53 protein-coding genes (2 of these 53 running past the window's edge) are annotated in these 57069 nt (G+C 66.0%); 26 read left to right on the forward strand and 27 right to left on the reverse strand.

What is annotated here, in order from left to right:
• Nucleotides 1-408, forward strand: the end of a protein-coding gene (locus tag D6T63_RS13605; RefSeq protein ID WP_235830753.1) for a LysR family transcriptional regulator. Its footprint begins 498 nt before the window's first position; 408 of the gene's 906 nt are visible here — the last part of the coding sequence; its start codon lies off the left edge, out of view; it ends in the stop codon at nucleotides 406-408.
• Nucleotides 409-532: 124 nt separating this feature from the next.
• Here the strand turns inward: D6T63_RS13605 and D6T63_RS13610 are convergent, their stop codons facing one another.
• Entirely contained in the window at nucleotides 533-1915 is a 1383-nt protein-coding gene (locus tag D6T63_RS13610; RefSeq protein ID WP_120149605.1) for an MFS transporter, read from the reverse strand.
• Between the two features lie 275 nt (nucleotides 1916-2190).
• Between D6T63_RS13610 and D6T63_RS13615 the strand changes: the two genes are divergently transcribed.
• The 4 genes from D6T63_RS13615 (at nucleotide 2191) to D6T63_RS13630 (ending at nucleotide 6031) form a co-directional block, all read left to right on the forward strand.
• Nucleotides 2191-2640 carry a hypothetical protein gene (locus tag D6T63_RS13615; protein ID WP_120149606.1) on the forward strand — a complete coding sequence of 150 codons (450 nt, stop codon included), beginning with the start codon at nucleotides 2191-2193 and terminating at the stop codon, nucleotides 2638-2640.
• Nucleotides 2641-2751: 111 nt separating this feature from the next.
• Nucleotides 2752-3447, forward strand: coding sequence for a TetR/AcrR family transcriptional regulator (locus D6T63_RS13620; RefSeq protein WP_235830754.1), 696 nt, complete (start codon nucleotides 2752-2754; stop codon nucleotides 3445-3447).
• Nucleotides 3444-4667 carry an MFS transporter gene (locus D6T63_RS13625; protein ID WP_235830755.1) on the forward strand — a complete coding sequence of 408 codons (1224 nt, stop codon included), beginning with the start codon at nucleotides 3444-3446 and terminating at the stop codon, nucleotides 4665-4667. The genes D6T63_RS13620 and D6T63_RS13625 overlap by 4 nt, the downstream gene beginning before the upstream one ends.
• A gap of 137 nt (nucleotides 4668-4804) precedes the next feature.
• Entirely contained in the window at nucleotides 4805-6031 is a 1227-nt protein-coding gene (locus D6T63_RS13630; protein WP_182977008.1) for a helix-turn-helix domain-containing protein, read from the forward strand.
• Nucleotides 6032-6055: 24 nt separating this feature from the next.
• On the opposite strand, the gene D6T63_RS13635 is transcribed toward D6T63_RS13630, so the two are convergent.
• Complete coding sequence (locus D6T63_RS13635; protein WP_120149609.1) at nucleotides 6056-6544, reverse strand: PGPGW domain-containing protein; 489 nt, start codon at nucleotides 6542-6544, stop codon at nucleotides 6056-6058.
• Nucleotides 6545-6723: 179 nt separating this feature from the next.
• On the opposite strand from D6T63_RS13635, the gene D6T63_RS13640 reads away from it, so the two are divergent.
• From D6T63_RS13640 to D6T63_RS13685, 10 genes are all read left to right on the forward strand, one after another.
• Entirely contained in the window at nucleotides 6724-6984 is a 261-nt protein-coding gene (locus D6T63_RS13640; protein WP_120149610.1) for a GlsB/YeaQ/YmgE family stress response membrane protein, read from the forward strand.
• A 208-nt stretch (nucleotides 6985-7192) separates the two neighbouring features.
• Nucleotides 7193-8398, forward strand: a complete 1206-nt coding sequence (locus tag D6T63_RS13645) for a LolA family protein (protein ID WP_120149611.1) — start codon at nucleotides 7193-7195, stop codon at nucleotides 8396-8398.
• Nucleotides 8334-9392, forward strand: a complete 1059-nt coding sequence (locus D6T63_RS13650; RefSeq protein WP_120149612.1) for an ABC transporter ATP-binding protein — start codon at nucleotides 8334-8336, stop codon at nucleotides 9390-9392. Before D6T63_RS13645 ends, D6T63_RS13650 begins: the two co-directional genes overlap by 65 nt.
• The gene (locus tag D6T63_RS13655; protein ID WP_235830756.1) at nucleotides 9382-10245 is read left to right on the forward strand and encodes an ABC transporter permease; all 864 of its coding nucleotides are present in this window, start codon (nucleotides 9382-9384) and stop codon (nucleotides 10243-10245) included. Before D6T63_RS13650 ends, D6T63_RS13655 begins: the two co-directional genes overlap by 11 nt.
• A gap of 225 nt (nucleotides 10246-10470) precedes the next feature.
• A complete protein-coding gene (locus D6T63_RS13660; protein ID WP_120149613.1) occupies nucleotides 10471-11298 on the forward strand; it encodes a nuclease-related domain-containing protein in 828 nt (275 codons plus the stop codon).
• A 41-nt stretch (nucleotides 11299-11339) separates the two neighbouring features.
• Nucleotides 11340-12626 (forward strand): hypothetical protein, encoded by a 1287-nt coding sequence (locus D6T63_RS19255; RefSeq protein WP_182977009.1) that lies wholly within the window; start codon nucleotides 11340-11342, stop codon nucleotides 12624-12626.
• 164 nt (nucleotides 12627-12790) lie between these two features.
• Nucleotides 12791-13795, forward strand: coding sequence for an extracellular solute-binding protein (locus D6T63_RS13670; RefSeq protein ID WP_235830757.1), 1005 nt, complete (start codon nucleotides 12791-12793; stop codon nucleotides 13793-13795).
• A complete protein-coding gene (locus tag D6T63_RS13675; protein WP_120149615.1) occupies nucleotides 13792-15492 on the forward strand; it encodes an ABC transporter permease in 1701 nt (566 codons plus the stop codon). The genes D6T63_RS13670 and D6T63_RS13675 overlap by 4 nt, the downstream gene beginning before the upstream one ends.
• Nucleotides 15489-16631: an ABC transporter ATP-binding protein gene (locus tag D6T63_RS13680; RefSeq protein WP_235830758.1), complete on the forward strand. Its 1143-nt coding sequence runs from the start codon at nucleotides 15489-15491 to the stop codon at nucleotides 16629-16631. Before D6T63_RS13675 ends, D6T63_RS13680 begins: the two co-directional genes overlap by 4 nt.
• Complete coding sequence (locus tag D6T63_RS13685) at nucleotides 16628-19159, forward strand: AMP-binding protein (protein ID WP_120149616.1); 2532 nt, start codon at nucleotides 16628-16630, stop codon at nucleotides 19157-19159. Before D6T63_RS13680 ends, D6T63_RS13685 begins: the two co-directional genes overlap by 4 nt.
• A gap of 75 nt (nucleotides 19160-19234) precedes the next feature.
• On the opposite strand, the gene D6T63_RS19545 is transcribed toward D6T63_RS13685, so the two are convergent.
• Together D6T63_RS19545 and gdhA are read right to left on the reverse strand one after the other, a co-directional pair.
• On the reverse strand, nucleotides 19235-19447 hold the full coding sequence (locus D6T63_RS19545; protein WP_147394378.1) for a hypothetical protein: 213 nt from the start codon (nucleotides 19445-19447) through the stop codon (nucleotides 19235-19237).
• A gap of 206 nt (nucleotides 19448-19653) precedes the next feature.
• Nucleotides 19654-20994, reverse strand: coding sequence for an NADP-specific glutamate dehydrogenase (gene gdhA / locus D6T63_RS13695; protein WP_120149618.1), 1341 nt, complete (start codon nucleotides 20992-20994; stop codon nucleotides 19654-19656).
• A 295-nt stretch (nucleotides 20995-21289) separates the two neighbouring features.
• Here gdhA and D6T63_RS13700 point away from each other — a divergent pair, with 295 nt between their 5' ends.
• Complete coding sequence (locus D6T63_RS13700; RefSeq protein ID WP_120149619.1) at nucleotides 21290-21973, forward strand: DUF2306 domain-containing protein; 684 nt, start codon at nucleotides 21290-21292, stop codon at nucleotides 21971-21973.
• A gap of 34 nt (nucleotides 21974-22007) precedes the next feature.
• On the opposite strand, the gene D6T63_RS13705 is transcribed toward D6T63_RS13700, so the two are convergent.
• The 3 genes from D6T63_RS13705 to D6T63_RS13715 form a co-directional block, all read right to left on the reverse strand.
• Nucleotides 22008-23336: an ADP-ribosylglycohydrolase family protein gene (locus tag D6T63_RS13705; RefSeq protein WP_220725938.1), complete on the reverse strand. Its 1329-nt coding sequence runs from the start codon at nucleotides 23334-23336 to the stop codon at nucleotides 22008-22010.
• A gap of 22 nt (nucleotides 23337-23358) precedes the next feature.
• The gene (locus tag D6T63_RS13710; protein ID WP_120149620.1) at nucleotides 23359-24150 is read right to left on the reverse strand and encodes a ZIP family metal transporter; all 792 of its coding nucleotides are present in this window, start codon (nucleotides 24148-24150) and stop codon (nucleotides 23359-23361) included.
• A gap of 204 nt (nucleotides 24151-24354) precedes the next feature.
• A complete protein-coding gene (locus D6T63_RS13715; protein ID WP_120149621.1) occupies nucleotides 24355-24948 on the reverse strand; it encodes a 3'-5' exonuclease in 594 nt (197 codons plus the stop codon).
• A 119-nt stretch (nucleotides 24949-25067) separates the two neighbouring features.
• Between D6T63_RS13715 and D6T63_RS13720 the strand changes: the two genes are divergently transcribed.
• Nucleotides 25068-25838: a hypothetical protein gene (locus D6T63_RS13720; RefSeq protein WP_120149622.1), complete on the forward strand. Its 771-nt coding sequence runs from the start codon at nucleotides 25068-25070 to the stop codon at nucleotides 25836-25838.
• 21 nt (nucleotides 25839-25859) lie between these two features.
• Nucleotides 25860-26177: a hypothetical protein gene (locus D6T63_RS13725; protein WP_147394379.1), complete on the forward strand. Its 318-nt coding sequence runs from the start codon at nucleotides 25860-25862 to the stop codon at nucleotides 26175-26177.
• Between the two features lie 56 nt (nucleotides 26178-26233).
• Here the strand turns inward: D6T63_RS13725 and D6T63_RS13730 are convergent, their stop codons facing one another.
• Genes D6T63_RS13730 through D6T63_RS13750 form a run of 5 tightly spaced genes read right to left on the reverse strand, consistent with a single transcriptional unit; the run spans nucleotide 26234 to nucleotide 31720 of the window.
• A complete protein-coding gene (locus tag D6T63_RS13730) occupies nucleotides 26234-27643 on the reverse strand; it encodes an amidase (RefSeq protein ID WP_120149624.1) in 1410 nt (469 codons plus the stop codon).
• On the reverse strand, nucleotides 27640-28875 hold the full coding sequence (locus tag D6T63_RS13735) for an amidohydrolase (RefSeq protein WP_120149625.1): 1236 nt from the start codon (nucleotides 28873-28875) through the stop codon (nucleotides 27640-27642). The genes D6T63_RS13730 and D6T63_RS13735 overlap by 4 nt, the downstream gene beginning before the upstream one ends.
• 31 nt (nucleotides 28876-28906) lie before the next feature.
• Nucleotides 28907-29635, reverse strand: a complete 729-nt coding sequence (locus tag D6T63_RS13740) for a hypothetical protein (RefSeq protein ID WP_120149626.1) — start codon at nucleotides 29633-29635, stop codon at nucleotides 28907-28909.
• A 27-nt stretch (nucleotides 29636-29662) separates the two neighbouring features.
• Nucleotides 29663-30418 carry a DUF5058 family protein gene (locus D6T63_RS13745; protein WP_120149627.1) on the reverse strand — a complete coding sequence of 252 codons (756 nt, stop codon included), beginning with the start codon at nucleotides 30416-30418 and terminating at the stop codon, nucleotides 29663-29665.
• Between the two features lie 36 nt (nucleotides 30419-30454).
• Complete coding sequence (locus D6T63_RS13750) at nucleotides 30455-31720, reverse strand: M20 family metallo-hydrolase (protein WP_120149628.1); 1266 nt, start codon at nucleotides 31718-31720, stop codon at nucleotides 30455-30457.
• Between the two features lie 208 nt (nucleotides 31721-31928).
• On the opposite strand from D6T63_RS13750, the gene D6T63_RS13755 reads away from it, so the two are divergent.
• Together D6T63_RS13755 and D6T63_RS13760 are read left to right on the forward strand one after the other, a co-directional pair.
• Nucleotides 31929-32957 (forward strand): LacI family DNA-binding transcriptional regulator, encoded by a 1029-nt coding sequence (locus tag D6T63_RS13755; protein ID WP_120149629.1) that lies wholly within the window; start codon nucleotides 31929-31931, stop codon nucleotides 32955-32957.
• A gap of 129 nt (nucleotides 32958-33086) precedes the next feature.
• On the forward strand, nucleotides 33087-34214 hold the full coding sequence (locus D6T63_RS13760; protein WP_220725939.1) for a hypothetical protein: 1128 nt from the start codon (nucleotides 33087-33089) through the stop codon (nucleotides 34212-34214).
• A 40-nt stretch (nucleotides 34215-34254) separates the two neighbouring features.
• Here D6T63_RS13760 and D6T63_RS13765 read toward each other — a convergent pair whose 3' ends face one another.
• The 4 genes from D6T63_RS13765 to D6T63_RS20025 all read right to left on the reverse strand — a co-directional run bounded on the left by D6T63_RS13765 (nucleotide 34255) and on the right by D6T63_RS20025 (nucleotide 38303).
• Nucleotides 34255-35745, reverse strand: a complete 1491-nt coding sequence (locus tag D6T63_RS13765) for an amidohydrolase (RefSeq protein ID WP_120149630.1) — start codon at nucleotides 35743-35745, stop codon at nucleotides 34255-34257.
• The gene (locus D6T63_RS13770; protein WP_120149631.1) at nucleotides 35742-36356 is read right to left on the reverse strand and encodes an FMN-binding negative transcriptional regulator; all 615 of its coding nucleotides are present in this window, start codon (nucleotides 36354-36356) and stop codon (nucleotides 35742-35744) included. Before D6T63_RS13770 ends, D6T63_RS13765 begins: the two co-directional genes overlap by 4 nt.
• Nucleotides 36357-36467: 111 nt before the next feature.
• Complete coding sequence (locus tag D6T63_RS13775; protein ID WP_235830759.1) at nucleotides 36468-37802, reverse strand: GmrSD restriction endonuclease domain-containing protein; 1335 nt, start codon at nucleotides 37800-37802, stop codon at nucleotides 36468-36470.
• A 372-nt stretch (nucleotides 37803-38174) separates the two neighbouring features.
• A complete protein-coding gene (locus D6T63_RS20025) occupies nucleotides 38175-38303 on the reverse strand; it encodes a hypothetical protein (RefSeq protein ID WP_268878026.1) in 129 nt (42 codons plus the stop codon).
• Between the two features lie 14 nt (nucleotides 38304-38317).
• On the opposite strand from D6T63_RS20025, the gene D6T63_RS13780 reads away from it, so the two are divergent.
• Nucleotides 38318-39076 (forward strand): hypothetical protein, encoded by a 759-nt coding sequence (locus D6T63_RS13780; RefSeq protein WP_182977010.1) that lies wholly within the window; start codon nucleotides 38318-38320, stop codon nucleotides 39074-39076.
• An 84-nt stretch (nucleotides 39077-39160) separates the two neighbouring features.
• Entirely contained in the window at nucleotides 39161-40444 is a 1284-nt protein-coding gene (locus tag D6T63_RS13785; protein ID WP_120149632.1) for a hypothetical protein, read from the forward strand.
• Here D6T63_RS13785 and D6T63_RS13790 read toward each other — a convergent pair.
• Together D6T63_RS13790 and D6T63_RS13795 are read right to left on the reverse strand one after the other, a co-directional pair.
• On the reverse strand, nucleotides 40419-41519 hold the full coding sequence (locus tag D6T63_RS13790) for a type I restriction endonuclease (RefSeq protein ID WP_120149633.1): 1101 nt from the start codon (nucleotides 41517-41519) through the stop codon (nucleotides 40419-40421). The genes D6T63_RS13785 and D6T63_RS13790 overlap by 26 nt on opposite strands.
• A 194-nt stretch (nucleotides 41520-41713) precedes the next feature.
• A complete protein-coding gene (locus D6T63_RS13795; RefSeq protein ID WP_120149634.1) occupies nucleotides 41714-42268 on the reverse strand; it encodes a hypothetical protein in 555 nt (184 codons plus the stop codon).
• A gap of 408 nt (nucleotides 42269-42676) precedes the next feature.
• Here D6T63_RS13795 and D6T63_RS13800 point away from each other — a divergent pair, with 408 nt between their 5' ends.
• On the forward strand, nucleotides 42677-43402 hold the full coding sequence (locus D6T63_RS13800; protein WP_120149731.1) for a hemerythrin domain-containing protein: 726 nt from the start codon (nucleotides 42677-42679) through the stop codon (nucleotides 43400-43402).
• 250 nt (nucleotides 43403-43652) lie between these two features.
• Nucleotides 43653-44327 carry a phosphoribosyltransferase gene (locus D6T63_RS13805; protein ID WP_120149635.1) on the forward strand — a complete coding sequence of 225 codons (675 nt, stop codon included), beginning with the start codon at nucleotides 43653-43655 and terminating at the stop codon, nucleotides 44325-44327.
• 71 nt (nucleotides 44328-44398) lie between these two features.
• On the opposite strand, the gene D6T63_RS13810 is transcribed toward D6T63_RS13805, so the two are convergent.
• The 6 genes from D6T63_RS13810 to D6T63_RS13840 form a co-directional block, all read right to left on the reverse strand.
• The gene (locus tag D6T63_RS13810; protein WP_182977011.1) at nucleotides 44399-44974 is read right to left on the reverse strand and encodes a hypothetical protein; all 576 of its coding nucleotides are present in this window, start codon (nucleotides 44972-44974) and stop codon (nucleotides 44399-44401) included.
• A gap of 193 nt (nucleotides 44975-45167) precedes the next feature.
• Nucleotides 45168-46163 (reverse strand): dihydroxyacetone kinase subunit DhaK, encoded by a 996-nt coding sequence (gene dhaK, locus D6T63_RS13815; protein ID WP_120149636.1) that lies wholly within the window; start codon nucleotides 46161-46163, stop codon nucleotides 45168-45170.
• A gap of 43 nt (nucleotides 46164-46206) precedes the next feature.
• The gene (dhaL, locus tag D6T63_RS13820) at nucleotides 46207-46839 is read right to left on the reverse strand and encodes a dihydroxyacetone kinase subunit DhaL (RefSeq protein WP_120149637.1); all 633 of its coding nucleotides are present in this window, start codon (nucleotides 46837-46839) and stop codon (nucleotides 46207-46209) included.
• A complete protein-coding gene (locus D6T63_RS13825; protein ID WP_120149638.1) occupies nucleotides 46836-47642 on the reverse strand; it encodes an HAD-IA family hydrolase in 807 nt (268 codons plus the stop codon). Before D6T63_RS13825 ends, dhaL begins: the two co-directional genes overlap by 4 nt.
• A 2-nt stretch (nucleotides 47643-47644) precedes the next feature.
• On the reverse strand, nucleotides 47645-48508 hold the full coding sequence (locus D6T63_RS13830) for a class II fructose-bisphosphate aldolase (protein ID WP_120149639.1): 864 nt from the start codon (nucleotides 48506-48508) through the stop codon (nucleotides 47645-47647).
• Between the two features lie 272 nt (nucleotides 48509-48780).
• A complete protein-coding gene (locus D6T63_RS13840) occupies nucleotides 48781-49281 on the reverse strand; it encodes an SRPBCC family protein (RefSeq protein WP_120149640.1) in 501 nt (166 codons plus the stop codon).
• Between the two features lie 122 nt (nucleotides 49282-49403).
• Between D6T63_RS13840 and D6T63_RS13845 the strand changes: the two genes are divergently transcribed.
• On the forward strand, nucleotides 49404-50195 hold the full coding sequence (locus tag D6T63_RS13845) for an alpha/beta fold hydrolase (RefSeq protein WP_120149641.1): 792 nt from the start codon (nucleotides 49404-49406) through the stop codon (nucleotides 50193-50195).
• Nucleotides 50196-50270: 75 nt separating this feature from the next.
• Here D6T63_RS13845 and D6T63_RS13850 read toward each other — a convergent pair whose 3' ends face one another.
• Both D6T63_RS13850 and D6T63_RS13855 read right to left on the reverse strand, forming a co-directional pair.
• Nucleotides 50271-52121, reverse strand: a complete 1851-nt coding sequence (locus D6T63_RS13850; protein ID WP_147394380.1) for a hybrid sensor histidine kinase/response regulator transcription factor — start codon at nucleotides 52119-52121, stop codon at nucleotides 50271-50273.
• 73 nt (nucleotides 52122-52194) lie between these two features.
• Nucleotides 52195-52842, reverse strand: coding sequence for an HhH-GDP family DNA glycosylase (locus D6T63_RS13855; protein ID WP_120149643.1), 648 nt, complete (start codon nucleotides 52840-52842; stop codon nucleotides 52195-52197).
• Between the two features lie 159 nt (nucleotides 52843-53001).
• Between D6T63_RS13855 and D6T63_RS13860 the strand changes: the two genes are divergently transcribed.
• The gene (locus D6T63_RS13860) at nucleotides 53002-54231 is read left to right on the forward strand and encodes a hypothetical protein (protein ID WP_120149644.1); all 1230 of its coding nucleotides are present in this window, start codon (nucleotides 53002-53004) and stop codon (nucleotides 54229-54231) included.
• A 64-nt stretch (nucleotides 54232-54295) separates the two neighbouring features.
• Here the strand turns inward: D6T63_RS13860 and D6T63_RS13865 are convergent, their stop codons facing one another.
• Nucleotides 54296-57069: the 3' portion of a DUF3427 domain-containing protein gene (locus D6T63_RS13865; RefSeq protein WP_235830769.1), read on the reverse strand. Its footprint extends 187 nt past the window's final position; only the last 2774 of its 2961 coding nucleotides appear in the window; its start codon lies beyond the right edge, outside the window; the stop codon is at nucleotides 54296-54298.

Raw genomic sequence — 57069 nt, forward strand, 5'->3', positions numbered from 1 at the left:
TTCCTGCGCCTCTATGCCGGCAAGGCCTACGTGGACCGTCGCGGACTCCCGGAGCGGCTGGAGGACATCCGCCACCACAGCTTCGTCTCCTACGTCGAGTCCGCGCTGCAGGTCTGGGAACTCGGTCACCGCTCCTCGCAGCTGCCCCTGCCGGTCACGTCCTTCCAGTCCACGAGCATCTTCGCGCAACTGGAGGCCGTCCACGCGGGGGCGGGCATCGGTCTGCTCCCGAACTTCATGGTGCCGAACGGCTCGGGGCTGCTGCCCGTCCTCCACGACGGTTTCCACCGGCAGCTGCCCATCTGGGCAGTCGCCCGGCCGGAGTCGCTCCGATCGGCAGCCGTCCAGGCCGTGGTCACGGCGATCCAGCGGGAGATCAGCGAGCGCGACGGCGAATTGACCGCCTGACCAGTCCGACCTGCACCGCCTCGGCGCAGGCGCATCCCTACGCTCCGCACGGACAGGAACGACGACGGCGCGTGTCCGCCGCCGTCGTCGTTCCTGTTCCATCACCGTGTCCGACCGGGCGTCACTACTTCTTGGAGGCGGCCAGCAGGTCCGCGGTGCCGCGGGCATCCGCCTCGTCGACGTCGAGCAGGCTGATGCCGCGGGTCTCCTTGAGCAGCAGCACTGCGACCACCGTGACGCAGCAGGCCAGCAGCAGGTAGATCGCGACGGGGGTCGAGGACCCGTAGTCCCGCAGGAGGGTGGTCGCGATGATCGGGGCCAGCGATCCTGCGACGATCGAGGTGACCTGGTAGCCGAGGGAGACGCCCGAATACCGCATGCGGGTGGGGAACATCTCGGCCATGATCGCGGGCTGGCCGGCATACATCAGGGCGTGGAAGAACAGGCCGATGGTGACCGCCGCGAGGATGATGAGATCGTTGCCCGTATCCATCATCGGGAAGGCGAAGAAGCCCCAGGTGGCGCCGAGCACGGCACCGGCCAGGTACACCGGCTTGCGTCCCAGCTTGTCCGAGTAGCGCCCGACGATCGGCACCGCGCAGAAGTGCAGGAAGTGCGCCACGAGGAGGAGCAGCAGGATCCGCGTACGATCCTCGCCCACCACCGTGCTCAGGTACGTGATGCTGAACGTGACCACGAGGTAGTACAGGATGTTCTCGGCGAAGCGCAGGCCCATCGCGGTGAAGACGCCGCGCGGGTAGCGCTTGAAGACCTCGATGACGCCGTAGCCCTTGGACTCCTCGACGACCTCCTTGCGGGCTTCGAGGAAGATCGGGGCGTCGTTGACCTTCGTGCGGATGTAGTAGCCGACGATCACGATCACGGCCGAGAGCCAGAACGCCACGCGCCAGCCCCAGCCGAGGAAGGACGCCTCGTCGAGCACGGCGGAGAGGCCGAACAGCACGCCCGTCGCGAGCAGGTTACCCATGGGAACGGCGGACTGAGGCCAGCTGGACCAGAAACCACGGCTCTTGCTGGGGCTGTGCTCGGCTACCAGGAGGACGGCCCCGCCCCACTCGCCGCCGACGGCGAAGCCCTGGATGAAGCGCAGCACCACGAGGAGCCCGGGAGCCCAGTAGCCCACCTGGTCGAACGTGGGCAGGCAGCCCATGAGGAAGGTCGAGACCCCCACGAGGATGATGCTGACCTGCAGCAGCTGCTTGCGCCCGTACTTGTCGCCGAAGTGCCCGAAGACGATTCCTCCGATGGGCCGCGCGACGAAGCCGACGGCGTAGGTCAGGAAGCCGGCGATGATCGCGTCGAGCTCGGAGTCCGCAGTGGGGAAGAACACCGAAGCGAACACCAGGGTGGCGGCGGCCGCGTAGAGGAAGAACTCGTACCACTCGACCACGGTGCCGGCCATCGACGCGACGACGACTTTCTTCAGGCCCGACGCATCGACGTCGGGCTCCTCCCGCTGGGGTGGTGTGTGCTGCGCTGAACTCATGCGGACTACTCCTTCGGTGTCTTCGTTGACACGGCCGGCCGGGAACGGCCTCCGCTGGCCGGCGCGCACTGTGACTGGAGGCACACCGGGGCGTTATGAGTATTGCGTCGGACAGCAGGCCGATCAACGTCGAATAGTGCAGAGTGCTTCTGCATTTCCGCACAGCCGCGACGGTCTTCTAGCCCTGGTGCCGGCCGATGCGCTCGGCCGCAACGACCGGGCGAGGGCTCGAAAGAGGTGTGTGAGGATCGGACTCTGTGGGTACGGTACGAAGTATGGCTACCCCTGATACTCCTGGTCCCGATTCGAACCACCAGCGTCCCGACGGCGTCTCCGACATCACGGTCGAGGCCCTCGGGAAACTCTCCGAAGCCCTCGAGGTGGTGGAGCACGCCCGCGGCTACCTCTACGGTTTCCACCGCCTCACCGGCAAGGCCGACCTCAACCTCTCCGAGGCCGAAGAGCTGTTCCGGAAAGCCGGCCACACCGAGATCGCCGACAAGCTCGTCACCGAGATCATCGGACGCAACGTGATCGAGGGTCGCTGGACGTTCCAGATCATGGAGGACTACGACGACCACTACTACTCCGAGTTCAAGTCCTTCGAGAAAGAGGCCCGGGATTCCCTCGTCGAGGGCAAGCGCCACCTGTTCGAGGCGGAGATGAAAGAGGATCGACGCACCAAGGGCGAGGCACACCACGAGGCACTGCCGCCGGAGGCCTGAATCGGCGTCGTTCCGCACGCCCCCTGCATACCTGCGTCGCCGGTCCCTTGAACCGCCGTCGAGCCCGCCTTCGTGTGTACATTCGTACCCATCATGGGTACGGTTGTACACATGACCTCAAGTGGCGACGACGGGAAGTCGATGGCGCACGGTCTTCAGGTAGGCGATGACGGGCGGAACAGGACTCCTGTCCTGCCGGCTGGTTCGGATGACGCCACCGGGGATTCCGCTCCCAGAGCAGGCAGCCGGTCCGGTCCCGACGGCGCCCGTTCACGGCGGCACGATCCGCGCCGCCGTGAACGGCTCATCGATACCGCGCTCGGCGTCATCGCCGAACACGGTGTCGCCGGGACCACGCATCGCCGGGTCGCCGCCGCCGCGGATGTGCCCCTCGGTTCCATGACGTACCACTTCGACGGCATGGACGACCTCCTTCATGCGGCCTTCACCGCGCTCGCCGGCCGGACCGCGGACACCTTCGACGCGGCGCTCTCCGGCGCCGCCACGCGCGACGAGGCGGGTGAGGCAGTCGTCGGCCTCATCACGGGGACGGCGCTCAACGCGCCGGACACCATGCTCGCCAGCCTCGAGTTGTACGCACTGGCTGCGAGGCGTCCCCAGTTCCGGACCATCACCGATGCCTGGATGGCGCGTAGCCGCGATGCCCTGCACGCTCACTTCGATCCGGAGACCGCACTCATGCTCGATGCACTGATCGAGGGAACCACGCTCCATCGGGCCCTCTCTCTCAACCCCATGAAGATCGGCACGGTCCGCACCGCCGTCGAGAGGATCGTCCGGCCGTGAGCACCCCCGCTACCGTGCAGCCGGCCGAGCACACGCCGCAGCGGCTCGGCCGGGCACGCTTCGCGGTCAGCGCCCTGTTCCTTTCCAACGGCGCGCTCTTCGCGAACATCCTTCCGCACTACCCGGCGATCAAGGATGGACTGGACCTCAGTAACGCTGCGTTCGGCATCTCCGTAGCGGCGTTCCCCCTCGGCGCCATCACGGCAGGACTCGCGTCGGGCGCGCTGGTCCGGCGCTACCGGTCCTCCCGCGTCGCGACCGCCGGCACCCTCCTCATCGGCCTGTCGATCCTCCTCGCCGGCGTCGCTCCGTCGTGGGCGGTCCTCACCGCCACCCTGTTCCTGGCCGGCACCATGGACGCGATCACCGACGTCGCGCAGAACTCGCACGGGCTGCGCGTGCAGAAGCTCTACCGGCGGTCCATCCTCAACTCCTTCCATGCCGTATGGAGCATCGGAGCCGTGCTCGGCGGCCTGATGGGGGCGGTAGCGGCAGGCCTCGCCGTTCCCCGGGGACTCCACCTGACGGTGTCCTTCCTGCTCTTCACCGCGCTCACCCTCGTGTGCTACCGCTTCCTCCTGCCCGGGGCAGAGCCATCGGAGCCGGCAGAAGCACCACCGGTAGCGGCGCCCGGCGGTGCCGCGCGGCGGAGGTCGATGATGACCTTCGGCATCCTTGCCGCGCTGATCGTCATCGGCATCGCCGGAGCGCTCGTCGAGGACGCCGGAAGCACGTGGGCGGCGGTCTACCTCAGTACCTCCCTCGATGCCACGCCCACCATCGCCGGCCTCGGCTTCGTTGCGCTCGTCGGCCTCCAGTTCGTGGGACGCCTCTTCGGCGACCGACTGGTGGACAGGTTCGGTCAGCGCTCGGTGGCACAGGCAGGTGGCATCCTGACCGCTGTCGGCATGGGCACCGCTCTTCTGTCCCCGTCGATCCCGCTCACCATCCTCGGCTTCGGATTGGCCGGCCTCGGCGTCGCCACCCTCGTCCCGGCGGTGATGCACTCGGCGGACGAGCTTCCCGGCCTCAAATCAGGCACGGGATTGACGGTCATCAGCTGGCTGATGCGACTCGGATTCCTGTTCTCACCTCCGATCGTCGGTGCTGTCGCGGATGCGTCATCGCTCCGGGTCGGCCTGGTCGTCGTGCCGATTGCCGGCATCCTCACGCTGCTCGCTTCTCCTGTGCTGCCGAAACGGGTTCGGCCCCACCACTGATACACGTCCGCGCCGGCCCTGTTGTGTCCAGTTAAGCGTTTTCCACAATGTCCGAAGCATCTGTTACACAGGAGTTGTCACTGGTTGAAGCTTCATGCGAAGTGGATCACGGGGACTTCTCAGGGGGACAGAACCACATGCGTTTTGGAGACATTCTGCGCCAGGCACGCAGCGCCAAGGGACTGACACAGGCAGAGCTCGGGGCGGGGGTGTATTCGGCCAGCTACATCTCGCTCCTCGAGCGGGGACAACGCCAACCGACGACCGATATGGTGCAGCATTTCGCGTCTCGGCTCGGCATGGATGTGCAGACCCTGAACTGGTGGGTCGAACCTCCGTCCGTCGACGATCAGCCCGCTCTCACCTCCGCGATGTTTGCCGCCCATCACGCACGGGACCTGCGGGACGATACGCTCGCGGCCTCCGAGGCCGAGTACGCCGCCAGCATCGCCTTCGAGCAGCGGAACGGGCCCGCCTGGTGGGACATGTCCATGCTGCAGGCGCAGTCCCTGATCAATCTTCGCCGGCTGGAGGAGGCCGAGACGGTGCTCCTGCGCGTCCAGTCCTCCTCCCTATTGGCCCAAACGCCAGAATTGCGCTCCGTGGTACAGATGCGGCTCTCTTTGATCGCCCGGGGCACAGGCCGACTGCTGGAGGCAGTCGATCTCGCACACCGCGCAGTGGAACAAGCGGCGGAGCTACCTGACAGCTCGCCCGCCCGACTGCAGGCAGCATTCATCCTCATTGCGGCTTTGGCGGTGAAAGGTGATCTCGATGAAGCGTGGGACATCGCCATGAGCCTCGACGTCACGGAGAACGTTCCCGCAGTGCCGTCCCGCATCATCGCTCACGGGGCTTGGGCCATCGGCAATGTGGCCTTCCGCAGGGGTGAGGTGGCAGTGGGCTACGAACAGCATGCTCTCGCGGCGAAACTTCTGCTCCCCCAGGCCGATCTGGAGATGTGGACCAATTTCCATAAGTCGAGCGCGAATCTGAAACTCGAGGCCGGCCTTGTCGACGAGAGCGTTCGTGAGTCCATTCGGAATGCCGAGGTGGGACTCGAATTGGTCGGCACGAAAGGTCAACAACTCGAGCTTCTTCTTGCGAAGGCCCGCTTTGCGCTCCTGACCGCTGATCTCCCGGCGGCGGCGGAATTGCTCGGGGAAGTGAATGGCCAACGCGAGAACCTGGACTTCGAGTCCGGAATCGAGCTGGAGTCCTGCCTGGGCCACTACTACGTCGCGCTGAAGTCCCGCAGGCAGGCAGCGCACCACCTGTCCGAAGCAGCACGGCTCTACACGGAAGCCGGAGCGGACGAGAAGGCCCACGAGTTGCTCGACCAGGTGCGGGCGCTCGGGGCCTAGACCCTTCGCTTTTCCCCTGGAGGGTCACGCGTCCATCTGCGGCCGGAAGCGCCGGATGCTGTAGACGATGAAGGCCGCGGCCAAGAGTCCGGACAGGATCAGGCTCGTACCGACGCTCCACCCGCCGGGAAGCCACCATCGCCCATCGAGCGGCCACCAGCCCGGCACTGGAGGATTCACCCCCCACAGCAGGCCGAGCAGCACCAGGACAAGGGCACCTGTGAAGCTGAGCGCGATGGCACTCCTGGTCCTCACCCCCTGTGCGGCCGCGGCGAAAGCCCTTTGCTTCACGGGCTGCAGCCAACGCCTCGCCCACTCGTACTGCTGCGCGAGCACGGCGAGTCCGGCCACGAGGGCCAGCAGTCCGGGACCTGGAAGCACGAGGGCGGCGAGGCCGATCAGCACCAAGAGCCATCCGACGACCAGCCCGATGATGCGGCGGGCCCCACGGGGCCTGGTCCGCCCGGCGAATACTGAACCATGGGGGCGGCGCTGTCGAGGGGACTGCACCATCAGAAATTCCTCAGTAAGCTTCGCATTCCTCTATCGTTGGACTGATCGACGTTGGTGGCAACCCGGCCATGCGTGAGCCGTGCCCTTGCCGCAGGGCGATCCGCACGGCCGACGCGGCGCCGGCACCAGCATTACCAAGGGACTTCCCGCAACCGCGGGCTTAGAGAGGGACATTGACCATGATCGGATTCATCCTCGCCGGCCTCATCATCGGCGCACTGGCGCGGCTCATCAGGCCGGGCAAGCAGAACCTCGGCCTGGTCGCCACGCTGTTATTGGGCCTCGTCGGCTCGATCATCGGCGGCACCATCGCGAGCCTCCTCGGCACCGGCCAGATCTTCGAACTGAATGTGCTCGGGTTCATCGTGTCGGTCATCGCGGCGGTGCTGCTGATCGGCGTCGCCGAGTCCGTCGCCGGCCGCCGTCGCGTCACCCGCTGAGCCACCAGCAGGTAGGAAGGGGCGGCTTTGGCCGCCCCTTTCCGCGTGTCGGGCGCAATCAGCCGACGTGTCGTTCCAAAGCAGCCATGCCGCGGCACGCCTCAGCTGTCCCGCACGTTCATCCAGTGCACGTACCCCGGGAAAAAGTCGGTCTGCAGGTGTAGCGTCGGCATCAGATGGGGCACAGATACGTTCGGAAGGTTCAACTATGAACAAGAACTGGCGCTGGCTACCCGCCGGCATCGTCCCAGTCGTCATCGTCGCTGCTGCCGTGAGCGGTTCCGCCGTCGCCGAAGCCCAACCGCAACTCCCCGCGAAGACCGCGCAGGAGCTGCTCGAGTTCGTAGCCACCGGTGCCGACGACGCCTATTCCGGCACCGTGGAGCAGTCGTCCAACCTCGGACTTCCGGACATGGCTGGCGTTGCCACTCCCCCGGGAGGCACCTCGAGCTCGGATCCGACGTCCGCAGCACTCGAACTCCTGACAGGCGAGCACACCGCCCAGATTTACGTCGACGGGACGGACAGGGCGCGTGTCCAGGTCCTCGATCAGCTGGCGGAGCGCGACGTCGTCATCAACGAGAACGACGCCTGGTACTACGACTCCCGGTCCAACGAGGCCACTCACGCCGTCCTGCCGGACAAGGACGCCACCAGGGCGCAGCTCGAGGCGAAGCTCCAGCAGAAGGCCGCCGAGTACCCCGAACTGCAGAACGTCCCCCGCACCCCGGCCGAACTCGCGCAGACCTTCCTCGCGACGATCGATCCCAGCACCGAGGTCACGGTGGACGGCACCAGCCGCGTTGCCGGCCGCAGCGCCTACCAACTCCTGCTCACCCCGGAAGACTCTGCCACCCTCATCGGTTCCATCGCCGTGAGCGTGGATTCGGAAACAGGCGTCCCCCTCAGCGTCAGCATTGAGGCCAAGGGACAGGAGGAGGCCGCCTTCACGGCAGGCTTCAGCGCGGTGGACTTCACCACCCCTGACCCGGCGATCTTCCAGTTCACCCCGCCCGCCGACGCCACCGTCACGGAAGCACCCACGGCCGATGAGGCGAGGGCGAAGCTCGAGGCCACACCGGAGGCAATGCCGGCAGAGGCTCCGGAGAAGCCCGACATCATCGGCGAGGGTTGGAGCACCATCGTGGAACTGCCCGCCGGAAGCGCAGCCGGGCTCGGACTGAACCTCGGCAGCGGTGAGGCAGCCGGCATGGGCGAGATCATGGAGATCAAGCCGGGCATGGATCCTGAGGATGTGGCCGGCGCAGGGGCCCTCCTGGAGCAGGCACTCACCGAGGTCGACGGTGGACGCGCGCTGCAGACCTCGCTCGTCTCGGTGCTGGTGACCGATGACGGACGCATCCTCGCAGGCGCCGTCGGCGTGGACCAGCTCGTCGCAGCTTCACAGCAGTGATCGCAGGATTACCGGCGCGGTCCGCACCCTTCGTGCGGGCCCGCGGGTGAGCGTCGGCGACTACGCGATCGAGACGCACGGCCTGACGAAGGCCTTCGGCAGGCAGAAAGCCGTCGACGACGTCGATCTGGCTGTGCCCCGCGGCACGGTGTTCGGGTTCCTCGGCCCCAACGGGTCGGGGAAGACAACCACCATCCGTATGCTCCTCGGCCTGGCCGCGGCGTCCAGCGGTGAGATCCGCCTGCTGGACGGCGGAATGCCGAAGCATGCCCGGACGGTGTTGCCGAGGGTAGGCGCACTCGTCGAAGGCCCAGCCATCTACCCGTTCCTCTCCGGACGGGCGAACCTCCAGCGTTTCGATGCCGCGGACCGCCACACGTCCCCCGCCACCAGGAATGCCCGCGTCGACGCCGCCCTCGAGCGCGTGGGCCTCAGCCACGCAGCCACGAAGCGCGCCCATGCCTACTCCCTCGGCATGAAGCAGCGCCTTGGGATCGCCAACGCGCTCCTCGCACCGAGGGACCTGCTGATCCTCGACGAGCCCACCAACGGCCTCGATCCACAGGGCACGCGCGAGGTCCGTCATCTCATCAAATCCCTGTCCGACGACGGCACCACCATCTTCGTCTCCAGTCACCTCCTCGCCGAGGTGGAGCAGATGTGCAGCATGATCGCGGTCATGAGCGCCGGACGCCTCGTGGCACAGGGCACCCTCGATGAGCTCCGCTCCGGCGGCACCGCCCGCGTCCGCGTCACCACCCCCGACTTCGCTGATGCCCACCGCGTCCTCAGCGGCCTCGGGCTCACACCGGAACTGCACGGGCGCGACGACGTCATCACGGCCGAGCTCTCGGTACAGGGCCTGCTGCCGGAGTCCGTCAACGCCGCCCTCGTCCGAGCCGACGTCCGGGTCCGGGGTTTCGAAGCAAGCGGCGCATCACTCGAGGACCGTTTTGTCGCACTGACCGGAGAGGGGTTCGACGTTGCCGGCTGAATCCGCAGTAGCCAGTCCATCGCGAGCCGGAGGCGGCCTCGGGCTCACGCTCCTGGTCTCGGAGATCACGGTCCTGTTCAGGCGCCTGCGCACCTGGGCGATGATCGGGGCCCTGGCGCTGATCCCCATCCTGATCGCCGTCGTCGTCCGTGTCTCCTCCGACGGCTCGGCCAGCGGACGCGGCCCGGCGTTCCTCAACAGCATTACGCAGAACGGCCTGTTCGTGTCGCTGACGGCGCTGACCGTTGCCATTCCACTGTTCCTGCCACTGACCATCGGCGTCGTCGCGGGTGACACGATCGCGGGCGAGGCGAATCTCGGCACGCTCCGCTACCTCCTCGTCGCTCCGGCCGGACGGGTCAGGTTGCTCCTCGTGAAGTACGCGGGCGCTGCACTGTTCTGTTTCGTGGCAACCCTGACCGTCGTGGTCACGGGTGCCATCATCGGTGCCCTACTGTTCCCGGTAGGGCCGGTGACACTCCTGTCCGGAGACACCGTCGGGATACCCGGCTACTTCGTGCGGTTGCTGCTGCTCGCGCTCTACGTGACGGTCTCGCTCATGGGACTCAGCGCCATCGGACTCTTCATCTCGACCCTGACGACCATTCCCGTCGGCGCCATGGCGGCGACGGCTGCGCTGGCTGCCGTCGCCCAGATCCTGGGCGCCCTCCCCCAGCTCGAGTGGCTGCACCCGTGGCTGTTCACCAACTACTGGCTGGGCTTCGCGGACCTGCTGCGGGAGCCGATCGTCTGGAACTCGTTCGCGGACAACGCCCTGCTGCAGCTCGGCTACATCGCCGTCTTCGGCACCCTGGCCTACGGCCGCTTCAGCACGAAGGACATCCTGAGCTAGCCCCCCGGATCTACCAGTGGTGAAGGGTGCCGTCCTCCCGTCGGTCGAAGGGCAGGACCGCTGCGGAAATACTGCCCCAATCCTGCCGCGCCGTCCGCCCGAGGCAGGCACTTTCCTGCAGTCCTGGCGATAGATTCGTGGTACCCCGGGCGGGGCTCAGCCTGCCAGGTACTTCTGCACCGGGAGCTGCTGGATGGGGACCCATATGCCTTCGAGGACTGCACCGTGAGCGCTGCTGCGCCGATCGATGCCTATAGCTCCTACGCGGAGCCGGCAACACTCGGCCTGCTGAGGCGGCGCGCGCCCGGCCAGGCGGTCATGGAGGAACTCCTCGAGGCGCACAGCACCCGCCGCCCCCGAGGTCGGCTGGCACGAGTCCTCGGCGTCCACCCGCTCAGCAACGACAGCAAGCCCTGGTACTGGGGCGCCCTCGGCGAGCGCGCAGTGGGTCGGGTCCTCGCGACGCTCGGGCCGGAGTGGGCCGTCCTCCACGCCGTTCCGGTCGGTGAGAAGTCGTCCGACATCGACCACGTCGTCATCGGACCCACGGGCATCTTCACGCTCAATACCAAGCGGCATGTCGACCAGAGGATCTGGACGGCCAAGGGCACGTTCATGGTCGCGGGAACGAGATACCCCTACGTCCGCAACTCCGAGCACGAAGCCGCACGGGCGGGGAAACTGCTGTCCGCCGCGGTCCGACATCAGGTCGTCGCCGAGGCGGCCATCGTCGTCGTGGGCGCCCGGCAGGTGACAGTCAAGGAGAAGCACCGCGCCGTTGCCGTCCTCACGTCGCATCAGCTCCTGCGCTGGATCACGCGCCGGCCGGTGGTCTTCACGGCGGAGCAGGTCGCCCTCCTGTCGGCGGCCGCCGCGCAGCCCTCGACCTGGCGGCGCACACCCCCGGTGCTTCGTGACGCGGCCGACGTCGTCGAACCGTTCGAGGTCCTGCACAAGCTGGTGGAACAGGCCCGACGACGGCGGATCGGCTGGCTGCTCGCGGTACCTGTGAGCGTCATCGCTTCGGTGGTCGGCGTCCTGCCGCCTTTCTGAGCAACCGCGGCCTTCCACACTTCTCCAGCCGAAAGAGACCTGTGCTCCACTTTCCTTCCAAGAACACGGCCGCGCACACGGCGGACCCCGCCGAGGTGGCGCGCATCCACCAGCTGCTCGGGCATCATGTGTGGGCGTTCAGCAACTGCCGGGTCGATGCGCCGCCCGTTCGCGTGCAGGAGGTCGACTGGCTGTTCTACAACTCCCTGAACGGCACCTTCATCCTCAGCGAGTGGAAGCGGTTCCCCGCGCAGGTGAGCCAGGTGAGGGACGTCGGGGAGCCATGGGGCCTCGCCAACGGTGCGAGCGTCGCGAACCCGCTGGAACAGGTAGCGCGGCAGCTCGATGCCGTCCGTCGTGCGCTGAGGCTCAGCGTCGTCGGGAAGCATTTCCCGGCGGTGGACCAGCATGCCATCAACGTCTACCAGAGCGTCTACTGTCCGCAGGTCACGGAGGCGACACGGCAGGAGCGGCTCCGCTACGGAACCGTGCACGCAACCCTCGACGAACTGGCGCGGACGGTTGAACGCCGAGCCGTCACTGCTCCGCTGGTGGTGGTCAGCGGTATCGCCCAGGTCGCCCTGGCTGATGCACTGGCCGAGCTGTTCCGGTGCTCGGTCAGCACCGCGGTGCGGAGGAAGCTCGATCCTCCGGTAGCCGTAGGACCCCCTGCACTCCCCGAACCCGCGGCAGCCGCCCCGCGTACCCGAGTCGCTGCCATCCATCGCGAACTGGCTGCGCTTCACCTGGAGCTGGCGTCGCTCGTCGATGCTCCGGTTCAGGCTCCGGTTCAGGCTCCGGTTCAGGCTCCGGTTCAGGCTCCGGTTCAAGTTCCGACTCAGATTCAGGCTCCGGCTCCGGCTCCGGCTCCGGCTCCGGTTCGAGTTCCGGCTCCGGCTCCGACTCCGACTCAGACTCAGACTCCGACTCAGGCTCCGACTCCGACTCAGGCTCCGACTCCGACTCAGGCCGCACCCTCCAAGAAAGGGCTGGCCGCACCCGCCAAGAAGTCGCTGCCCGTCACCGGCCACCTCCAACGCCATGTGACGAAACATGTACCGTCGGCGAGAGCAGGCTCCGATCACGTCCGCGTCGCCTTCCTCTCCGCGCTGCAGGACGGCCAGTTGCGAAAGAGCGGGGTGAATGTCGGCGAGTTCGGCGCACTCGTGGGACAGCGCCTCGAGGGGAGCGTGAAACTCGCGAGCCTCACTCCCGGCGGCCTCAAGAAGTGGTGCCTGATGCAGGCCGAGGCCGCTGGAATCCTTGCCGAGCCCGACGCGACCCATCCCTCCGTCGTGAGGCTGGTCAGGACGGCCGGCCAGCTGTAGCAGCTGCATGGTCCGGCTCTGCCAGGACGGCCGGAGGGACAGTTCGATGTCCGGCTGCGACAGGTCTTAAGTTAGGCTTACCTTGCCTTTCTGTCGACTACCGCGCTTTCGCGGGACTTCCCGCCACCGCCTGAGAAGAGTTTCGGATGCACCCTCGCCCACTCATGACCACCCTCGTCGGCCTGACCGCTCTGACGTCGATACTCACGGGCTGCAGTGCCATCGGTGGCCAGTCCGCGGATCTCCAGATTTATTCGGCCCGACACTACGATCTCGAGGGCGCTTTCGGGCAGTTCACCGACGAGACAGGCATTACCGTCGAGTTCATCAGCGGCGACGACGCCGAACTTCTCGAGCGGCTGAAAGCCGAGGGCGAGGACACTCCGGCGGACGTTTTCATGACCGTGGACGCGGGGAACCTCTGGAACGGCGCACGCCAGGACGAACTGGCCGCGACCAGCTCGGCCGTGCTCGATGAGGCCGTGCCCGACGACCTTCGCGACACGGAGGGCCGCTGGTACGGACTCGCCCTGCGTGCCCGCACCATCACCTATAACCCCGAAGCCGTGGACCCGGCCGAGTTCAACGCCACCGACACCTACGCAGGACTCGCGGACCCGCAGTGGAAGGGCCGTCTGTGCATGCGCGACGCGACGTCCGCCTACACGCAGTCGCTCGTGGCCAGCCTGATCGAACTCCACGGCCGGGACCGTGCCCTGGAGATCGTCCAGGGGTGGGTGGCCAATGATGTGGCCATCATGAGCAACGATGTCCTGCTGCTGGAAGCCATCGATGCCGGGACGTGCGACGTCGGCATCAACAACCACTACTACCTCGCCCGCACCCTCGCGGAGAAGCCCGAGCTCAACGTCGACCTGTTCTGGGCAAGCCAGGAGGGCGCGGGAACGCACGTGAACATCTCGGGCGCCGGCGTCGTGCAGGGGGCGGACAACCCGGAGGACGCACTGGAGCTCATCGAGTGGCTGGCCACCGACGGGCAGAACGCGTTCGTCGACGCCAACCACGAGTACCCGGTCAACCCCGCAGTCGAGCCGGAACCGGTCATCGCCGCCTTCGGCGACTTCAAGCGCATGCCGCTCAACGCCGAGGCCTACGGGACGCTCAACGCCGACGCCGTCGACCTGCTCGCCGAGGCCGGATACAAGTGACGGACACGGCGACACTCGCCGAGCCGCGACCTCCCCGCCGGCGCTACCGGACGTACGGCGTCGGCCGTCCCGCCTGGTCCACGCTGGTCGTCGCCGTCGCCGTCGTCGTCGCCACCCCCGTCCTCGCGGTCATCGTCGACGGGCTGGGCAGCCTCGGCAGCACCACCCCGCCACGGGACCTGGCGCCCATGATCCTCACCACCCTCGCCCTGATGTTGGGAGTCGGCGCCGGGTCACTCCTCGTCGGCGGAGGCCTGGCCTGGCTCGTGACCGCCTACCGGTTCCCGCTGCGGAACCTGCTGGTGTGGCTGCTCGTCCTGCCACTGGCAATGCCGGCATACGTCCTCGGGTTCATCTTCCTGTCCGTCTTCGACGTCGCCGGGCCCGTCCAGTCCCTCCTGCGGACCGTCCTCGGCACGGACGTGTGGGTGCCAGAGGTCCGGTCGCTGCCCGCCGCGATCCTCGTGATGACGTTGTCCCTGTACCCGTACGTCTACCTCATGGCGCGCTCGGCGCTGATCGAGCAGTCCTCCGGGACGTACGACGCCGCCCGCACCCTGGGCGCCAACCGCGGACAGGCCCTCCGGCGCGTGGTGCTGCCGCTCGCCCGGCCGTCCCTCGCCGCAGGACTGGCCCTCGTCATGATGGAGACGCTCACCGACTTCGCCACCGTCCAGTACTTCAACGTGCAGACCGTCTCGGTAGGCGTCTACCTCGTCTGGAAGGGTACGTTCGACTTCCACGCCGCAACGCAACTCGCCGTCCTCGTCCTGCTGTTCGCCGTGGCCGTGCTGGCCGCCGAGCGGGCCCTGCGCGGCCGGGCGCGCTACCACCAACAGGGCGGGAACCGCCAGGGGTTCCAGCCGGAACAGCTGCGGGGGGCACGCGCCTGGTCCGCGACGGCCCTCTGCGTGGCGGCGCTGTCCGCCGGGTTCCTCATCCCCGTCGCGCAACTGCTGATCTGGGCGGTCGGACAGATCGTCACGGATTCCTCCTTCCTCGCAGATCCCCGCTTCGCCGAGTACCTGGCCAACAGCCTGCTGGTGGCGGCGATCACCGCCGTCGCGTGCGTCGCCGTCTCGCTGGGCGTCGGCCACGCCATCCGCATGGGCGGGGGCCGCGTCGTCTCCTTCGCAGCCCAGCTGACGACGTTCGGGTACGCAGTGCCCGGCGCCGTGATCGGCATCGGGGTCCTGCTGTCCTTCGCATCACTCGACACGGCACTGGAGAGCGTCGGGGTCCGTGGGGGTACCGGGCTGATCATTACCGGGTCCGTGGCAGGCATCCTCTACGCCTACGTGATCCGGTTCCTCGCCCCGGCCTACCAGTCGGTCAGCGCGAGCCTCGAGAAGATCGCCCCGACCGTCACGTCCTCCGCGCTCAGCCTCGGAGCCGGACCCCGGCGCATCCTCGGCCGGGTCCATCTCCCGCTCGCGCGCCCCGGCGTCGCCGTCGCCCTCATGCTGGTCGTGATCGACGCCGTGAAGGAACTGCCGATCGTGCTGCTCCTGCGGCCCTTCGGCTTCACCACGGCGTCGGTCTGGGTGTACGAGCTCGCGCGGGAGAACTTCTGGGAGAAGGCGTCTCTCCCGGCCCTGGTCATCGTGGCAGTCGCCATCATCCCCGTCTTCGTACTCGTCCGCCAGACCCGGCGGCGCGAAGTACACGGGACCTCTTCCAGAAAGGCAGGACAGTGACGGCACAGATGGAGGGCGCGCCGCCTACCGGCTCCGCCACGGCCTGCGCCCCGCCCGCGCTCACCCTCGAGGGGGTGACGAAGCGCTACGGCTCCGCCCGCGGCGTCGAGTCGCTCGAGCTCGCCATCCCCGCCGGTGAGCTCGTGACGCTGATCGGCCCCTCCGGGTGCGGCAAGTCGACGACCCTGCGGCTCGTCGCGGGCCTGGAACGGCCCGACGCCGGGCGGATCACCGTCGCCGGGGACGTCGTCGCGGACCGGACACGCTTCGTGAACCCGGAGAACCGCCGCGTGGGGCTCGTGTTCCAGGACCACGCGCTCTTCCCCCACCTGAACGTCGCCCGGAACGTGGAGTTCGGGCTCGACCGGCTGCCACGCAGCGAACGCCGGAAGCGCGTCGGTGACCTCCTGGACCTCGTCCAGCTGGCCCACCTCGCGGAGCGCTACCCGCACGAGCTCTCCGGCGGCGAGCAGCAGCGCGTGGCCCTCGCTCGCGCGCTGGCGCCGCGCCCCGCCGTCGTCCTCCTCGACGAGCCGTTTTCCAGCCTCGACGAGTCCCTGCGCGGCCAGGTGCGCCGCGACACCGTGGCGACCCTGCGCGAGACCGGCACCACCGGCGTTCTCGTCACGCATGACCAGACCGAGGCGCTGTCGGTCGGGACCCGCGTGGTCGTCATGCACGACGGCGTGATCGAACAGGCCGATATCCCCGAAAAGGTCTTCGAGCAGCCCGCCACGCGCTTCGTCGCCTCGTTCATGGGCGACGCCGACTTCCTGCCCGCGCATGTGCACCGCGCACTGCTGACGTGCGAGATCGGCGTCGTCTCCACGGTCCCGGGCTGGGCGGACAGCGATGTGGACGTCGACGTCGTCCTCCGTCCCCACGAGGTGGCGCTGACCCCGGCCACCGACGCCACGGCCCGTGTCTCGGCCCTGGAGTACCACGGCGCGTTCGTCCTGCACCACGTGACGCTCGCCTCGGGGCGGACACTGCGGTCCTGGCAGCCCCACGACGTGCGCTACCCCGTCGGCACGCCGGTCACGGTGACCGTCGCCGCCGGCACCCACCCCACGCTCCTCGTCGGCGACCGGGCCGTCACCACGCCGCCCCGCAATGCTCCGAGGCCGGTGACCCCGTGAGCCTGGACCCGGATCTCTCCGAGGCGACGTTCACCGACCTCATCCGCTACGGGGACCGGCCCGCGATCCTCACCGCCGGCGGCGTGCTCTCGTACCGCGAGCTCGCGGCGCGGGTCGACGACGTCGTGGTGCGCCTCGGCGCGGAGCGGCGTCTCGTGCTGCTCGCCGCACGCAATGACGTCGACACCCTCGTGGCCTACCTCGCCGCGATCTCGGCCGGGCATCCGCTGCTGCTGGTGCCGGCGGACAAGCCCGCCGCAGTGGACTCCCTCGTCGCCGCCTATGAGCCCGATGTGGTGCTCCGGACCAGCGACGGGGCGCTCGAGCTCGACGAGCGGTGGCCCGGCACGCGTCACGACCTCCACCCGGACCTCGCACTGCTGCTGAGCACGTCCGGCTCCACCGGCTCACCGAAACTGGTGCGGCTGTCCCGAAGGAACCTCGAGGAGAACGCCCGGTCCATCGCGCAGTACCTGGGCATCGGCCCCGATGACCGAGCCGCCACCACGCTGCCCTTCAGCTACTGCTACGGCCTGTCCGTGGTCAACAGCTACCTCCTGCAGGGGGCCGGGCTCGTGCTCACGGACCTGTCCGTCGTCGACCCCTGCTTCTGGGACGTCTTCCGCGAGCGCGGCGCCACCTCCTTCGCCGCCGTCCCCTACAGCTTCGACCTGCTCGACCGCGTGGGGTTCGCCGACATGGACCTGCCGAACCTGCGCTACGTCACCCAGGCCGGCGGGCGGCTCGCGCCCGAGAAGGTCAGGTCCTGGGCGGAGACGGGGCAGCGCCGCGGTTGGGACCTGTTCGTCATGTACGGGGCCACGGAAGCCACCGCGCGCATGGCCTATCTGCCGCCGGACCTGGCGGCCGAGTATCCGGGCACCATCGGCGTCCCGGTACCCGGCGGCTCGTTCCGGATCGACCCTGTGGACGGCCTTCCCCACGGGGAGCTGGTCTACACCGGACCGAACGTGATGCTGGGCTACGCCGAGAGCCTCGAGGACCTCGCGCTCGGGCGCACGATCGACGAGCTCCGCACCGGCGACCTCGCCCGCCGGAACGCGAACGGCCTCTACGAGGTCGTGGGCCGTAAGAGCCGTTTCGTCAAGATCGCCGGACTGCGGGTAGACCTCGGGCAGGTCGAACAAATCCTCTCCGGCATGGGTGTCGCCGCTGCCGCCACCGGGTCCGACGACGACGGTCTGGTCATCGCGGTCGAGGGCGAGCACGACACGGCTCTCTTGACGAAGGTCCTCGTTTCCGACCTCGGCCTGCCCCGGGCCTCCGTCCGGCTACACGCCGCCGAGCGCCTGCCCCGGTTGCCCACGGGCAAGATCGACTACCCGGCCGTCCGCGGCCTGGCTGCCCCGAAGACCGCGCCGCCCGCTCCCGAGGATCCCCGCCGGGAAAGCCTCGCAGACGTACCCCGCATCTTCGCGGAATGCCTCGACCGCCCCGACGTGACACCAACGGATACCTTCGTTTCCCTCGACGGCGATTCGCTCTCCTACGTGGCGCTCTCCGTGCGGCTCGAAGCCGCTCTCGGTCGGCTGCCGGCCGACTGGCATCTCCAGACGGTGGGTGAACTGTCGCGCCGCGGGAAGCCACGGCGCCGGGGCCTCGTGTCCTTCCTCGAGCCGTCGATCGTGCTGCGGGCGGTAGCGACCATCTGCATCGTGGCGGCCCACGTCGAACTCTTCACCTTCCACACCGCGCACCTGCTGTTCGTCGTCGCCGGTTTCAACTTCGCGCGGTTCCAACTCACCGGGACCCGGTCCGCGCGGCTGCGACGGCATGCCAGGAGCCTCACGAAGATCGTTGTTCCGTCGGTCGCTTTCATCGCAGTGGCCTACCTCCTCACCGACGACTACAGCATCGCCAACATCTTCCTGCTCAACGGCATGGTGGGCCCCCAGGAGGTCACAAGCGAGTGGCACTTCTGGTTCGTGGAGATGCTCGTCTACGTACTCATCGCCGTCACTGCACTGCTGGCCGTTCCCTGGCTGGACCGCCTCGAGCGTCGCGCACCCTTCGCCTTCGCCCTGGGCCTCGTGGCCATCACACTGCTCAGCCGGTACGACATCGTCGATCCCGGCCTGCCGAAACCACTCCCCGTGTTCTGGCTCTTTGCCCTGGGATGGGCCGTGGCGAGGGCGGACGGCACTGTTCGGCGCCTGCTGGTGTCGGCTCTCGCCGTACTGACCGTGCCGGGCTTCTTCGACCATCCGCTCCGCGAGGCGACCATCGTGGTGGGACTCCTGCTGCTCACCTGGGTGCCGGCGCTTCCCGTGCCCTCGGTCCTGCGCCGCGTCACGGGGTGGCTCGCGGCGGCGTCCCTGTATATCTACCTCACCCATTGGCTCGTCTACCCCGTCCTGCTTCCCATCAGTCCGGTTCTCGCGGTCGTCGGGTGCCTGCCCGTCGGGGTGGGTTACTGGGCCCTGTGCCGGTGGCTGCCCATCGCGTTCGCGCGGTGGAGGCGGCGCACCGGGTCGGCCGGCAGTGCGATGAAGGCGCCGACGGCCTGAGGTCCCTCCTTACCCCGGCGTCGCCCGACCCGGGCAGGAAGCCCGGTACTCCGAGCGGAAGGGAACCGTTTCCGCCTAGGCCTGGGCTTCGACGATCCAGCTGCCATCGATTCTTCGGACGCTTCGTTGACCGGGGGCTATCCAGACCTCACCGCGTTGCCGCAGTTCCTCGATGTCCGGGCCGTCCTCGGGTGTTGACGCACCGTGCCGTGACATCCAGTCTTCGGGGACAGGATGCCCGTCGCGGGTTCCACATGCCTGGCAGAAGTAGTGGATCACAGGGCCCACCGGCCCGTTCCTGTCCCCGACGAGATCCCCGTCCCTGTACGCGTGATCGACCTGGCCCTGACCGAAACTGGTGAATCTCAGGAACCGTGCCGTCCCACACCTGTTGCACATCGGAACATTCATAGGAGCCTCCTCAATACCTGTCCCGTGAGCATCAACGATCCTTCATCGTGTACAGCTGCATCGTGTCGCCCAGTCGACGGGAATCAAACGACTCCGAGGGCAAGCATCGCGTCCGCGACTTTCACGAAGCCGCTGATGTTCGCGCCGGCCACATAATTGCCCGGAACTCCGTATTCGTCGGCTGTCGCAGCACACCGGTCATGGATGCCCACCATGATTTCCGTAAGGCGCTGTTCGGTGTGCTCGAAGGACCAGGAATCCCGGCTTGCGTTCTGCTGCATCTCCAGGGCCGAGGTTGCGACTCCACCGGCGTTGGCGGCCTTACCCGGCCCGAAGAGGACACCGGCCTGCTGGAGTACTTCCACCGCTTCCGGGGTACAGGGCATGTTTGCCCCTTCCGCGACCGCAAGCACCCCGGATCGGACGAGGGCTCCGGCGGCGGCTTCGTCGAGTTCGTTCTGCGTGGCACAGGGCAGTGCAACCGTTGCCCCCACATCCCAGATCGAACCACCGGCCACGAAATGGGCACCTGCTCCCCGTCGATCCGCGTACTCGGAGATCCGTCCGCGCTCATGTTCCTTCACCTCGCGCAGCAGTTCCACATCGATGCCTGCCTCGTCCACGACATAACCGGAGGAGTCAGAACAGGCCACGACTGTCGCTCCGAAATGCTGTGCCTTGGCGATGGCATGAACAGCGACATTGCCCGCACCGGACACAATCACCCGTTGTCCCTCGAACCCGAGCCCTCGTGTTCGAAGCATCTCGCGGGCAAACAGCACCGCACCGTACCCTGTCGCCTCCGGGCGGACCAGGGACCCGCCCCAGCTGATGCCCTTGCCGGTCAGGACGCCGGACTCATACCTGTTCGTGATTCTCTTGTACTGCCCGAACAGGTACCCGATCTCCCTACCTCCGACACCGATATCCCCGGCGGGGACGTCGGTGTATTCTCCGATGTGGCGGTACAGCTCCGTCATGAAGGCCTGGCAGAACCGCATGACCTCGGCGTCGGACTTACCCTTGGGATCGAAATCCGAGCCGCCCTTGCCGCCACCGATGGGCATTCCGGTGAGCGCGTTCTTGAAAACCTGTTCGAAGCCGAGAAACTTCACGATTCCCAGATACACGGACGGGTGGAACCGCAGACCGCCCTTGAAGGGCCCCAACGCGGAATTGAACTCCACCCGGAAACCCCGGTTGATCTGTACGGTCCCGGCATCATCGACCCAGGGAACCCGGAAGATGATCTGCCGCTCGGGTTCGCACAGGCGCTCCAACACTGCCGCGTCCACGAACTCGGGATGTTTCAACAGCACAGGGCCCAGTGAATCGAACACTTCGACGACGGCCTGGTGAAACTCCGTCTCACCCGGATTGCGCCGAAACACCTCATCGCGTACAGAGAACAAAGCCGAATCCATCAGAATCTCCGATCTTGAAAATGAAGCCTTCTGCCGCACGAGTAACAAGAACCTGCGAGTCACCTGCCGCACCAGGAACGGCCGGTCAGCAGGTCTGCCTATCGTGGCGGTAACGCAGTTGGAGAATCAACCCCGGACACGCTCCGCTCAGGGCGTGCCTTTTCCAGCACCAGCAGGGTGATGTTCTGCATCACCCTGCTGGTGCTGGACAGCAGCCTTCAGTCGGGTGCCCGGGTCACCCTTACCCGCGCGGCTAGGCATTGACCCCTGAGCAACGGCGTGCCAAGCTCCGCTCGTGACGGAGACAGTGGGAACGGCGAGTCCGAGGCTCGTGCGTCGTGCCTCGGTGGCGATCGGCGCGCTGGTCACCATCGTGTTGGTCTTCGTGGCGGTCCGCGGGACGCTCGACGGGCCCAACATCCTTGCGGGCACCACTCCCGATGACGATTTCGCCGTGCGGTACGTCGCCCACCCGTGGCTGGCCTACCTTCATATTGCACCCGGTGTGATCTACCTCCTCGGGGCGCCATTGCAACTGTCGCGGCGGTTCCGCACCCGTCACTACGACGTGCATAAAAGGCTCGGGCGGATACTCCTGACCTGTGCGCTCGTCGCCGGGCTGTTCGCGCTCCTCTTCGGCGTGCCGCACGCCTGGGGAGGCGCACCGGAGGCCGCCGCTACGGTGGTCTTCGGCTGCTGGTTCCTGACCTCCCTCGTGCTCGCCTTCCGGGCGATCCGGCGTGGTGACGTACCGAAGCACCGCCGCTGGATGATCCGCGCGTTCGCCGTCGGCATCGGCATCGGCACCATCAGGATCTGGGTGGGAATCTTCGAGGGAATCGAACAGGCACTCTCCGGTGGAACGACGCCGGCCACGCCGGACACGGCTTTGTTCGGCGTCGCGTTCTGGCTGGCGTTCACGATGCACGTCGCCCTCGGCGAGTGGTGGTTGCGCCGGACTCCGGTCCTGACCGGATGACAACCTCGAAGCTGTGACCGTCGGCAGGCTGCCTTCAGACGGTGGAGATAGAGGTGTCTCTTGTAGCGAGCGTGACGGTGCGGTCGGCCAAGTCGGAGATCCTGGAGTTGTCGTAGCCGAAGACTGCTGACCGGGTCCGGTTCTGCAGGGGCTTGATGAAGTGTTCCGGCAGTGCTGCGGCGCCCAGCACGGTGCCGACGACGGCGCCTGCCGCAGCTCCGTTCGAGTCGGTGTCCCACCCGCCCTGGACGGTGAGGCCCACCGTGGCGGAATAGTCGCCGTCACCCCAGAGGAGTCCGGCGGCGATAATCGCCGCATTGTTCACCGTGTGGACCCAGCTGTAGTGCCCATAGTGTTGCTGGATCGAGCGGAGCCCTTCCTCCCACGTGACCCCGCCGCGATGCAGGTCCTGCACCCGATGCAGGGCTTCGGCGAGTCGTGAACGCACCGGCACGTAGTGCAGTGATCGCTCGAAGGCTTCGGAGACGGTCGTGGCCGTTGCAGCAGAGGACATCAGGGCCGCCGACCACATCTCGCCGTAGAGCCCGTTTGCCCGGTGGGAAAGGGTCGCATCCTTGTACGCAGTCAGGATCGCCCGCTGCGGACGCCCGGGCTGCGTCCAGCCGTGGACGTCACCACGGATCAGGGCACCGATCCACTCGCGGTAGGGGTTGCGGGTGTTCCCGACCGCCTCGATGGGCACGTTGGTGAGGAGGTTGACGTACGCGGCGCGCTCGGCCGTGAAGACGCGCAGGTAGGGCACGTGAGCCAGCCACGTCGCGGCGACGTCGGCCGCCGTCAGGTCCATCCCGTGGTGTTCGAGCATGTGCAGGGCGAGGATGGAGTAGTCGATGTCGTCGTCCCGGTCCGATCCTGCGACCCGCCCGCGCGTGGTGTTCACCCAGTTCTCCACCAGGCGGTAGCCGTCAGGCATCGGGTCCATCGCCGGGACGTAGTCCCGCAAGGGGTAGGAACCGGTCAGTTCGAGGTAGGAGCGGATCCTGTCGCTCGTCCAGTAGTCCCCGTTCTCGATGGGCTTGCCCAGGTTGCAGCCGGCGATCCTCCCCAGCCAGCCCCCCAGGATCCGGTCGTGCAGTCCGGAGCCGGGGGTGAGGGTGCTGGGTGTCTGTTGCCCGGCCGGCATGCTGTCCAGGATGTCGGGCAGCGCGTCGGGTTCCTCATAGTCCCATCGGCCGCTCCGGGGAAGGTTCGCAAGCTCCGCCAGGAGGTTCTCCAGTCCCTGCCGGTCATGCGCGTCGGTATCGGTCAGGCGTGCGGACAGCGATGTGACGTCGTAGCCGGTCTCGCTGAGTTGTCGCAATTCGTCCGTGACCAGGTCGTGGACGTTGAGCGGGTCATACATGGGAAGCCTTTCGCCGCATTTCCTACATCAGGGAAAGGACGAAGGAGAGGACGAAGCCGGCGGCGGTGCTCATGGCTACGGCGGGCCCCCCGTGTTCGTAGGCTTCAGGCATGAGGGTGTCTGCCAGGGATGCGATCACAGCGCCCGCGGCGAAGGCCAATGGTAGCGAGATTGCTTCCGGGTCCGCTCCCGACAGGGGACCCGCGCCGATCATGACGGCGAGGACCAGCAACACAGCACAGACTCCCCAGAGACCGAGGATGCTGCCGGTGCTTCTCCCCTGGGCCCGCATCGACGATGCTCCGACCAGCGCTTCGGGCAGGTTGGAGACGAAAATCGCGGCGAGGAGAGCCAATCCTCCGGTCCCGCCGCCGAGCGCGACGCCCAATGCCAGGTTCTCCGGGACGCCATCGAGAGTTACTGCGGCAAGGAGGGCCAAGCCTGCCGCGCCTCGAGTCGATGCCTTGGACGATGAACGCTCCGTCGCGGCGGCATCTGTGTCGAGCTTGGCACTACCTTCATGTTCATCAGCCGGCGTTGGATCTGATCCAGCTTGGGCCCAACGGTCCAGTAACGCACTGAGGACGGTGAAGACAAGGGCGCCGGCGAGGAGGCCCAGAGCTGCGCGCCAGATACCGCCGCGCTCGAAAGCGTCTTCGAAGAGTTCGAACGCCAGAGCGGTGATGAGGGATCCTGCTGCAAACGACAGGAGAATGGCCAGCACCCGTTTGGGCAGATTGAACCGGACGCCGATCATCGCGCCCAGAACCAGAGCGCTGGAAGCCACCACACCAAAGAGCAGCGACATCGTCATGGAGTCAGTATAGGAACAGGAGGTGCGGTCAAGAAGGGTCTAGGAAGGTCGGTCGAAGCAGTAGCACCGACGGTTCCTCTCGACCGACAAGCTCTTGCTCGTGCTCGTGCTCGACCCACCCAAGCGGACGAGGTGCATCGCGTTCCGTGCTGACCCGCAATTATTGGTCCGTGTTTGACGGTGATCGCCCGGTCGCGCGAAAGCTCAGGTCCGAGTCTTCGTGTAGCGGCGGGCACCGGCCGACGACGTCGACTGCTTCGGCGGCCACAGCATATCGAGCGAGTGGAGGGCGTGCCTGTGCGCGATGGCAACGACGGCGGACGCACAGATCGCGGCGTCACTCCCGGCATCGTGGTGGCTGAACGCGCCGAGCCCGAGAGCCCTGGCCACCTGCGGAAGCTTGTTCCCATCGAGGTCGAGGAGGCGGCGCGACAGAGCGACCGAGCAGTGGAAGGTCCTCTCAGGAGCTGCAAGCCCTGATTCTGCGCAGGCACCCCGCAGGACGGAGCGGTCGAAGGAGGCGTTATGGGCAACGAACGAATCACCGCCTGCGACGTCCATGATGCGGTGCAGGCTTTCGGTCCATGAGGAAGCTGTGCGGACATCGGCCGGGCGGATGCCGTGGACCCCGACATTGATGGGACTGAAGGCGCCGACGGACGGCGGGGGCTTGATCAGCCAGGACACGGTCTCGGTGACGACACCGTTCCGCACCTTCGCCAGCCCGACGGCGCAGACCGAGCCGCGCTTGCTGTTCGCCGTCTCGAAGTCGATGGCGGTGAAGTTGAGACCGTGCATGTATCCCCCAGGAGCTTCCGCCGCTCGCTCGACCGGCCTCGGACAGCCTAGCGATGATCGCGCCCGTCCCCGTACGTGGCACGCTTGTCCGCTCTCCTGATTGAGCGGACACTATTGGTGTGCAGGACATCGAGCTCTCCGTGTCCACCGTCGAACTGGTAGCAGCGTCAGCGTTGCAGGCTGACCGGCCGGTCCGGGTCCTGCAGTATGTGCTCGAACCCTTCGGGGTCCCCTTATCCAGCATGACTACGGGAGGCTTGTGGCGCCTGACGGGCACAGCCATCGACGACATCGGAACACGACAATTCCACGCTGTGCTGAAAGTGATCCACACCCCGCTGCGATGGGCGGGTATCGACGCTGTTCCGGTGGAGATGAGGGGCTTTGTCGTAGCGCACGTCCCGTGGCGCACGGAGGCCGATGTATATCGGAGTGATCTGGCGAAGTACCTGCCGGCAGGATTGCGCCTCCCTGACATCTACCTGATCGAGGACCTCGATGAGGACAGCGCAGCCATCTGGATGGAGGATGTCCAGCCGGAATCGGCCGGGGGCTGGGACAACGACTGCTACACACGGGTGGCGTACCTGCTGGGTTGCCTGGCAGGAGCCCCGGAAGCTCCGATGGGAGCAGAACGGGACATCGCGGATTTCGTCGTCGGCCCCGGTGAACACGTCTTCATCCCCATGCTCCGCTCGGGAATCCTGCATTCCCATCCCGCGTTCGATCACGCGATCGACCACCATCTCGAGCAGGACATGCTCCTCTTCCTCGATCACATCCCTCTCCTGTTGACCGAGGCGGCGGCACTCCCCAGGACAAGGGCACACGGCGACGCCTGCCCACAGAACATGCTGCGGGCCGGAGGCGGAACAGTCGCGATCGACTAGGGTAGCTTCGGTACGACCACCGTGGGCTTCGACCTGGGTCAATTACTGGCAGGACGAGCCAATGATGGGCTGCTGGACGGACCCACCCTGGACATGCTCGCTCCCGCCTGCCTGAGTGCCTACCTCGACGGACTGCAGGATGTAGGGAGGCCCATCTCCCCCGCCCTGGTCCGACGGGGGTTCGCGATCTCCATGGCCTTCCAGAGCGGCCTGTCCGCCCTGTTTCCCCGCGAGCTGGACGAACCCGTCACCAGCAACCTGCGTGCCTTGATCCACGCACGGGCGGGCATGGCGCGCTTCATCGTCGATGAACTCGCCGCGACCTCACTCCACGCCTAGGGAAAGCGTGCACGGCAGCCGCGTGCCGCCGCGAAGAGGTCGCCCAAGCCGACGCCTTACAGCTCCGGAGACCGCTTCGCCCAGCCCGTCGCCTGCTCGAACGCGTACGCCACCTGCAGTAGCTCGACGTCCTTGCCATGCGGCATCGCCAGCTGCAACCCGACCGGCAGACCGTCATCGCTGAAGCCCGCCGGCACCGACACCGCGGGCAGGCCGGTGGCCGAGATCAGGCAGGCCGAGCGCATCCAGTCCAGGTACGTCTCGAACTCGACGCCGTTGACCGAGGTCGGATACCGCTCCGTGGCGTCGAACGGCAGCACCTGCGCCGTCGGGCTCGCGAAGACGTCGTACCTGCCGAAGAAGCGTCGCATGCCGGCATCGAGCCGCGTCCGGGCGAGGGCGGCGTCGACCATGTCCTGCGCCGTGAGCTGAACCCCCTGCTCCACGTTCCACCGGATCTCGGGCTTGATCGCGTCGCCGTGCTTCTCGACGAGTTCACCGAGCCCGAGCACGAAGTCGAAGGCGCGCGTCGTCCCGAAGACCTGGTCCGCGTCGCGGAGATCGGGCGCGGCCTCCTCGACGATCGCGCCGAGGTCCGTGAAGACCTGCAGCTGCCCCTCGAGGACCCGCAGGACCTCGAGGGCCACGGGCACGCCGAGCCCGAAGTCCGGGGACCAGCCGATCCGCAGACCGGCCAGGTCCCGCTGCAGCGAGGCGCCGAACGAGCCCGCTATCGGATAGGCGTACGGCATGGCGGAGTCCGGTCCGGCAATGGCCGTCATACCCAGCGCGATGTCCTCGACGTCGCGCGCCATCAACCCGTTGCGTGCCAGCCACGCCCAGGCGTTGCGCGTGGGGAGGGACGGGACGACGCCGATGGACGGCCGGTAGCCGACCACGTTGCAGAACGACGCGGGGACGCGGAGTGATCCACCCATGTCGCTGCCGTCACCGAGCGGCTGGATACGAGCAGCGATCGACGCCGCCACTCCCCCGCTGCTGCCGCCGGCACTCCGGCTGGTGTCGTACGGGTTCACCGTCGTCCCGAAGACCTCGTTGAACGTATGGGATCCAGCAGCGAACTCGGGCACGTTCGTCTTGCCCGTCGTCACGACGCCGGCGCTCTTGAGCCGGCTGATGATCAGGTCATCGAACGTCGGCACGAAGTCCCTGAAGATCGGTGAGCCCTGCGTGGTGCGGAGCCCCTTGGTGTTGTGCGTGTCCTTGTGCGTCATGGGCAGGCCGTGCAGCGGCGGGACGTCCGCGCCGGACATGATCAATTCGTCGGCGGCCTCCGCGAGCGCGGTGGCGCCCTGCCGGTCCTCCGTGATGACGGCATTGATCGGACCGTTGACGGCGTCGATGCGGTCGAAGTGCGCTTCGAGTGCTTCTCGCGCGGACACTTCCCGACGGCGGATGGCCCCGGTCAGCTCGACGGCGGACAGCTCGTGGAGGGCACCGCTCACGCCGTCGTTCCTACCTTCGACAGCAGCGCCGTCATCGCGGCCCTGACGCCGGTGGTGAGGGTGGGCTCGATGGCCGGCGCGAAGTACGGCGAGTGGTTTCCGGCGACGGGATCGTCGCCGTCGAGCAGTTCCTGCGGGTGCCCGCCGAAGAACCAGTAGACGCTCGGAACGCCGATCGCCTCGGCCAGGAGGCCGAAGTCCTCGCTGCCCATGACGGGTGGGGACTCGATGACGGCGTCCTCACCCAGTACGTCGCCGAGCACGGTCATCAGGTCCTCTGTGGAGGAGGGGTCGTTGTAGCACTGCGGGAAGCTGGTGATCTCCTCGATGGTCGGCTCCGGGGCACCCGATGCCGCGGCCTCGGCGCTGATGATCCTGCGCAGCGAGCCGAGGACCAGGTCACGGACCTCGGGGTCGAAGGTGCGGACGTTCACCGTGAACTCCGCCGACGCCGGGATGATGTTCTCCTTCAGGCCACCGTGGAAGGTGCCGATGGTGACGACCGCCGACTTCATCGGATGCACCTGGCGGGACACGATGGTCTGGATGCGGACCACCATGTGGGCGCCGAGGACGATGGGGTCGATCGACTGCTCCGGCTGCGACCCGTGCGCCTGCTTGCCGAGCACGGTGACCTTCCAGGAGTCCGCCATCGCCATGGCCGTGCCCTTGCTGATGTTCACGGTGCCGGCGAGGCCGGGCCAGACGTGCTGTCCGTAGATGATCGACGGCTTCGGTGCCTTGTCCCACAGGCCGTCCTCGACCATGGCTTCGGCACCCTCTCCGGTCTCCTCCCCGGGCTGGAAGATGAACACCACGGTCCCGGACCACGCGTCGCGGTTCTCGGTCAGCAGCTGCGCGGCGGTCAGTCCCACGGTCATGTGGGTGTCATGCCCGCAGCCGTGCATCACCGGTACGGCCGTCCCGTCGGCGAGCGCGCCCGTCGTCGTGCTCGCGTAGTCCACCCCCGTGTCCTCGGCGATCGGCAGGCCATCCGTGTCGGCGCGGTAGCCGACCACCGGGCCGTCGCCATTCCGGAGGATGCCGACGACGCCGGTCCCGCCGCACATGAACGTCTCGAGCCCGAGGTGGTTCAGCTTGTCGAGGATGAATGCAGCCGTGTGGGTTTCCTGCATGGAGAGCTCGGGGTGGGCGTGGAGATGCCGGTACAGCTCGTGCATCGCGGTGGTGTGCGCGTCGGAGAGGTCGAGGACGGCGGTGTCGATGGTCATGGTGTCCTTTCGAACGGTTCGGTATCGGAGCTTAGTTCACGAGGGTCGTGGCGGTCGCGGACGTCTTGCGCGAGCGCAGGAACCAGGCGAGCACCGCGGTGATCAGGACGACGACGCCGGTGGCCGGCTTCGCGAGGGCGGGAACGGCCGGCACCAGCACGAAGAGCACGAGGGCGGCGACGACGACGGCGATCACGGTGACGCGCGGCTGCTTCATGGTGACGACGAGCTGCACCAGGACGGCGCCGATGATCGCGGGGAAGATGTAGAGCCGGGCCACGTCCACGATGTCGGTGGGGATGATGCTGACCAACCACGTGCCGAGGATCCCGACGAACAGCAGCATCGAGATGACGTGCACCATGGCCGCACCGCAGATGGCCATGAGGGCCGCGAACTCGCCGCGCTTGGTGCCGGCCTTCGCGCCGATGGCGGCCTGCGCCACGAGGGCCGAGGGCAGGAGCTTGTTGGCGATGTTGCCGATCATGAACGCCTGGTACATCGCCGCGGGACCGAGGACCGGGTAGTAGGTGATGGGCTCGACGAACCAGAGCACGAAGAAGGCGGCCGCGACGGCGAGGTAGGCGGTCCAGATCATGCCTGCCGTGATGCCCAGGTCCGTGAAGAAGACCAGGTACAGGGGTGCGGCGAGGGAGAGGATGAGCGCAACTCCCATGGTGAGCTGGCCCCAGCGAGAGGTGGTGCGGTCGAACTCGGCGAGCGATGCGTTGGGTGTGACGGCAGTATCTGCAGCAGACATGGTGGATCCTTTCGGGTGAGGTACTGCCTAGGCGACGGGGGCCATGCCGGAGGTGTGGGCGAGGTAGGCGGCGAACAGTCCGACGATGATCGAGATGCCGAGGCCCCACTCCCTCAGCCAGGTGGCCCTGGTCCTGCCCGCGAGGAAGATGCAGACGGCCATGGTCACCGCGGAGACGATGACGGACAGGATGTGGATGGGCGTCTTCCCGAGCTCTGCGATGCCGAGGCTCGCGAAGGCACCGATCAGGGCGGCGGCGGGCACGATCGCCATGAGCGCGGGATTGACCCGTCGCAGCTTGGTGTCTCCCCTGCGCAGGATCGGCGTCAGGATCAGCGTTGCGAGCATCCATCCGGCACCGGACATGCTCATGGCCATGAAGGCCACGACGAAGACCGCCTGGGTGTAGTCGGCCCCACCGAGGGTGGCGCCCATGGTGCCGGCGGCGAGGCTGGCCGACGCCGATTCCGTGGCGGCGGATCCGACGAGACCGATGCGCACGAGCACGGCCGGTGTCCCGAAGAGGGTGAGGAGGGCGATGCTCACCAGCACCACTGCGAGGGAGGGGCCGATGGCAGCGATCGCACCGGCCCTGAAGGAGGTCTTGAGCTCCGCCTCGGAGATGTCAGCCGCCGGGCCGGCCTTCCGCGCGGCCTTCATGTAGACGAGGGACTGCACGATGATGGCGGCGAAGACGCCGAGGGCGAGCACCCAGAGGACGGGCATGTTGGCGATCGCAAGGATGTCCGTGGACAGTCCTTCGGGAGTCAGTGCTGTTTCCATGGGAACTCCGGTCGGCGGGGTGGGATGGTGCTCGGGTCAGGAGGACGGCCGGGTATCGGTGGCGTCGAGGTTGCGGAGGGTCCCCACGAGTGCGTTCACGCCGGTGGCGATGTCCTCCGTGCTGCTCCACTCCTCGGGGCAGTGGCTCTTGCCGCCCTGCGAAGGGATGAAGATCATGCCCATCGGCGCGAGTGCGGCCATGTGCACGGCGTCATGTGTGGCGCCGCTCGGAATCGGCATCCACGGCAGGCCGAGTGCGTCCGCCGCGGCTCCGGCGATGTCCTGGACACCGGAATCCGCACGCACCACCGAGTTGTCGGTGGACCACTCGAATCCGACGTCGACGCCGAGCCCGCCGGCTTTCGCCGCGATCTCCGCGGTCAGGCGGCCTTTCACGCCCGACAGCCACGCCGGGTCGACACTGCGGACCTCGCTGTACATCCGGACCAGCGACGGCACAACGTTCGGTGACCGCGACTCGGATTCGACCCGTGTGGAGGTGGCCACTCCGTGCGTCGGCGCACCGCAGCCCTCCGCGCGCACCGCGAGGACCGCCTCCGCCGCGGCGACCATGGCGTCGCGCCGGTCGTCCATCGACGTCGTGCCCGCGTGGTCGGCGGCACCCGTGAAGGTGGCGATGAAGCGCTCGATGCCGGTGATGGCGGTGACGATGCCGAGGGGCAGGCCCTGCTTCTCGAGCGTCGGACCCTGCTCGATGTGCAGCTCGACGAACGCGTGCAGCGGTGCCTTCGCCCAGGGAACGTCGAGCAGCCTGGCGGGATCCAGCCCGTAGTCGGTGTAGGCCTGCCCGAGGCTGAGTCCGCGATAGTCGCGCCGGTCGAGGTCTTCCTTCAGCAGTTCCTGGGCGGCGCATCGGCTGCCCAGGCAACTGAGTCCGAAGACGTTCGATTCCTCACCGAGGAAATCGACGACGAGCAGGTCACGGCGGAGAGGTGTCCCGGACTCCTGCAGCAGACGGGCAGCTTCGATCGAGCCGAGGACGCCGACGATCCCGTCGAAGCGTCCTCCGCCGTCGACGGTGTCCGTGTGCGATCCCGTGACGAGGGCGGGCGCCGAGGACTCGCTTCCTGCGAGGCGTCCGATGATGTTTCCGGCGGCGTCGACGTGGACGTCCAGCCCTGCTTCGCGCATTCGGGCAGCCGTCCAGTCCCGTGATGCCCGGTACGGCTCGCTGAACACCTCGCGGGTCCAGCCGAGGCGGTCGCCGTCGTGGAAGGCGGACAGTTGGTCCACTCCCGTGCCGAGCCGGTCGAGGGTCTCCTGCGAGGTGCTTGGTGGCATGGCGTGAGCGTCCTTGTGCAATCGTTTGCGCAATCCAGCAGGAGCGGATCCTGCTCCGAAGTATGGTGTACATCACACTACGGTCGCCCGGTTTCGTCAATGTTTCAGGACAGTGAACCTTCTGTGAGGCGGAGTCCCAGCGCAAACCTTTGCGCCACCGCCATCGAGAAGCCACAGAATCCCCCTCGGCAGCCCTAGACTCGGGGCCATGAAGGACGAGCCCATCGCGCAGCGGGCACGGGTACGCCCCGTCACCCTGGCCACCGTCGCGCACCACGCGCAGGTGCATGTCTCGACGGCGTCCCGTGCGCTGAGTGACAACCCTGCCGGAATCGGTGCCGATACCGTGCGGCGCGTCCGCGAGCTCGCGGCCGTCCTCGGCTACAGGCGCGACGTCGGCGCGGCAGGTCTCCGGACCGGGAGCTCGCGCCTCATCGGGGTTCTGGTCCCCCGCCTCACCGACCTCGTACTCGCATCGATCTACGAGAGTATCGACGCGGCGGCCGGCGCTGCCGGGTACGGCACCGTGGTGGCCAACACCCTCGATGATCCGGACCACCGACGCGTACGCCTCGATGCGATGCTCTCGCGCAGGATCGACGGCGTCGTCATCGGTGACTCGCACATCGGTGACACGGCCGCCCATGAACTCCGGGCCCGTGGTGTCCCCTACGTGCTCGTGATGCGGAAGCTCGAGGGACACTTGTCGGTTACAACAGATGACTACCGGGGAGGCCAGCTGGCGGCGGAGCACCTGCTGGAACTGGGGCACCACCGCGTCGGCGTCATCGCCGGCGACCAGCTCGCCAGTACGGGCCGCGAGCGCACCCTCGGCTTCCGCAGGGCCTTCGAATCTGCGGGCTATCCACTCCCGGACCCCTACGTGGTGGAGTCGGCCTTCAGCACTCCGTCGGGGTTGCTTGCCGGCAGCGAGCTGATGCGGCTGCCGGACCCGCCCACGGCCATCTTCGCCGTGCACGACCTCCTCGCCCTGGGTGCCATGGGAGCCATCCGCGACGCCGGCAAGCGGGTCGGGGAGGACGTCGGCCTCATCGGCTACAACGACCTCGACCTCGCGGCCACCCTTCCGGTTCCCTTGACCTCGGTCCGGAGCGACCTCGGGGCCATGGGAAGCCTGAGCGTCGATGCCCTGCTGGGCCAGTTCAGGGGCGAGACGCCGTCAAGCGTGCTGCTGCCCCCGGAACTCGTCGTGCGCGCGACGACGCAGCACCGGTAGGCGCCATCGGTGCGGCGCACCACAGCCTTCGCGGGCTGTTCACCGTCACGTCCCGCGGACGCCATCCCCTCGTGACTCCGGCTCGACAGCGTGGAACCGACACCACCGCTGCCCGACCAGGAGCTCCCCGTGAAGACACTCGTCCGCGCCATGTCCGTCGTCCTGTCCGCCGTCCTCATCACAGGGGCTGCGAAGCCCGCAGTCGAGGACTTCCCTGCCACGATCGACGGCGGCGCCTGGCCGGCCGGACACGTGCAGGGCATCGCCGTCGACACCGAGAACGAAGTCATCTACTACTCCTTCACCTCGATGCTCGTGAAAACCGACCTCGACGGGACGGTCCTCGGTACCGTCACCGGCTTCACAGGGCACCTCGGTGACCTCGACTTCAACGAGAAGGACGGCCGCGTCTACGGCTCGCTGGAGTACAAGGCTGCCGAGTCCTTCTATATCGCCATCTTCGACGTGGAGCGCATCACCGAAATGGACATGGACGCCGAGACGGACGGCATCGTCACGGCGGTGTACCTCGACGAGGTGGTGCAGGACTTCACCGCGGACATGGACGGCAACGGCGTCTTCGACGGCAACATCGCCGACACCCCGGACCACCGCTACGGCAGCAGCGGGATCGACGGCGTCACCTTCGGCCCCGCATTCGGGCGGAAGAACGGCAAGCAGCTGCTGACCGTCGCTTACGGTGTCTACTCGAACACCGGGCGTGATGACAACGACCACCAGGTCCTCCTGCAGTACGACGTCACGCGCTGGAAGAAGTACGAGCAGCCCCTCACCCAGGCCGCAGCGCACACGAGCGGCCCCGCCACCACCGACGGCAAGTACTTCGTCTACACCGGCAACACCACCTACGGCGTGCAGAACCTCAACTACGACTCCTTCACCCACACGTGGCTGCTCGGCGTCTACAGGGGTGTGAAGGAGCAGTTCCCCAACTACTCGCTGTTCGCCATCGACGGCTCGTCCCGTCCCACGCGCGGCGTCCTCGAGGGCCAGCCGGGCGGCGAGGAAGGCCTGCTCCTCCCCCTCCTGCAGCAGGGCCTCCGCCACGAATCGACCGGCATCCGCGGCTGGAACTTCATCGCCGACGTCGGACTCGAATCCCTCGGCGGCGGCTACTTCTACATCGCTACCCAGGGGCGGGTCGTCGAGGACGGCCTCACGAAACAGACCGCCGTGCTGGACCTGTACCGCTGGACCGGAGCGCCGTCGTCGCCCTTCGAGCTTGTCGGCAGGTAGGACGGCGGCAGGTAGAACGGCGGGAACGACGACGGCGGGTTCAGTCGAGGGTGAAGTGCGTCCAGCGACCACCAAGCATCGTTGCCGACACGTCGAGGCACCGCAGTTGCTGGTCGCTGGCAACGAGGGGATCCAGCTCGGTGATCACGAGGTCGGCAACGGATCCCACGCCAAGGGTCGACCGACCGTCGGTAGATGCTGCGAGGGCGATCGACGACAGAACGCGTTGCTCGGCGTGCCATGGTTCCCGCCCGTCGCGAGCGCGGGACACGGCGGCGGCCATCGAGACCCATGGGTCGAGAGGGGCGACCGGCGCATCCGATCCGAGCGTAATCGTGACACCCGCGGCCGCCAGGCTCCCGAAGGCGAAAGCCCGGTGTGTACGGCCTGGCCAGTAGCGGTCCGCGACGTCACGATCGTCCATCGCGTGCTCCGGTTGGACACTGGCCGTGATGCCGAGCTGGTTGAAGCGGTCGAAGTCGTCCTCATGGACAAGCTGGGCGTGCTCGATGCTGCCGCCGCAACCGACTTCCTCGAACGCGTCGAGCGCGAGCGAGTTCGCCGCATCCCCGATCGCATGCACCGCGGGCACGAGGCCCGCCGACGACGCGCGGCGGAGATAGTCGACGAGCTCGTCCCGATCAACAGTCAGAATCCCCTGCCCCTCGTGTGTGCCCTCGAGTCCGGGATACGGGTCGTGGCAGAACGCGGTCCGGGTATTCAGGGACCCGTCGGTGATGATCTTGAACGGTCCCATCGTGACCAGGCCATCGGTGCCGTCGATGACGTCCCCCGTGCGCAGGCCGCGCGCGATGACGGCGTCGAGATCCTGTGGGTACACGCCGGCCCGCACCCTCAGGCCGCGGGTGCCGCTGGCGACACGATGCGCCCATCGGTCGATGGAGAGCGTCATCTCGAGGTCGACGATGCCGACGACTCCCCTGGCAGCTGCGGCCTCGACTGCATCTGCCACCCAGCCGTCGAGGGTTCCGTTCGGGACCGCGCTGATCCGGGTGTTGACGTCGAATGCCGCCTGTTCGCGCAGCAACCCTGTGGGATGGTCTGCGTGACCGTGGTGGGCGAGGGCCCTGGAATTGAGCCACAGCGTGTGGAGGTCCTTGCCGACGAGGACGACGGGCACGTCGGCGTCGGCCGCATCGAGCAGTTCCCGCGTCGGCAGGTCGGGCCACAATGCGTCCTGGAAGCCGTAGCCGATCAAGGGCTGCCCGACGGGAGGCGGTGCCGAGCGCAGTCGCTCACCCACGAGGAATGCCGCACCGGCGGCCGACGTCGCCGACGACAGGTCGAGGCGCTGGCGCATGAGAGCCCACTGGCCCATGTGCACATGCGAGTCCCACAGACCCGGTGCCACCCACCGTCCGCCGACATCCACTACCGGGACCGCGCCGGAACCGATGGTCTCGCCAAGAGCCCTGACCATTCCGTCCTCGATGAGGATGTCTACCGGATCCCCTGCCGTGCCGACCAGTCGGGCGGAGCGGAGCAGGACATCACTCGTTCCACTCCTCATCCCTGGCTACGCCGCATCTCACGGGCAAGGGCAGGATTCGAGTAGTGCTCGCCCTGCTCGAGCTCATCGACGATGCGCTCGACGACTGCAGGAGCCTTGTCCTGGCTGAGCTTCAGCCTCGCGTCGAAGCGCGTCACCGTCAGGCGGATCCCCACGGTTCCCCGGGCGACGCGGCGCGATGCCTCAGGGTCCAGGGTCAGAGAACTGGGCTCCGGCATGACGCGTTCGAAGTGGTCGACCAGCTGCCCCAGCACCAGGAAGTTCTCCTCGTCGGACAGGATCTCCGGGGTGCCGTACAGGTGGGCCGTGACGTGGTTCCATGTCGGAATGATCTGGTCGCTGGGATACCAGCCGGGCGAGATGTAGCCGTGCGGCCCCTGAACGATCAGCAGCACCTCGTGCTCGCCGAGTTCATGCAACCGCTCATCGGGGCGGCCGACGTGGCTGACGATGCTGATGGTGTCATCAGCGGTCTCTTCGAGTATCACCGGGTAGTGGGACGCCACGAGACCGCTGGCGGGTGAGGACACGATGGTTGCCCACGGATTCTCCCGGATGAGTCGCTTGACCTCACCGACGTCGGACAGGACGAAAGAGGGCGTGTGGCGCATGCTCGTCACTCTGCCATGAATGCCGGATCAGCTGCGGCATCTGTCCGAGTACGACGGCGAGGCAGTCACTTATCGTGACTGCCCCGCCGTCGTCCGTTGTGGTGCGTGCGGCTAGCTATCGCAGCCGATCCCGTCGTTGTCCCGGTCGAACTTCGGCTGGAAGCCGGGGGTGCCCGCGTAGATCGGAGCAGCGCCGGCCGCGCGGACCGCGTCGCAGTTCGCGTAGTAGGGAGCCGGTGCCGGGGCTGGCGCGACAGGTGCCGGTGCCACCGGTGCCGGCGCTACGGGCTCGGGCACGACGACGGGAGGTGCCACGGGTTCCGGCACGACCGGAGGGGCGACGGGCACGACGACGGGCGCCTCGGTCTCCACGGGGGCCGGCGGCGGGGTGACGGACGGCGCCACCTGATTGGTCGGCGCGAGGATGCCGTTGCAGTCCGACAGGATGCGCGCGATGGCGTCGTGCTCGGCCTGCGTGACCCACAGGACGTAGGTCGCCTTCACCGAGACCTGCCGTGCCACGTACTCGCAGCGGTAGGACGTGTTCGGTGGCAGCCAGGTGGCGGCGTCGCCGTCGCTCTTCTGCTGGTTCGTGGGTCCATCGGTGGACTGAAGGTTCAGCGGATCGTTCGCGAATGCGACGCGCTGGTCCGGGGTGAGCTGCTGGGCGCCCTTCTGCCAGGCGTCGGAGAGGGCGACGACGTGATCGATCTGCACCGCGGTGCTGGTCGCCTGCCCACGCAGGAACGCGATCGTGGACGCAGTGTAGGGATCATTCAGTACACCGGACTGGACCTTACAGGGCACCGAGTTCGTGTACACGATGTCCGTCAGGTCCCGGTTGAGCATGTCATTGCGGGTGTCGCAGCCGTTGCGGTCGACGTCGGCCCATGCCTGGCCGAACAGGTCGCGATCGTAGCCGGTCTTCGGTGCCCGGCCCTTGATGGGCAGGGTCTCCAGCAGGGCGAGCGCCGTGGTGTTGGCGGCCGGCTGGTCAGACGGGGCCCGGGGCGTGCCGGTCACGTCGGCAACAGCGTCGGAATCGAGCGGTGCCACGTCGGAGGCCTTCGGGGTGGGCGAGGGTGTGCGCGTCGGCGAGGGGCTGGGCGACGGTGTGGCCGAGGCTGTCGGGGCGTCCGCCGTCGACGTCGCCTCAGGAGCCGCCTCCTGCGTCTGCTCGGCCACCGCGGTCGGCACGGAGTCGTCGGCGGGTGCGATGGCTCCGCCGATCAGGAGCGCGACGATGCTCGCGCCGGCAGTGATGGCACCCGTCCTGCGGCCGTTCAGTCGCGCCCAGGACGGCCTGCTCGTCACGAACGTGTACAGGCCGGTGAAGAAGGCGAAGATGGCGGCCATGATGATGGCGCCGCCGACGCCTCCGATGATCGCCCCGAGGATGACCAGGAATATAGCGAGTCCAGCGATGAGGGCGGTGGACGTCCGCACGTGGAAGCCTCCCGGCGACGGTTTGCGGGCAGGAGGAGGTGCGGACGGCAGCATGGAACCCCATTTGTGGCAGAAGGGCCGCGAGTACATCGAGTGATGAACGACCTTTCGAAGTCTAGGACGACTGTCAAGACACATGATCGGGAGGAGCGCCAGCCCCACCTCACGTATGTGGACGCTCCCCCTCACGACGATCGTTGTCGTCACATCGCTCACGTACCGTCCCGCCGGCTCGTAGAGAACGGTCCAATGAATGCTTCGCGCAGGGACGGCTCCGTGGCGACCCTCGTGTTCCAGCGCGGCGAGCACTAACTGTGCAGGCCACACTGATCCTCCTGAAGGAACCTTCGGCGCATCCCATCGCTTAACCCTTCAGGAGCACTGCTGCAGGCAGACGAACCAAGCATCGCGAACGTGAGGGTAGTCGACAGTGAGCGGTATCAGCACAGCAAGCACGGGCGCGAGCACGACGGCGATCAACGCTGCCGCTCCACGCGTCATGACGGGTTCTCCTCATGGCACGTAGCGCCATTGTCGGCCGTCGTCGGCTTTCCGCCGCCATCCTTTCCGTGCTCGTGGTGCTCGTAGTGCTCGCTGCGATCGCGGTGGCCCTGGTCACGCTTGCCCCCGCGCTCGTCGGCAGCGGTCCGCTCCTCGATAGCTCCGACTGCACGGTGGACACGCCGGACGGCCGAGTCGGGTTGACGCACGAGCAAGCACAGCAGGCGACGACGGCGGTAGCACTGCAATCCCGAGGCATCGACACCCCAGCGCCAACAGACCTCGCGGATGGTGTCCTGGAGGCCCTGGCCAGTGGACCCGCGGATGATGCCGGACCGGTCCTCAGCTGCAGGGGTTCGGTGGACGAAGGACTTCGGGTGGAGGAGCTGACGCCGTCGGGTCTGACGCCGCGGGCCGATGGAGTTCGGACCGCGATGGCCGAGGTGTTCGGCGAGCAGAGCCTCGGCGGGTTCGAGCCAGGCGGCGTGGGCTCCGGGCACGGCGGCGAGTCGACCCATTACGACGGGCGGGCCATTGACGTCTTCTTCCGGCCGGTCACCGAGGAGAACCGGCGTCAGGGTTGGGTGCTGTCGCACTGGCTGGTCGCGCATGCTGCGGACCTCGACATCCAGTACGTCATCTTCGACGACCAGTTCTGGAGCGCACGCCTGGCCCGGGGCGGGTGGCACCCCTACGACGCACCCGCACCGGCGAACGAGATCCTGCGACACCTCGACCACGTGCACGTGGACGTCCTGGCGGGCCGTTCTTGAGGATAAGCGGTCAGATGATCTCGAGCAGTTACTTCACCGCGCAACACCGCTAGGAAAGCTGCTACCAACTGGTTAGATGAGGGAATGGACCAGCCAACTCAGGATCTCGGGCTCTTCGTTTCCGGCAACGAGGTTGCCGTCGTCGGAGAAACAGACGTCGTTCAGAGATTCATGAACGAACTAGCCGTTCGCCCAGAGTTGGGGCAAAAGGCAAAGCGCCCAACCATCGAAGCTGTTGCTGCCGCAACCGGATTAAGCACTTTGGCTGGCTCCTCCCTTGGTGGGACTACTTTCACCATGACGGCCGATTCAGCAGAGCTGCTGAAGAAGTACAGCCAGTTCAACCCGGATGGCCCCGTAGCGGGCATCATTCGAGGAGCGAAGGGACGCATTGCGTCCACGGCAAAGTTCGAGCCCGCGCAGATGAATCCCATGGTGGTTTCGAATGTCGCAGCCTTGAGCGCCGCAGCGGCGCTCAAGGCCGCTCTGGCGGATTTGGAGCAACTGGTTGAAGCGATGGACATCAAGCTGGACAGGCTTCTATCTGACAATCGAGCGCAAGCCCTGGGCAATGTGCAGGGCGTCACGCTGGTTCTAGAGAAGGCTTACGCCCTCTACCAGGAAACGAACCGAATCAGCGAGACCACATGGGCGCAGGTATCGACTCACAGCACCGTTTTGGGGCAATCAACGTCGTATGCGCTCAACCAACTCGACGCAATTGCTGATTCCCTCTCCAAGGGGAGTACGGCCGAGAGGTCGGATGCCATAACCCTCGCGAGCGGCACAGAGCTTCAGACTTGGCTGGTCCTTCTCGCTGCTTGTCAGGCCAACCAGGAGAGGTTTGACGCACTCGAGATTGCACACGTGACAAAATCCGAGCCTGAGGAGGTGAGTGCTCACATGCAAGCTATTAGTGCAGCTGCCGAACGGCGTCGCACTCTTACTGCCTTGCGTCTGCAACGGCTCAATGACGCAGTCAGCGCAACTGCAGACATCCACGATCTGGCACGCGTCATCACCCCGTTGAGGGCACGATCAACATTGAATGCTGCCGAGTCGATCCAATCAGTCGTCGCTACGTTCGCTGGCATATATGGACTCGAAGGCCTCGTCTACGGTGCCGTGGAACGCGAGAGCTGGCGGAAGTCCCTGACAGATCTGACCGCGCAGACTCGACAGCTGGTTGGTTCAGCGGCAAGCTCTGTACCTGGGGCTGTAGGCAAGGCGAAACCCCAGGTACAGAAGCTGCGAGACATTGAACTCTCACGTCCGAAGTGGACAAAGCGGACGAAGGACAAAAAGCCGAAAGAACTCGATGCGCCCGAAGAACAGCAGGCAATCAACCCGCTGCGAGATACGCCCTAACGCTGGAACGGAGCATATCTGCGTGATCGTAGATCTCATCGAGCGAGCTGATAGGGATGCGTTGCTCGACTTTCTGCTCGTCGAAGACGCCCAGGTACTTCTGCACCCTGTTGAAGTGCAATCGGGCAATCGGCTTCCGGTTGTTGTCATCGAGTAGTACTGCGAAGTAGGACTTCGCGTCGCGGTGGATCACGCGTGGGGGCTTGACCTCGTTGCAGACGATCGCTCGGACTATCTGAAACCCTTCCATCTCCTCCAGCGTCGTCTCAACCCCTGTTTCAGCTAGGTCATCTTCCACAGCCTGTGCACTCGTGACGGTTGCGGCGATCACCGAGTCGCTGGCCATCGGGAAGTTGGGGGCGCCAAGAGCCGCCTTGAGTCGTTCATTCACTTGCTCGTTGAGGAACTGCTTTGTCGCTTTGGTCACAAGCGGAGTGAACTGCTCCCGTACCTTTTGCGTGTATGCGCCGCTGTCATACACCCGCATGGTGAGGGCTTTGATCCACTCGGCGTCCGGCTCCTTGAACTGCGATGCCAACGTCCGCTTGATCTGACCGATGTACTTCAACTCGCCTGCTGCATTGATGATCGAGTCGAGATCAAAGACGTCCTTCGTAAGCTTCATCAGCTCGGGTATCAGTGTCTCGTCGATGTCGTTGAGGTCCAGCACCAGGAAGGGCTTGGCATCCATGCGGTTCGGCGCGTCCAGATCTGTGAAGAACTCGTACACTTCACCGTTCGTGAGAATGGCGATCCGCGCATTGGTGACGGCAAAGTATCGATACAGCTGGGACGCGTGCTCGATCTTCAGCGGTTCCTTCGACTTCTTGCACTCGATGAGGATCTGCACAGTGCCGCCGTGCATGATCGCGTAGTCAATTTTTTCCCCCTTCTTCACACCAACATCGGCGGTGAACTCGGGCACCACCTCTAGCGGATTGAAGACGTCATACCCGAGGATGGTCGAGATGAACGGCATGATGAAGGCATTCTTCGTTGCTTCTTCAGTTTCTATCTGAGACCTCTGCTGCCGCACCTTCGCCGCCAGCGCTGTCAATCGTTCTGCAAATTCCACAAATCCCCCTGCGTTGAATGGTTGCTTCACCCTAATACTGCTCGGGGACCTTCTGCTTCAATTGACGTGTGAGGCACGCAACGGCGAACCCACACCCGACTGGGATCGGCCGGTTTCGAGTGCTAACGATCAGAACGCGGTGTAGTAGGTCTTCCGATGCGTGTCACCTTCGGTTCGTCCACCCGGACCGCCCGTCAGTGCCGGCCATCCCCTGAAGAGGGCCCCGCAGCACCGACACTCCCTGATGAAATCTGCCGCTTGATCTGCTCCAGCTCCTCCTTGAGCGAATCGACAGTCGCGCGGTACTTCCTGAAGTCCGCCTTCCGGCGCTGCGCGGTATGGAAGCTAAGACCAGCGGCAAGAATGACCAGCGGGAATGACACCAGCAATGCCCATCCAGAAGTGGCAAGGAAGTCCAACGCGATGGGAAGTGCCTGTTGGAATGAGCGGAAGTCATTCACCCCTCCTACTACTCCTTCCAAAGCGGAGTCGAGTGGCACCAGGAACTCCCCCACAAGGGGTGTTTCGGAGAGCGACGGAGCGCTCAGCGGTGCCTCTCCATCCGGGGACCACCGCGAATCGCTGAAGTTACTCAAAACGTAGATCCCGGCCGCTGCGTTGAACGCGGCGAAGAGCAGAACCGCACCAAGCACGATCCAGTGCAGACTGCGCGGACGCCACAACCCGAACACCAACGCGATGACGGCGGCTGCAATCCATGGGAAGGCGCGAAGCACGTCGGGGCTCATGCTGCCCAGTAGATCCAAGGAGTACCCCCATAGAGATGAATTGAATGCGTGCCACCAGCCCGAGCTTCGACACATCGCCGTAAGGCTATATCTCCTCATTGGTTGGGCTGGTCAGCGACACCGTGGCCCAGTGGTTGGTCATGGCGTGGACGGGCTCGACAGCCGCTCGGATACTCGTCATCGGGGATCGACATGATTCGTCGGAGGACCCGTGCAGCAGAAGCGGGCCGACCACCCGACGGCGACCGGCCCGCCGTCGTGCACTGTGCTTCTGAAATGTACGGATCGACATCTCCGCGGGATCCATGAGCAGCGAGCGCTGCCCAACCATTGTAAGGAGTGGGGGCGAAGCCTATGCTTCAGCCGGGGAAGGTCTTGGTCTCGACCAATTCCATAAGGGGCAATCCCATGACTGACTTCTTCACCATGAGGTCCGGCGAGACCGCAGCTCCTGTGCCGCCCGGGCCGGTCCTGTGCACCGGGACGGGGAGCATGCGGCGAGTTCACCGCTTCTTCCTGTGGGCGTATGACGAAGCACCCGATCTTGTGAAGTCGGTCGAGCCCGGTGACACCGCCCGCGCCGCCTACGTCGGCGAGGTACTGGGGAACTTCGACAAGGTGCTCCATGCGCATCATGAGGGCGAGGATCTCCTCATGTACCCGCTGCTGGCGAAAAGAGCGCCCGCGTGCGCGCTGCATGTGGAGCAGATGCTCGAGCACCACAGGCAGGTCACACAACGGCTCGAGAGCATCGAGCCCGTTCGCCTGCGCTGGATGGAGACAGCCGATGCGAGCGTAAGGGCGGACCTCGCTGATCGCTACGAGGACCTATCGACCGTCCTCCAAGTACACCTGCGCCGTGAGGTCACCGAGGTGATGCCCGTTGTCGACAGGGTCCTCACCGAGAAGGAAGGGAAGGCAATTGGAGAGCACGGCGTGAAGACATTCGACAAGAAGTTCCTGGTCGGATACCTCGGGATGGTGCTGGCCACGAATCCGCCCGGCGAGCGCGAGGAGTTCTTCAAAGAAGTTCCACCGCCGGTTCGCCTCGCCTACCGTCTCGTAGGGCGCAGGCTCTATCGGAAGCAATACGCCACGCTCTTCCCGGGACGCGTCATTCCCGACACGCTGTGAACCACTTTGACGGGGACTCCCGTACTGCGGGAAGCGGAGCAGCGACTCTCCGGCTGCCTGGACCAAGCTCCACCATAGACAGCCGGCCCTTCGGACACACGGGGGACGAAAGCCTCTGAACGGCAGCGTTGGGCCCGGCTGGCAATCGAACCCTTCGCAGGAGCGATCGAGCCGTCATCACCCAGGACAAGGTCGCCGCTCTCCATGTGCAGACGCCGGATAAAAGCACCAACCACCCGAGGAGAACAGCGTGCCGAGCAAAGAGTCCAGAACTTTCGTGGACAGGACCGACGCCGGACGGCAGTTGGGGCAAAGGCTGGCAGGGCTACGGGGTCAGGACGTCGTAGTGCTCGGTCTGCCCCGTGGCGGTGTTCCGGTTGCCTTCGAGGTGGCGAATGCCCTTGGTGCGCCATTGGATGTGATCGTGGTGCGGAAGCTGGGGGTTCCGTTCCGGCCAGAGGTTGCCATGGGCGCCATTGGGGAGGGCGGCACCCGGGTCCTCGATGCGCACGTCCTCTCGCAGGCTCATGTCACGGAGGAGGACCTGCAAGCGCTCGAGACTAAAGAACGCCAGCTCCTGGAGGAGCGCCGGACCCGGTACCGGCAGAGAAGGATCCGGACAGATGTCCACGGGCGAATCGTCGTCGTCGTCGACGACGGCATGGCCACGGGCTCCACTGCGCGGGTGGCGTGCCAGGTGGCCAAGCAACTCGGCGCGGCACGGGTGATCGTGGCAATACCAGTCGCGCCGGCATCGACTGTGGCCTCGTTCACGGAGGCGGACGAGATCGTGAGCCTGGTTTCACCGCGGAGATTCGAGGCAGTGGGCTGCTACTACAACGACTTCTCAGCCACCGACGACGACGAAGTGGTCACGCTGCTCGACGCCGCGGCCCGCTCACGGGGTGGTCCCGACGGTGGTTGACTTGGTCCGCGCCAAGGGCCGTAGCAGGCCGAAGCCACCGGCATCCGGGCCGGCCTAACACGGCATCAGGCTTAGGCCTCCGGGCTCGTCAGACGGTGAGCCTCTGCATCTGCGGAATGTGCAGAATGGGCGGGGTACCCGGCCGCGACCTGACGCTTGACCTGCTCCAGTTCATCCTTGAGCGAATCGACAGTGGCACGATTCTTCGTGAATTCAGCCTTCCGGCGTCGAGCATTAGCGAAGCTGACACACGCGGCGAGAATGACCAGGGGGAATGACACCAGCAAGGCCCAGCCGGACGTGGCAAGGAAGTCCAGCGCTATGGGAAGGGCCTGCTGGAACGCCCGGAAGTCGTTCACCCCGCCGACTACTCCTTCCAGTGCAGAGTCCAGTGGCACCAGGAACTCCCCCACCATCGGTGTCTCGGAGAACGACGGAGCGCTCAGGGGAGCGCTTCCTTCCGGGGACCACCGCGGCTCACTGAAGTGGTTCAACACGTAGATCCCAGCAGCCGCGTTGAGTGCGGCGAAGAGCAGAACGGCACCGAGCGCGATCCAGTGGAAGCTGCGCCGAAGCAGGAAACCCGCCACCAGCGCGACGACGGCAGGTGCTATCCAGGTCAGGATGTGCAGTGTGTCGAGGCTCATGCCGCCGAATGGATCCAAGGAGTGCCCCCATAGAGATGATTCGATGTCCGCTCCAACCGTCAGGCCCTGAGAGCTCGCCGTCAGGCTACATCTCCTCATCGGTTGTGATGATCAGCGACACCGTGGACGCCAACTGAAGAACGGCGGGCCGACCACCGAAAGGTGATCGGCCCGCCGTCGTACTTAGCAAGAGCTAGAACACCCGAATAGGGATCTCCGCCGGATCCATCAGCAGCGACTCGATTTCGTCGTCGAGCTTCACCAGCGTGATGGACGCGCCGGCCATGTCCAGGGAGGTGCAGTACTCCCCCACATAGCTGCGGCCCACGCTGATGCCCTGCTCCGCGAGGCGCTTGTGCGCCTGCCCGTACAGCAGGTACAGCTCGCTGATCGGGGTGCCACCCAGGCCGTTGACCATCAGGGCCACGCGGTCGCCGTCGCCGAACGGCAGATCCTTCACCACCGGCGCCAGGAGCTCCTCGACGATCTCGTTGGCCGGCATCATCTTCGCCCGACGACGCCCGGGCTCGCCATGAATACCGACTCCCATCTCGATCTCGTCCGCGCCGAGCTCGAACAGCGGGCTGCCCTTCGCCGGCGGGGTGCACGCGGTCAGCGCGACGCCCATCGTCCGGGTCACCGAGTTCACCTTCTCGCCGATGCGGATGACCTCGTCGAGGTCCGCCCCGCGCTCGGCGGCGGCAGCGACGGCCTTGATGACGAAGAAGTTGCCGGCGACCCCGCGGCGGCCGATCGTGTAGGTCGAGTCCTCCACGGAGACGTCGTCGTTGATGAAGAGCGTCTTCACCTCGATGCCCTCGGCCGAGGACATCTCCTGCGCCATCTCGAACACCATCTTGTCGCCCGTGTAGTTGTTCACCAACAGGAGCACACCCTTGGGCGAGGCCATCAGCTTCGTGGTCTCGTACACGTAGTCAAACGGCGGCGCGGCGAATACGTCACCTGGGCAGGCGGCGTCAAGCATGCCCTTGCCCACGATCATCACGTGCGCCGGCTCATGCCCCGACCCGGAGCCCTGCACGATCGACACCTTGTTCTGGTCCGGGCCGTCGGCGCGCATGATCAGGTTGTACTCGGGCACGTACTTCAGGGTGTCCGGGTTCGCGAGCGCCAGGCCCTCGAGCATCTCCGGGACGAACTGCTGCGGATCATTGACGAACTTCTTCATGGGGTCTCCACGTCATTGTGAGTAGGGATGGATGGGCAAGTAGTCAGGGCCAGTCGGCCACGATGCCTTCGACGATGATGGCCACGGCCACCGCCCCGGCGTCGGGCGAGCCGATGCTGCGTTCCCCGCTGTAGCTGGCGCGGCCGCGCTTGGCCTGCAGGCTCGACGTCGCATCAGCGCACTCGCGGGTCTTCTTGGCGAACTCTGCCCGGCACTCCTCCGGTGACGCCCCCGCCTGCAGCTGCCTCTCGAGCTCGTCGGTCGCCGGGATCAGGGCATCCAGCAGGGTCTTGTCGCCGAGGTCCGCGTTGCCGCGGGCCTTGATCCCGTCCGTGGCTCCTCGCAGCATGGCGACGACGGCGGCCCCGTCGATCGCGTCAATGGTCTTCGCCGCCGCGGAGGCCCGGAGGAACGCCGTACCCCACAAGGGGCCCGAGGTTCCGCCGATCCTGCTGGAAATGGCGAGCGCGATCTGTTGCAGGAAGGTGGCGACGTCGTCGCGCTTGAACGAGTCCCAGTCCGCCAGGACCTTCTCGAAGCCGCGAGCGAGCGAGTAGCCGAGGTCGCCGTCGCCCACCACGGCGTCGAGGTCGCCGAACTCCTTCTCCCTGTCGACGGCGGTCTGGGCCAGGGAGTGGACGACGTATTCGACGTCGGCGAGGTCGGTTGCGCTCATGGGGTCTCCGTTTCGTGGGTCGCGGCGTTGGGGGCAGGTGCGGACAGCAGCTTCTGCAGGGTCGCGAGGGTAACGACGCCGGAAGGATCGGCACCGTACGGGTCGTCAAGAACCTCCGCCTGCTCGCCGTCGGGATCCCCGAGCGAGCTGACCACGAGCGATGCGCCGGTGAAGTCCTCCTCGCGGGTGAAGCCGCTGACCGTCACCACAGTGCGGAGTCCCGCTCCGACGGCGGCGCGCAGCCCGTTGCCGCTGTCCTCGACGACGATCGCGTCATTCGCCGACACTCCGAGCTCCTGCAGGGCCAGCAGGTAGATGTCCGGTGCGGGCTTCTTGGCCGGCACCACATCCCCGGCGAACACCGCGAAGTGCGCTGCGAGCGACTCCCCGACGGCGTGCGTCAGTACGGCACGGACCGCGGGTTCCGCGGAGGTGGAGGCGACGGCGAGCGTCCATCCGGCGTCGTGAGCCTCCTGCACGATGCGCGCGATGCCCGGCCGCGCAGGCATGACGCCACTCTCCACCAGCCCCTTGTAGACCTCGGTCTTCCGCTTGTGCCAGGAGAGGACCGCGGCATCGACGGCGTCGTCGTCATGCAGGTCGAGAGAGGCGGTCAGCGAGGGGGTGAGGATGCTGCGCATGCGCTCCTTGCCGCCGCCGATCTTCACCTTCTCGGCGTACTCCTCGACGCTCCACTGCACGGGCACGCCGAAGTCGGTGAAGGTCTGGTTGAAGGCGGGGAGGTGGCCGTACTGTTCGGTGTCGGCGAGCACGCCGTCGCAGTCGAAGATCAGGGCCGGCATGGTCAGCGGCCGCCCTTGCCTGCGCTGCCGAACTGGGCGCAGAGGTCGGTGACCATCGCGACGACGTCGGCGCGGGTGTGCTTGAACAGCGACGGCGGATCCCACTTGTTGTTCTGTTCGGCCTGCTTGAGGAACGCCAGGCTGGACTGCATGTACATCTCCTTGAGCGCCGTGGAGATGTTGACCTTCGCGCAGCCGCGGGCGATGAGGTCGGCGAATTGCTCATTGCTCAGGCCGCTGCCGCCGTGCAGGGCGATGGGTACGTTCCGTGCCTCGACAATCTGGGTGACGCGTTCGACGTCGAGCACGGGGGCTGCCTTGTAGCTGCCGTGGGCGTTGCCGATCGACGGAGCGAAGACGTCGATGCCGGTAGCGTCGATGAAGGCGAGGGCCACCTCGAGGCTCTGCTGCTTGGAGACGTCGTCGGACCCGTGATCGTCCTCGACGCCGGTGATGGCCTCGATCTCGCCCTCCACCTGGGCGCCGTAGCTGCGAGCCTCGGCGACGACCTCGACGGTCTGGCGCTGGTTCTCCTGAACGGGGAGGTTGGAGGCGTCGAACAGCACCGAATTCCAGCCGGCCTTGAGGCATTCGGTGACGACAGCGCGGTCCGGGCAGTGGTCCAGGTGCAGGGTGACGGGCACCTCGATGCCGCGCGTCATCGACTGCCACATGTCGAACAGCACGCGGGAGCCGATGCTGCGCACGGTCTTGACCGAGGTCTGCAGGATCACCGGGGAGTTCGCCTCCACGGCGCCGGCGAGCACGCCCTCCATGGTCAGGTCGTTGAAGATGTTGATCGCGGGCACCCCATAGCGCGCCTGGAATGCCGGATCAACGATGTCCTTCAGGGGTACAACACCCACAACAATTCCTCCTGGCTAGGCTGTACCCCACGCTAGGCGGGCGGCGCGCGGGCCGGTATGGGTGGTACCCCTCCCTCCCGAATGGGGGTAAACCCCACCTGGCCTTGCGCTGGTGCCGGTGATTGGCGGTGGTCCCCGGCGGCATCCCGCTTGTGCGCGACGGCAGCATCATGGGATCCATCAGTGCCTCCACCGGCACCATCGAGCGGGATCAGGAGGTCGCCCCGGCGGGCGCCGCCGCCTATTGGAGCCGGCGCAGCAGGATCAGCGTGCTAAACCAGGTCATCCTCGCGGTACGTGCTGGACTCGGCGATCCGCTTGATGGCGGCGAGGGTTTTCGGGATGCCATCGAGCGCCTGCTGTGCCCGATCGACGATCTGCGCGGGCGCATCGTCCCCGAACTTCTCCTCGAACATGGCGATGCCGCCCGGCAGGAAATCCCACGATTCGGTCAAAGTGGTCCCGGTGCCGACCGGCGTCAGCGTGTAGCCCCAACGGACCCTGTCGCCGCCGACCACCCAAGCGAACTCACGGCCGCGTTCTGCGGCCACGACCTGCGACCGGGTCTCCCAGGTGCGGTGCGGAAGCTCATTGCGTCCGGTGAACCAGGCACCGACCTGGCCTGCACTGACGTCGTCCTCCCACCAGCACCGCGTACACACCGGACTCCACTCGCCGGTGCGGGTGATGTCGGAGACCAGGTCGTAGATGCTGTCCGGCGACGCCTGAATCGTGACGGACTCCTGATGGTGGCGGATCTCTGGTTGACTCATGCGCCCATTCTCACAGAGCGATCAAAGCTTCTTCTGCCCGGTCCCTCGTTGCCGCGGGGATCGGCTGCAGCGATCTGTGCCCGCATAGACTGAGGTCTCGCGCTGGCTACGGAAGGCCCCACATGTTGAACACCGAACGGACCGGCACCGGAAAGCCACTCGTCCTCGTGCATGGGCTCGGCTCGAGCGTCCGCACCTGGGACTCCGTCCTCCCCCTGCTGCAGGAACAGCGCGAGGTCATCGCCATCGACCTCCCCGGGTTCGGCATCAGCGAGCCGCTCGCGGGCGAGGTAACCATCGCGACCCTCACGGACGCCGTCGGGCGGTTCCTCGAGCAGGAGAACCTGCGCGACGCGGATATCGTCGGAAGCTCGATGGGTGCGCGGATCGTGGTCGAGCTGGCGCGGCAGGGTCACGCCGGCAACGTCGTAGCCCTCGATCCCGGAGGATTCTGGAACGACACCCAGGTGCGCATCTTCAACGGCAGCATCACCGCGTCCATCGCGTTGGTACGGCGCCTCCAGCCCGTCCTGCCGTCACTCGCCCAGCAGGCTGCGGGCCGGACGGCGCTGCTCGCCCAGTTCTCCGCGGCCCCCTGGAAGCTCGACCCGGAGCTCGTCCTGACGGAGCTCCGGGGATTCGCCTCCTCGCCCAGTCTTGACGAAGCGCGCAAGTCGCTCGCGCACGGACCGCGCCAGGCAGGCGCGCCACAGGGGACGATCAAGGGCACGCTGGCGTTCGGTTGGGGCCGGTCGGACAGGGTCACCCCGCTCAGTGAGGCCGCCGTCGCCATGTCTCTCTATCCGGACGCCACCCTGCACGTCTTCGAGGACTGCGGGCACTTCCCGCACTGGGACCAGCCGCAGGAGACAGCCCGGTTCATCCTCGACGCCACCGCCGCAGGGTCGTCGTAACCATTCCCTGAGCCGCACACCTGGCAAGAGCGCTGGTGAAGCCACAGAACGTGGACCGAGGACGGGCGTCAGCGCCTAGATTGGGCTCGCGGTCGCCTGACGCTGGTGCCGCAACCCCACCAGCATGGTGCGGTTCCGCGTTCCGGTCTTCCGCAGCATCGCGCCCACGTGCTTCTCCACGGTCTTGACGGAGATGCCGAGCCGCGTTGCAATCTGCTTGTCCGCCAGCCCCTCGGCCAGCAGGTCGCGCACCTCGAGTTCGCGGACCGTAAGGTGCGCAACGGTCGACGCCGGCTCGGCTGTCTGCCGCGTCTCGGCGAGGCGGGTGAACATCGCCCCGTCCAGCAGGGCGTCACCGCGGGCGGCGGCGACGACGACGCGCGCCACCTCTCCGGGCGTCGAGGACAGCGAGAGAAAACCCCGTACGCCCGACGCCGCCGCTGTCGCCAGCTGCTGGTCGGTCGGACGGTCGACGACGGCGACCACGGGCCGTTCAACGGTGTCCCCGCTGGCTGATCGGGCTTCGGCGTACTGGCCGAGCAGGTGCTCGTCGAGGACGATCATGTCCGGCTGCAGGAGGGACACCGCCTCGATGAGGTCCTCGACGGTGGCGAGTTCACCGAGCACCTGAACGGACGGCTCGGAGGTTTCCAGCAGCCGCACGAGCCCGGCCCGGATAAGCGGCTGGGCACAGGCGACGACGACCTTCCAGCGGTCCCGGGAGGCATCGCCGTTGGAGGAGTAGGGCACCTGCGCGCGGATGCTGGTCCCCCAGCCTGGTGTTGAATCGACATGAAGTTCACCCCGGAGGTAGTGGGCGCGGGCCGCCATGCCATGGAGGCCGAGCCGGCTGCCCTGCATGCTTCCTATGGCGCTCTCGATTTCCGGCCGCTCGAAGCCGCGCCCGTTGTCCTCGACGACGACGGTCATGCCGGTGGTGTCGTAGAAGATGCCTACTCGGCACGAGGTGGCTCGGGCATGGGCGACGACGTTGGCTACCGCTTCCTGGATGACCATGAAGAGCTGATGAGCGACGACGGGCGCCAGTTCGTGTGGTTGGCCGGTCACGAGGAGCGTCAGGTCTATGGGGTAACTGCTGCCGACACGATCAAGTTCTCGACGTACTGCCTCCTCGAGAGTGCTACCGGCGAGGCTGGACGGGGCGAGGCCCAGCACGGTGCGTCGGGTCTCGAAGAGCGCTTCGTGGGCAAGGACGCGGGCGGAGTCGATGTGCTGGATGGAGGGCGACCCGCCCTGCGTCGCCTTGTCCGCCCGATCGAGGTGCAGCAGGAGCGATCCGAGGGATCGGCCGATGGCCTCATGGACGTCCTGAACGGCCCGTTCGCGTTCGCCGGCAATAGCGGCCTCACGTTCCTTCGCAGCGGCGGCATGGTGGAGCCGCGAGTTCATGATGGCGATGGCGGCGTGATTGGCGAAGAGCTCCACGAGCGAGGCGTCCGCAGCGCTGAAGACGCGGCCTGGTCCGTCGCTGAAGATGGCGAAGGTGCCGATGATGGCGCCGTCCCACGCGATGGGCACCCCGATGACGGCGCTCCCCCACCGCGGGTCGATCGGGTCTATGTGCCCGACGGCCACGGAGGCGTAGCGGTCGAGGATGACCGTACCGCGTGTGCTCACGATCTGCCCGGTGAGGCCCTCGGTCAGCGGGAAGGTCTGCCCCTGGTGGCAGCCAACGCCCTGATCCACTTCCTTGCGGTAGTACCCCTCGGCTTCGTGGACTATCGAGATGGAGCCGCTTTCGCAGTCAAGGAGTGCGACGGCGTGGCCGAGCACGCGCTCGAGGAGCGGTACCAGTTCGAACTGTCCGGCGAGGTCTCCGGCAAGCTCGGTTATGCGGTCGAGCTCCGAGAGCGGGGTCTCACTCGGGCGATTCTGGGTCTCGTTCGGTGTGGGAAGCTGCAGCATGTTCGGCACCTGTCTCCTGCAACCCGGCGCGACGCTGCGCTCGGGGTTTCAGGATAGCGGGCCTTTCAATAGGTCAAACGGATTCGACTTTTGCCTCCACTGCCCGGGAGCGCTCATGGGCCCAGAGCGCGTGGTCCAGGTTTGTGGGATTCTCATCGAGGGCTTGTGCGGCGGCGATCACGATCTCGCGTGCCTCCTGGGGACTTACCTGCCGCTGAACAGCCCTGCCCACAGCTGCGACTATCCACGTATCAGCTTTGACTCCGGGCGTGCCGAGCAGCATGCAGAAGTACTCCCAGGTCACCGCACCAAGACCATGCACCTTCGTGTAGGCCTTCTTATGCTCAGAGTTTGTTCCTTCAAGGTCGTCGGCTGCCACAACGCCGACACTTACCAGGCTCTGGGCTGCGTCTTGTATGGCTGACGCTTTGGTACGGCCGCTGATCATCTGGTCGTTCAGCAGCATTTGAAGCGTTTCCGGGTTGAAGTCCGCGAGCCGCTGAAGGTCATTCGCAACAGGATCTGGCCCTAACGCGGTGACATACCTATTCACCGCCCCACGCACTCCGTTGTGTTCGGACCCGTAATTGGCCTGGATCGACAGCACAGCATCTATCAGAGCAGACTCGATGGCGCCCGCCCGTCCACCAGGCCAGACGGCCCACTCGTCCCTGGGAAGCTCGGTCTCAATCATCGTCAACAATTGCTGTACATCGCTCATCCGCTCAACTCTAGTTTTCAGAACTACTCCAGCATCCTGTGGAACTTCGACCAGTATGCTCGATAAAGATCGGCGTGACAGCACTTCGCCGAATCAACCGGATAAGGGCGATGCGACGACCGTGCCGCCCATCTTCGTCATCAAAGCAATGGGGCATCGATGCAGGAACTCACCGAAATAGGTTTCGACGCCGCGATCGCTGAAGCGCACGAGCTGGGGCGCGCCGCATTTAGGACCAAGTACGGGTTTGATCGCTCAAAGAAGTTCGTCGCGGTCCCTGGTGGTCGGCACATTGACAGCAAGCCGCTTATCTCCGCAGCGGCGGCCCACTCCGGCTCCTCGGGACCGTTGGAAGCTTCCGACTTTTCTGGAGGTGCCGCAACCACCCGCATACTCGACCGCTTCGGCGTCCCCTGGATCGATCAAAGCCGTTTAACGTCGATCCTGCCTGTGTCAATTAGTGCCGACGACAGCGTGACAAATCAAAGCGTGTGGTGGGTAAACCAAGGAAACAACTTCGAGGCCGCATTTAGCGAAGGGTCTTTGTGGGCATCCTTCCACCGATCGGATGGCCAGCGCGGGCACCTTGACTGGGTGCCCGCCCTTGAACAGATGAAACTCGGAGACTTCGTTGTCCACTACTCAGCGGGAATGGTTCGCGGGGTCAGCAGGGTGGCTCTAACCGCCGTTCCGAGTACACGCCCCTTGCACTACGGTCCCCCGTCCCCCTATGACGAAGGAATGCTCGTGCTGGTCGAGCGGGTGCTGGTGGATGTCGAGCTGCCCCTCGCTGACGTGCAGCCGCTCATCGGCCCGAGAATCGGCCCGATGAACGTGACCGGTACACCCGGACGCAGTTATCTATCCCCTCTACCTGCTTCAACAGGTCGAGCGATGATCCGATATCTCGCCGGGCGCTCGGAAACGCTGAATTTTTCCTCCGACCTAGATCCATCGCCTGTCAACAGCCAACTGCCTCCAGGAATCACAGTGACTGATCTCCCATCAACTTCCACAAGAAGAGCCGAGCAGACCTATCTTCGAGCAAATCTCCTTGGGCATTACGGCCCGCAGTGCGCGATCTGCGGCCGAATACTTCCCAACGAGCTGCTTGTCGCGGCGCATATCAAAGCCCGCTCGTGGTGCTCCGAGGAAGAGCAACTCAACTTTCAGTCGGTGGCCATGCTCGCGTGTTCGCTGGGATGCGATGCGCTATTTGAGAAGGGGTTTATTGGCGTTGACGGCGTCGGTGAGGTGCACCTCTCGCCGCAGCTGGAGCTATCACAAGAGGACGCCGTCCGGCGCTTGCAGGGCCGTCGCTGCTTAGCATTCAAGAGCGATAATGTCTCGCACTTCCAGCACCGGTGGGACCTTAGCTTTCGTAGCTAATCCGAAGCTCCAGTGCCAGCTCCTCCCTGCACGCCGGTTGGCACCTACTGCTAGCGGACGCATCCTATTGCGCTACCGCGGCTGCCTCCATAAAGACGTCGGCCGGCATGGGCCGGTGCAGCTTCCAAGTGATGGCAATCGGCTTCTCCCCCGAATGCTGCACATAGTCCACAGCACCCAGGCAGGTGTACGGCACAGCAAGCCCGGTCTCATCCTCTGCGGTCGGACGCGTGAAGATCAGCACGTGAGAACCATACCCCTTCCGGTCGAGGTACCGGCGTCCGGTCGGGCTTGAGGGCGAAGTCACGTTCTGCGATTCCCAGTGGAACAGTTCCGGACTGATTGCGTAGTCCTTGTACATCGTCGACGCTGAATGATTTTTGTCGTCCTTGTTGAGTGTGACGAAGAAGGCGTCCGTGGAGGTTTGAGGACACCAGGCAACGCCCTCACGGTGCTGCACGTTCTTCCCCGCTTCAAGGGAACCGTAGCTCAGCGCGGCGAGTATTTCCTCTCGGCGGTAGGTCACATGTGACAGAAGTGGAATGTGCTGCAACCCTAAGCCGAGGCCTTTGCCCGCGTACCGCGACGTCGCCACCCCAAGCTCAACCAACTGCTGAATCTCGCTGCACACGAAGCGGTATTGGCGAAGGTGGCTGAGACCCACGTCGTACGTGGTGAATCCTCCGCCGTCGTTCCACAACGTGTAAAACAGCATCCGCGCGAAAGTCTGCTCGCGCAGACCGAGCTCGGCGTAGGGCGGGCACGCCGGATCAACAAGTTTTGTATAGGCCTCTCCGCGCTCGGGATCATCAACGTGAAGGAAGCGCACCATCCGACCGAGAAGCTTTTGCTCGTCTGGACTGGACAGTTCGAGGATCTGCTGACCCGTGCCCGCTTCCGCGAGAGAGCCGATCAAGCCGGCCTGGCGTAGGTAGCCGGTCCAGGAGTCCTTTGTGTTCCGATACAGCTGCTTCAGGTCATTGCCGGACTTCTCGAGATACGAAGCCAAGTTCGTCTCGCCATAGGAGGCGATGTCCTGAACGAGTTGCGACCGATCGAACCGCAGCTGAGACCTGATGTTGTCGAGAACGACCTTCTGAGCAACACGATCGAGGATGATCTGTGATCCCGACGGAAGGTATGGGAACTCGTCCTCCACAGCTTTCTCAAGTTGCTTCCGCCCGTAACCGGTGAGGGCTCTGTACCGGAGGTCGAACCGAAACTCACGGCGTTGTTGGCCGATGAAGTCCAACACAGTGAGTACGGCCTTCCCTTCAGTTCTCCTAAGTCCACGGCCGAGTTGCTGGAGGAAAACTGTCGAGCTCTGGGTGGGACGCAGGAGGAGCACAGTGTCGACCTGCGGTAGATCGAGGCCTTCGTTGAAGAGATCGACGGTGAAGAGACAGTTGACAGTTAAGTCTCGCAATTGCGCGAGGGCGAGCGCCCGCGCAGCGTCGTCGGTACCGCCATCGACGGCGAGCGATCGGATACCCGCACGGTTGAAAACCTCCGCCATGTAGTGCGCGTGCTGAACGGACACGCAGAACCCGAGGGCGCGCATGTCATCGGTATTGGTGACCTTGTCACGCAGTTCTCGAATTACCTTCGCTGCGCGGGCGTCGTTACCTGTGTAGAGGCGGTTGAGTTGCGCAACGTCGTAGTTGCCGCGCTTCCATTCCAGCTGGCTGAGGTCGACGTCGTCTGACACGCCGAAGTAATGAAACGGCACCAGGAGGTCAGCATCCAAAGCATCCCAGAGGCGTAGTTCACTCGCAGTCCGACCATCAAAAAACTGTTGAGCAACGTCCACGCCGTCACCCCGCTCAGGAGTGGCCGTCAGCCCGAGCAACTGCTGAGGGCGGAGATGGTCGATGAGGCGGCGATAGCTCGGCGCCATCGCGTGGTGAAACTCGTCAATAACGACGACGTCGAAGGAAGCTGGTTCCAGCGCTTCGACTCCGCGCGAGGCGAGCGATTGCACCGACGCAAAGACGTGGTTCCACTGCCTTGGCTTGTTGTCTCCAACATAGAGCTCGCCAAACGCGCCGTCCTGCATCACGGTGCGATAGGTACTCAACGCTTGCTTCAGAATCTCCTGCCGGTGCGCTACAAAAAGCAGCCTGAGACGTCGGCCCGCTGCTTCGCAGAGGCGCTGGTAATCAAGGGCGGCGATGACGGTCTTGCCGGTGCCGGTTGCCGCGACCATGAGGTTCCGCGTGTGGCCCTTGAGTCGTTCTGATTCGAGATCCTCGAGCATCTCGATCTGGTGCAGGTACGGCTCTACCTCAAGCCCCGTTTCGGTCTTCGGCGCACCGGTGCGGCGACCACCGTTGCGTTCGAGCGCAGCATCGAGTTTGTCGCCGTCTCGCTCAGGGTCGTAGGACTGAAAGGCGCGCTGCGCCCAGTAGCTATCGAAGGTCACCTCGAACTTCTTGAGGAGGTCTGGCGTGGCGACGGAGCTGAGCCGCACGTTCCATTCCAACCCGTCGACCAAAGCTGCCTTGCTCAAATTCGAGCTGCCCACATAGGCCGTATCGAAACCGGTGTTGCGACGGAATAGCCACGCCTTTGCGTGCAACCGCGTTGCCTGCGATTCATAGCTGATCTTGACCTCGGCGCCGTATCGGTTCACCAACTCGTCAATCGCTCGGCGTTCAGTAGCGCCCATATAGGTGGTCGTTATGACGCGAAGCTTTACCCCACGCTCGGTCAATCGCTCGAGAGCCGGGTGGAGAAGCCTGAGCCCAGTCCATCGAACAAAGGCACAGAGAAGGTCGACGGTGTTGGCGGACTCCATCTCAGCGCGCAGCTCCGCCGCGAGGTTTGGCTCATCTCTGC

Source organism: Arthrobacter cheniae, from assembly GCF_003602275.1.
Classification (GTDB): Bacteria; Actinomycetota; Actinomycetes; order Actinomycetales; family Micrococcaceae; genus Arthrobacter_D; species Arthrobacter_D cheniae.

Bases quoted from the DNA above. Each gene is read 5' to 3' on its own strand.
- D6T63_RS13610 (WP_120149605.1), bottom strand. From the start codon at position 1,915: ATGAGTTCAGCGCAGCACACACCACCCCAGCGGGAGGAGCCCGACGTC.
- D6T63_RS13615 (WP_120149606.1), top strand. From the start codon at position 2,191: ATGGCTACCCCTGATACTCCTGGTCCCGATTCGAACCACCAGCGTCCC.
- D6T63_RS13620 (WP_235830754.1), top strand. From the start codon at position 2,752: ATGACCTCAAGTGGCGACGACGGGAAGTCGATGGCGCACGGTCTTCAG.
- D6T63_RS13630 (WP_182977008.1), top strand. From the start codon at position 4,805: ATGCGTTTTGGAGACATTCTGCGCCAGGCACGCAGCGCCAAGGGACTG.
- D6T63_RS13635 (WP_120149609.1), bottom strand. From the start codon at position 6,544: ATGGTGCAGTCCCCTCGACAGCGCCGCCCCCATGGTTCAGTATTCGCC.
- D6T63_RS13640 (WP_120149610.1), top strand. From the start codon at position 6,724: ATGATCGGATTCATCCTCGCCGGCCTCATCATCGGCGCACTGGCGCGG.
- D6T63_RS13645 (WP_120149611.1), top strand. From the start codon at position 7,193: ATGAACAAGAACTGGCGCTGGCTACCCGCCGGCATCGTCCCAGTCGTC.
- D6T63_RS13650 (WP_120149612.1), top strand. From the start codon at position 8,334: ATGACGGACGCATCCTCGCAGGCGCCGTCGGCGTGGACCAGCTCGTCG.
- D6T63_RS13670 (WP_235830757.1), top strand. From the start codon at position 12,791: ATGACCACCCTCGTCGGCCTGACCGCTCTGACGTCGATACTCACGGGC.
- gdhA (WP_120149618.1), bottom strand. From the start codon at position 20,994: ATGGATTCGGCTTTGTTCTCTGTACGCGATGAGGTGTTTCGGCGCAAT.
- D6T63_RS13705 (WP_220725938.1), bottom strand. From the start codon at position 23,336: ATGTATGACCCGCTCAACGTCCACGACCTGGTCACGGACGAATTGCGA.
- D6T63_RS13710 (WP_120149620.1), bottom strand. From the start codon at position 24,150: ATGACGATGTCGCTGCTCTTTGGTGTGGTGGCTTCCAGCGCTCTGGTT.
- D6T63_RS13715 (WP_120149621.1), bottom strand. From the start codon at position 24,948: ATGCACGGTCTCAACTTCACCGCCATCGACTTCGAGACGGCGAACAGC.
- D6T63_RS13735 (WP_120149625.1), bottom strand. From the start codon at position 28,875: ATGACCATCGACACCGCCGTCCTCGACCTCTCCGACGCGCACACCACC.
- D6T63_RS13740 (WP_120149626.1), bottom strand. From the start codon at position 29,635: ATGTCTGCTGCAGATACTGCCGTCACACCCAACGCATCGCTCGCCGAG.
- D6T63_RS13745 (WP_120149627.1), bottom strand. From the start codon at position 30,418: ATGGAAACAGCACTGACTCCCGAAGGACTGTCCACGGACATCCTTGCG.
- D6T63_RS13750 (WP_120149628.1), bottom strand. From the start codon at position 31,720: ATGCCACCAAGCACCTCGCAGGAGACCCTCGACCGGCTCGGCACGGGA.
- D6T63_RS13755 (WP_120149629.1), top strand. From the start codon at position 31,929: ATGAAGGACGAGCCCATCGCGCAGCGGGCACGGGTACGCCCCGTCACC.
- D6T63_RS13765 (WP_120149630.1), bottom strand. From the start codon at position 35,745: ATGAGGAGTGGAACGAGTGATGTCCTGCTCCGCTCCGCCCGACTGGTC.
- D6T63_RS13770 (WP_120149631.1), bottom strand. From the start codon at position 36,356: ATGCGCCACACGCCCTCTTTCGTCCTGTCCGACGTCGGTGAGGTCAAG.
- D6T63_RS20025 (WP_268878026.1), bottom strand. From the start codon at position 38,303: ATGACGCGTGGAGCGGCAGCGTTGATCGCCGTCGTGCTCGCGCCCGTG.
- D6T63_RS13780 (WP_182977010.1), top strand. From the start codon at position 38,318: ATGGCACGTAGCGCCATTGTCGGCCGTCGTCGGCTTTCCGCCGCCATC.
- D6T63_RS13785 (WP_120149632.1), top strand. From the start codon at position 39,161: ATGGACCAGCCAACTCAGGATCTCGGGCTCTTCGTTTCCGGCAACGAG.
- D6T63_RS13795 (WP_120149634.1), bottom strand. From the start codon at position 42,268: ATGAGCCCCGACGTGCTTCGCGCCTTCCCATGGATTGCAGCCGCCGTC.
- D6T63_RS13800 (WP_120149731.1), top strand. From the start codon at position 42,677: ATGACTGACTTCTTCACCATGAGGTCCGGCGAGACCGCAGCTCCTGTG.
- D6T63_RS13810 (WP_182977011.1), bottom strand. From the start codon at position 44,974: ATGAGCCTCGACACACTGCACATCCTGACCTGGATAGCACCTGCCGTC.
- dhaK (WP_120149636.1), bottom strand. From the start codon at position 46,163: ATGAAGAAGTTCGTCAATGATCCGCAGCAGTTCGTCCCGGAGATGCTC.
- dhaL (WP_120149637.1), bottom strand. From the start codon at position 46,839: ATGAGCGCAACCGACCTCGCCGACGTCGAATACGTCGTCCACTCCCTG.
- D6T63_RS13825 (WP_120149638.1), bottom strand. From the start codon at position 47,642: ATGCCGGCCCTGATCTTCGACTGCGACGGCGTGCTCGCCGACACCGAA.
- D6T63_RS13840 (WP_120149640.1), bottom strand. From the start codon at position 49,281: ATGAGTCAACCAGAGATCCGCCACCATCAGGAGTCCGTCACGATTCAG.
- D6T63_RS13845 (WP_120149641.1), top strand. From the start codon at position 49,404: ATGTTGAACACCGAACGGACCGGCACCGGAAAGCCACTCGTCCTCGTG.
- D6T63_RS13850 (WP_147394380.1), bottom strand. From the start codon at position 52,121: ATGCTGCAGCTTCCCACACCGAACGAGACCCAGAATCGCCCGAGTGAG.
- D6T63_RS13855 (WP_120149643.1), bottom strand. From the start codon at position 52,842: ATGAGCGATGTACAGCAATTGTTGACGATGATTGAGACCGAGCTTCCC.
- D6T63_RS13860 (WP_120149644.1), top strand. From the start codon at position 53,002: ATGCAGGAACTCACCGAAATAGGTTTCGACGCCGCGATCGCTGAAGCG.